This window comes from Vibrio sp. EA2 (assembly GCF_033042495.1).
In the GTDB taxonomy this organism is placed as follows: domain Bacteria; phylum Pseudomonadota; class Gammaproteobacteria; order Enterobacterales; family Vibrionaceae; genus Vibrio.
The window spans coordinates 57,672-115,342 of record NZ_JAWLID010000005.1 but is presented as its reverse complement, the minus strand read 5'-3'; the positions used below and the strand labels follow the sequence as shown (position 1 = coordinate 115,342).

Sequence of the window (57,671 nt, the reverse complement as noted above, 5' to 3'; positions counted from 1 at the left end):
AGGTTGGTAAACCACATCTTTTGGCAGCGGCTTCCATCTGTTCCGGGGTGAAGCCGCTTTTTTTTATTTTTGAAACCTGACTGAAAACCGTTCGGTCTAGAACGGTTCCCCGTTAAAACAATCTGCGCTTCATTCCCGCCTTTTCCAGAATGCGCGTGGAAATTTCCTCAACCGAAAGCGACGAAGTATTGATATAAGGAATCGCCTCTCTTCGGAACAAGGCTTCAACCGTATTCAACTCCAATTTACACTGCTCTTCACTGGCGTAATCACTGCCCGATAAACGGTTCTCGCGAATTTCATTCAATCGTTCAGGCGTAATGGTCAATCCAAACAGCTTATGACGATGTATCTCAAACTCAGGCAACAAACGCAGCATCTTTACGTCTTCCGCAATAAACGGATAGTTCACCACACGCAGACCAAACTGCATTGCCATATATAAGCTGGTTGGGGTTTTACCACTTCGGGAGACACCAAGCAGAATGATATCAGCCTGATCTAAACCTTTTAACGTGATGCCATCGTCATGAGCGAGCGTGTACTCAATCGCAGCAATACGGTCAAAATAGGTATCGGAATCTTTCCCCACACTTCGAGAACGTTGCAACTTTGGCATCGGTGCCATCTGAATATCGTCCTGAACTTTTTGCACAATACTTTCAAGCACATCGTAGCTGAAAGCGGGGGCAGCAAGCAGCATTTCACGGACTTGTGGCACTACGATAGAGAAAAACACCAGTGGCTTAACGCCATTACGACGATAGGAAGCTTCTAGTACTTTTACAACATCCAAAGCTTTGTCTGGAGTTTCGACAAAAGGAAAGGTTTTTTCATTAGGAATGAAGGGAAATTGACCTAGAACAACATGGCCTAATGTCTCACATGTTATCGCCGTACCATCAGAAACATAGAATACATCACGACTTTGGGTATTTGTTTGCATTTTTGTTTAATATTTAAAAATCTTTTGAGTAGGATGGTCAACATAATATTAATAAATCAGTTTGGCTTTCAGTTAGGTTCACCACAGCTTTGAAAATTCATTGAGTTTTTTTTAGCAAGAACGTAATCGATTGCCTTTGATATCAACCCGAACAAATGGAATGGTCGAAAATTGTGCAAAAAAAGTCGCTTATAGTGAATTATAGATTGTCGTAGCTCATTACTCTGGTTGCACAATTTATAACAACACCCTCTGTGACTTTAACTGACAATAACGAGTAAGCATTTGTTTAGATTGATTTAAGTCCCCCTACAAAAGCTGCAATGTTTCTGGAGAAAGACATGCAAAAGAACACCCTCTGGTTCAATGGCCTATCCATGAATGATGTCGACAAAGTCGGCGGTAAGAACGCTTCGCTTGGTGAAATGGTTTCTAACCTAGCTAACGTTGGCGTTTCTGTTCCAAATGGTTTTGCGACAACCTCATATGCGTTCAATAAATTCCTTGACCATGAAGGTTTGGATGATCGTATTCACCAACTACTCGATGAACTGGATGTTGAGGATGTAGACGCTCTGCGTAAGACAGGCGCGACCATCCGTCAATGGGTTTTAGACGCCCCTTTCCCAGCAGATCTTGAACAAGATATCCGTGAAAACTATCACGAATTGGTTGAAGGTAACCCTGAACTTTCAGTTGCAGTTCGCTCTTCTGCAACAGCGGAAGACTTACCTGATGCATCTTTTGCTGGTCAGCAAGAGACCTTCCTAAACGTCAAAGGCATTGACGCTGTAATGGAAGCGACGAAGCACGTTTACGCTTCTCTATTTAACGACCGCGCTATCTCTTACCGTGTACACCAAGGTTTTGACCACCGTGGTATCTCACTGTCAGCAGGTATCCAGCGCATGGTGCGTTCTGACAAAGCTTCTTCGGGCGTCATGTTTACTCTGGACACAGAATCCGGCTTCGACCAAGTGGTATTCATCACTTCGTCTTGGGGTCTGGGTGAAATGGTGGTTCAGGGTGCAGTTAACCCGGACGAGTTTTACGTTCACAAGCCAATGTTGGAAGCGGGTGCTCACCCAATCGTGAAGAAAACATTCGGCTCTAAACTGATCAAAATGATCTACTCAACCAACCAAGAGATTGGCAAACAAGTAGACATCATTGATACGTCAGATGAAGAGCGCAACACTTTCTCTCTAAACGACGAAGAAATCAAAGAGCTTGCAAAACAAGCGATGATCATCGAGAAGCACTACCAGCGTCCAATGGACATTGAGTGGGCGAAAGACGGCATCGACGGTAAGCTATATATCGTACAGGCTCGCCCAGAGACAGTATGCTCTCAAGGCGAGAAAAACGTTATCGAGCGTTACGAACTAAACAACAAAGCAGAAGTTCTGATTGAAGGTCGTGCAATCGGTCAACGCATCGGTAAAGGCAAGGTACGTTTAGTCGATTCTCTAGATCAAATGTCACTGGTTCAAGACGGCGACATACTAGTCACTGACATGACTGACCCAGATTGGGAACCAGTCATGAAGAAAGCGTCAGCTATCGTCACTAACCGTGGCGGCCGTACTTGTCACGCAGCCATCATCGCTCGCGAACTTGGCATCCCAGCGATCGTAGGTTGTGGTGACGCAACCAGCAAACTACCTGACGGTATTGACGTTACTGTGTCTTGTGCTGAAGGTGAAACAGGCTACGTTTACCAGGGCGACCTTGATTTTGAAGTGAAACGCTCTTCTGTCGATGAGCTGCCATTACTACCGACTAAAGTCATGATGAACGTGGGTAACCCAGATCGTGCATTCGACTTCGCTCAGATTCCAAACGAAGGTGTTGGTCTTGCACGTCTTGAATTCATCATCAACAAGATGATCGGTATTCACCCTAAGGCGCTGCTGAACTTTGACGCGCAAAGCGATGAGCTAAAAGCGGAAATCACCCAGCGTATCCGTGGTTACAAAGATCCTATCGACTTCTACGTAAGTAAGCTGACAGAAGGCATCGCGACTATCGCTTCTGCATTCTGGCCAAAACGCGTTATCGTTCGTATGTCTGACTTTAAGTCGAACGAATACAGCAACCTGGTAGGTGGTAAAGCGTACGAGCCTCACGAAGAAAACCCAATGCTGGGCTTCCGTGGTGCATCTCGCTACATTTCGCCAGTGTTTGAAGACTGTTTCGAGCTGGAAACGCAAGCAATCAAGCGCGTTCGTAACGAAATGGGCCTGAAAAACGTCGAGATCATGATCCCATTCGTGCGTACTCCAAGCGAAGCAGCATCGGTTATCGACCTATTGGCGAAGTTCGACCTACGCCGTGGTGACCAGGGTCTGAAAGTTATCATGATGTGTGAACTGCCTTCAAACGCAGTACTGGCAGATGAGTTCTTGAAGTACTTCGACGGCTTCTCTATCGGTTCAAACGACATGACTCAGCTAACACTTGGTCTGGACCGTGACTCAGGCGATGTCGCTCACCTATTTGATGAACGTAACCCGGCAGTGAAAGTCATGCTGAAAATGGCAATCGACGCGGCAACGAAAGCTGGTAAATACGTAGGTATTTGTGGTCAAGGTCCTTCTGACCATGAAGATTTAGCGGAATGGTTGATGGAGCAAGGCATCAGCTCTGTTTCACTTAACCCAGATACGGTTATCGATACTTGGTTGCAGCTAGGTAAAGTGAGCAAGTAATTCATTCGCTATAGATTGACCTAATCTAAAGCCCTCAAACTTCGGTTTGGGGGCTTTTTGCATTCTGTAGCAAGACATTATGTCAATATTGCGTGAGTTCGTGACAATATTCGCAGCCTAGCGTCATGCGTAATTTTCCCTCTGCAGATTTTCACCTAGAATGAAAGAAACCCATTTCGCAAGAGATTGAAGTCGATGAAAAAACCGATCGTTATCTTAACAACGCTAATGTTACTTGCCTCTCCGGCCCATGCAGACTGGGATAAAATTTCCGAAAAGATGTCTGAGCTGGGTGATGCGGTTGCGGAAGGTGCACAAGAGGCATGGGACAGTACGAAAACGTATTCCAAACAAGCTTGGCAAGATTTTATGAACTGGTCAGAAGAAGCGATGAACACGGCTGGTGAATGGACAGATGCGAGCATTGAAAAAAGCAAAGAGTGGATTGATATCGCGGATAAAAAGATTGATGAGCTGATGGAAGGCGATACGCCAGAAGAAGCACGACAAGCGGTCGATTTGATGGCTGACAGCACCATGTTCAAACTCTTCAATGAAAAACCGGAAGCGAAGGCACTCTACGACCAAGCATATGGCTACGCGGTATTTGACTCTCGCAAGTTATCTTTACTGTTCCACACCAACTCTGGCTCTGGCGTTGCGGTAAATAAAGAGACAGAAAAACGCACTTACATGAACATGTTCGGAATGGGCTTGGCACTCGGCGCTGGCGGCAAGTTTTATCAACAAGTGGTGCTGTTTGAAAACCAAAAAGATTTCGACACTTTCGTTAATGAAGGCTGGGAAGCGTCCAGCGAAGCAACGGCTCTTGCAGGCGATGAAGGTGAGGAACTCAGCACACACTTTAACAGTGGTGTCGCGGTGTACCAGTTGAACTCAAAAGGTCTGTTAGTCGATGTCAATGTGTCTGGTTCTAAATACTGGGTCAACGAGGAGCTAACCAACTCTCAGTAACCTCGCGTAGCCAAAAGACTACTATTCTATTTCAGGGGAGCACTTTGCTCCCTTTTTAGGTTAGTAAAAGACTCGACACACTGTCATTCCATCGAGCCAAAGCGAGACTAGGAATCTAAAACCAGCTACTTTAGGATACAAGGTTGTTGCGTTATGCTTACCAACATTCTTATCGAGCTATCGAATCAACATGCCTAACGACGCATTCAATACACAACTTGCGGAAGCGATATCTGCCCTAAACTCTCCAAGCTTCACACCCAAACTAATGCGTGTCATCAGCACGCTACTCGATTTTGATTGCGCGGTGATACTGGGCTATCGTGAAAACAAACACCCTATTTATCTTTATGATTCGATTCAAAATGAGCGAGATTTGCTTTTTCAACGCTATCTCACCAATTCGTTTCAAAATGATCCCTTTTTCCAGAAGCTAAACAACAGCAAACAACAAGGGATTTTTACGCTAAAAGATGTGGTGTGTAAGGGAGTGGATTACCAAGCCTATTGCGACCAATTTTATCGCCAGACCGGCTGGAAAGATGAACTCAGTATGCTGATCCAAGTCGAAGCGCATTCCTGGGTAATGTTCTATTTCGGCTACCTGGAAGAAGGCAAACGCTTCTCAACGCAGCAAATAAACCGATTACAATCTTACTTTTCGATACTTCAATCGCTGTGCCAGCAGCACTGGAAACAAACTGAGTTTTCAATGTCTGAGCCCGTTTTTAATCCCGAGACATTTTCTGGCAATCTGAGAGAAGTAATCGAACACGCGTTAACAACATTTGGCACCGATACGTTAACCCGACGAGAGCAGGAAGTCGCCCAACTGCTAGTACAAGGGTTTGATACCAAAGAAATTTCGACTCGACTGGAACTGGTGCAAGGCACGGTCAAAAATCATCGCAAACGGATTTACTCGCAGTTGAAAGTTACTTCACTTGGCGAGCTATTTCAGCTGTTTTTAAATCATCTGATTACCCGCGTAAGATAACAAACTGTCCCCTTAGGGATATGTCGATCAGCACTGTCGCGCTTTAGTCTGAATGAAACAATAACTCAGGCAGACAAGACAATGACATTGATTGAAGATTTACAAGCGAGAGGACTCATCGCGCAAGCTAGTGATTTAGAGATGATTCAAACGCTTTTATCGGAGCCACAAACCGTCTACTGCGGTTTCGATCCAACCGCTGGTAGCCTGCATATCGGACACCTCGTGCCTTTAATTATGCTTAAGCGCTTTCAGGATGCAGGTCATCAAGCCATCGCTCTGATTGGCGGAGCAACAGGTATGATTGGCGACCCAAGTTTTAAAGCTACCGAGCGCAACCTTAACTCGCAAGAAACGGTGACTGGCTGGGTGAATGATCTCTCCAAACAAATTCAGCAACTGATGAACCCTCAACTGGCGACGCCAATGCAGCTGGTTAACAATGCCGACTGGATGCAGAAAATCAATGTGATCGATTTTTTCCGCGATGTCGGTAAGCACTTTTCTATCAATACTATGATCAACCGCGAATCGGTGAAACAGCGCTTGCAACGACCTGATCAAGGGATCTCGTTTACCGAATTTAGCTACGCGCTTTTACAGTCCTACGATTTTGCACAACTAAACAGACAGCATGGTTGCCGCTTACAGATAGGTGGAAATGACCAATGGGGTAACATTGTCAGTGGGATAGACTTAACACGCCGTCAAAATGGTGAGCAGGTGTTTGGCTTAACATTACCGCTAATCACCAAATCCGATGGCACCAAGTTTGGTAAAACGGAAGGCGGCGCAGTGTGGCTTGACCCGAGTAAAACCTCACCTTACGCGTTTTACCAGTTCTGGCTGGCAGCAGAAGACGCCGATGTATACCACTTCTTGCGTTACTACACGTTCTTGAGTTGTGAAGAGATTACAGCAATCGAAACACAAGATACTTCAAGCAAAGGAAAGCCACAGGCACAGCGTATACTTGCCGAAGAAATGACGCGTTTTGTTCACGGTGAGGCAGGCTTGAAGAGTGCGCAGCGTATTACTCAGGCTCTGTTTAGCGGTGATGTCCAACAACTGAGTTTAAGCGAGTTAAAACAGCTTGAGTTGGATGGTTTACCGAGCATGAAAAGCCATCAACAAGATTTGGTGGAACTGCTTATTGAATCTGGATTAGCAAGTTCAAAACGCATTGCCAGAGAACTGATAGATAACAATGCCATTAGTGTTAATGGCGAAAAAGTCTCCAGCGAGAAACCGAGTCTGAGCTTCCCACTTTTCGACCAATACTGGCTACTTCAGCGCGGCAAGAAGCATTTCTGTTTGGTGACGCGAGCAGTTTAGCCGATAAAAAAAGACCCCTCATCACATTAATGATGAGGGGTGTTCATAGTCTTGAACTAAGTGATTTCAAGATAGCGCTATCGCGCCTGTTATCGTTATTGAGTTCTTAAGTTCTGCCAATATTTCTCATAAATCGCTAAAGTTTCAGCGCCAACATCGTTAATGAACTCGCCTTTTTCCAAGTCGTCTTCCGCAGGGAAAATGGTCGCATTATTTTTCAGTTCATCCGGCAACAGATTACGTCCAGCATTCGTTGCAGAGGCGTAGCCTAGGCTATTAACGATTTCTGCTTGGTTTTGCGGCTGGTACATAAAATTAATGAATTTATGAGCCAACACTTTATTTTCGCTGCCTGATGGGATGGTGAAATTATCCATCCACAACACCGCGCCTTCTGCTGGCATCACGAACTTCAGCTCTGGCATTTCTACCTGACCCTGGTAAGCGTTACCATTCCATTGCATACCAACCGAGGTTTCTCCCGACACATACGGAACCTGTGGCGCATCTGAGTTATAAAGCAGCACATTGTTTTTCAACGCCACCAGCGACTCGTAAGCTTGTTTTATTTCCGCTTCATTTTTGCTGTTCACACTGTGGCCATTCATTTTTAAAGCCATGCCGAACACGTCGCGAATGTCATCAATCAGCATCACTTGTTGCTCATAATGCGCATCCCATAAGTCTGCCCATTTTGTCACAGGTTGCTCTACCATCGATTCGTTGTAACTGATCCCAGTAACGCCCCAAATATACGGCAGCGAGTAATCATTGTTAGGATCGTGCGCTTGTCCTAGCAAACCTTGCATTGTGTCTTGCATGTTTGGCACTTGCTCATGGTCGATCTTGGCTAACAGCCCTTCTCTTCCCATTTTTTCAATGAAGTACGCAGAAGCAAACACAACGTCATAACCGGTGCCCTTGAGTAATTTCAGCTTGGTATACATTGACTCATTATTCTCAAAGGTCGAATAGTTAACCGTCACACCTTCTTGTTTTTCAAATGCTTTTAGTGACGCTTCCGGCAAATAGCCGCCCCACGCATAAACGTTCAGTGTTTTCGTTTCTGCATGAGCAAACATACTGAGAACAAGTGCGCTCAGCCCCAATCCTTTGATAATAAGTTTCATGGTATGCAATCCAACCAGTCCAGCGACGCGCTGGGATTCGGGTGCATAATTAGTTAATAATTAACCAATTAAAAGAAAAATAAATTAATCTTTAAAAGCAAAAATATTTATTGATTATCCTCACTTTGGAAACGCCCAAACGACGGGCATCTTGAAGTCGTTTGGATATAAATGTTTAAATTGACGTTTAAAAAACTGGAGTACTCTGATGAGAGTTGATGATTTAAAACTGTTCACGAAAGTGGTTGAACTCGGTAGCTTTACAGCTGCTGCACATGCTCTCGATCTTCCACGCGCCAATGTCAGTCGACGCATTGGCGAACTTGAACGCCATCTTGGTACTCAACTGTTTCATCGAACAACTCGCAGTCTGTCTTTGACAAATAACGGGGAAGCGTATCACGAAGAACTTCTGCAAGCCCTTGCGCTGTTAGATACTGCCAATAAACACGTAAGCAATAAAAGTAATGAGGTACGTGGCAGAATCAAACTGGGTCTTCTTCCTGAAACATATGAAATGCTTCAACCCATCTTGTTTGATTTTCAAGACCAGAACCCTCAAGTGGTTTTGGATATTCGCAATATCAATAATGGCTTCTTGGACATGTTCCAACAGGGGCTGGACATTGCCTTTCACGGTGGGGCGCTTTTTGATGCAGATATTGTAGCGCGGAAAATATTGACATTAGACCGCTGTGTGGTCGCTTCTCCGAATTACCTTAGAGAGAAAGGTACTCCTAGCACATTGGAGGAACTAAGCGATCACCAATGCATTTGCTTTCGATGGCCAAGTGGCGATGTCGATAATATTTGGCGATTTCAAGAGCAAAATGTAGCACTACAACCAAAGTTAATTTCTAATAACATCGGTTTTATCAAAAGTTCAACGGTACTCGGTCGTGGCATAAGCTACGTACCTAAACTGCTCGTCAAAAATGAACTCGATGCAGGAAAGCTCACGCATATATTGTCAGAATATTCCGTTACAAAAGAAACTGGCTGGCTGCTCTACCCACAACCCAAAACACTGAGCCAAGCGAGTCGACTCCTTATTGAGCACTTGTGTGAAAATATTCCGAAGCTTGTTTAAGTCATTTTAATTGTCTCACTTTTCGTGACAGTGAGTCATGCATACAGGCGATTATTAAAGCGCACAGCAACTGTAATATAGCCCCAAAATTATGGAGCTATATTATGAACCACCTAATTAAAACAGCAGCCCTAAGTAGCGTTGCTCTCGCTTTGTTTGGTTGTAACCAAACACAACAACCTCTTCAGCAGTCCTTCACATCTCGTCCAATTCAAGTGGTAGAGGTCACTGACGCCAGCACTGCGCTGAACAAATCTTTTAGCGGAATTGTAGAAGCAAAAGAGATCGCCGATCTTTCTTTCCGTGTACCAGGCACCTTATCGAGCGTACTAGTGAAAAAAGGTGACCATGTCGAGAAGGGACAAGTAATCGCTCGTCTTGATCCACATGACTACCAAGTGTCACTGGATGAGCTTAAAGCACGTATGTTAGAAGCAAAGTCCGCTAACAAGCTAGCAAGCTCTGAGCTGCGACGCGTCAGACAAGCAACATCTGAAGATGCGATCGCGAGCGTGAACCTCGACCGTGCGGTAAGCAGTTATGAACGCAGTGTGTCATCGGTGAAAGTGGTTGAGAAGAACATTCAACGTGCCAAAGACGCGCTAGGTTACACCGAATTGCGCGCTCCGTTCTCTGGCATTATTGGCGAAGTCAACGTGGAGCAATTTGAGCAAACCAGCCCGGGATTATCCGTTGTGACGCTACAACAAGATGGAAACTGGGAAGTCGATATCGATGTGCCAGAGAACATGATTCAGGATTTCTCCTTGGGTCAGGATGCAGAGTTAACCTGGTATGACACAGAGCAGTCCTATCGCGCCGTTGTCAGTGAAATAGCCCCTAAGAAGCACATGCTGAAACAAACTTATACTGTGACGTTAGATGTCGACTCGGCATCTAACGACTTGTTTAACGGTAAAGCGGTGACGGTAAATACTCACTTCACCCAACAGGCATCCAGCCACTGTTTCCCTTACTCTGCCGTATTGGGAGAAAAAGCCAGCCTGCACGTTAATGTCGTGCGCGACCAAGTTGTACACGAAGAACCCGTAGACCTGGAATCAATCGATGCCTATCAGGCATGTGTCACTGGTAATTTTGCCCAAGGTGACTACGTCGTCATTAGCGGCAGCCACTACCTGAGCGAGGGTGACGTCACCCCAACCCTAACCATCAAGACTCTATAGGTACGAATCCATGATCAATTTAGCTGAATTCGCTATTCGTCAGCGCAAATTCGTACTTTTTTTCATCGTATTAAGTGTGATTGCGGGCATCTATTCCTATTTTGACTTAGGCAAGTTGGAAGATCCGAGCTTTACCGTAAAAACAGCCGTTGTTGTCACGCTCTATCCGGGCGCTTCAGCAGAAGAAGTTGAGCAACAAGTCACTGATACCATCGAAACCAAATTGCAGGAAATGGCTGAGCTCGATAAGTTACGTTCTCTCTCACGTCCTGGTCTTTCGATGGTATTTGTCGATCTCAACGAGAGCCTCAATTCCAAAGCACTCCCTCAGCAGTGGGATTTACTGAGACGAAAAGTCGAGGACGTGAAACTCCAACTGCCATCTTCAGCGCAAATTAGCATCGTGCAAGATGAGTTCTCGGAAGTGTATGGCATGCTTTTCTCTATCCACAGTAAAGATGCCGCTCCAGAAGAGCTACGCCGTTACGCGGAAGAGTTACAACGTCAAATCAAAGCCGTTGACGGGATCAAAAAAATCGAACTGCATGGCGTACAGCCGCGTGTAGTTAACATTGATATGCCTGACGAACGTCTGGCGCAGTACGGCCTGTCTATTGCTCAGGTTTGGAATCAACTTAACTCGCAAAACACCACCTTTGAAGCGGGCAAATTTGATGCGGGCACTGAACGTATTCGCATCGCGCAAACCAGCGAGTTTCAGTCTCTGGAAGACATTCGCAATCTGGTGATCAATGGCGGCACCGGTGACCTTGGCTCTGGCTTAATCCGATTAGGCGATATCGCCGATGTTACCATGGGCTACCAAACACCTGCCTTGTCAGAGAATCGCTACAACGGTGAACCAGCCGTGACTCTGGCGGTTAGTCCCGTTGAGGGCATCAACGTCGTATCTCTTGGCGATACGATTCAAAACATCATTGCGAATTACCAAGCTTCACTTCCACTGGGAGTCGATATTTCAACGGTCGCCTATCAGCCAGAAGAAGTACAAAAATCGATTGATGACTTCGTGGGTAACTTACTTGAAAGTGTGCTGATTGTTTTTGTGGTACTGCTCGTCTTTATGGGCTTTAAAAGTGCAACCATTGTTGGCGCGAGCTTACTACTGACAATTTTGCTGACGTTGAGCTACATGAACATTGCAGGCATTGATTTGCACCGAGTTTCGCTGGGTACGTTTATCCTGGCTCTGGGTATGCTGGTTGATAACGCCATTGTTATCACCGATATGATGATCGTGAAACTCAACAAAGGCATTGAACGCACTCGCGCAGCGATTGATTCAGTCAAAGAAACCGCGATACCGCTATTAGGCGCGACGGTGATTGCGATAATGGGTGCAAGTCCGGTTCTATTCTCAAAGACAGATTCTGCGGAATTCGCCAGCTCGGTATTTTACATTATGGCGTCTTCACTGCTGCTTTCATGGATTGTGGCGATGACCTTCACCGTGCTGATGGTTTGGATGTTGGTGAAACCGAAAGCGGTAAAAGAAGAATCCAAACCAAGCCGTTATAAGCAACTGGTCTTTTGGACAGTCGACAACCCGGTTAAAGCGTTATCAGCGTTAGTTCCACTGATCGTTTCGACGGCATTAGCGGTCCCTTATGTTGCAGTAAACTTCATTCCGCAATCCGATCGCTCAATTGTGTTCTTAGATTACTGGTTGCCAAATGGTGCGAAGATCGAACAAACCTCAGCAGATATGCGCAAGGTCGAGAAGTGGCTGGTCGAACAGCCAGAAGTCGAAAGTATCTCAAGCTATATCGGAACAAGTGCTCCACGTTTCTCTGTAACGGTTGAGCCAGAACCACTTGACCCGGCATACGGTCAGGTACTGATTAATACCAAAGACTACCCAAGCATCAGCCGCTTAGTTGCTCGCGGTGATGAATGGCTTAAAAATGAATTTCCGGATGCAGAACCTCGTTTCCGCGCCCTTAAACTCGCAACAAAAGACAAGTTTGCTGTAGAAGCCCGCTTTTCTGGCCCTGATGAGAACGTATTGCATCAATTAGCCGCAAAAGCGAAGACCATTTTTGCCTCTCACCCAGATGCAAAATACATCCGCGACGATTGGCGCCAAGAGAGCAAAGTGCTCAAGCCAATCCTAAATCAGGACAAGATGCGTCATGCTGGCATCAATCGCACAGACGTAGCATTCGCATTGAAACGCGCTTCTGACGGTATGCCTTTGGGTCAGATGAACCTTAACGACGAGCTTATCCCAATCCAATTGCGTGGAACTTCGCAGACAATGGCTTCGCTAGAAACGTTGCCAGTGCGTTCTCTGATTGGGTTCAACAGCGTTCCACTTGGTCAGATCGTCGATGGTTTTGAGCTCGTTACCGAAGAGAGCATGATCTGGCGTCGTGATCGCGTGAAAACCATAACGGTTCAGGCCGGTGTTAGCCGAGAGTCAACACCAGCCAACGTTAGAAACGCGATTAAAGATCAAATTGAAGCGATTGAACTGCCTTCTGGCTACAGCATGGAATGGGGCGGCGAATATTATGATGAAAACAAGTCCGTCACGGACATCATGAAGCAGCAACCGAAAGCCATGCTGATCATGGTGATCATTCTGGTGGCAATGTTTAACGGCTTCAAACAGCCAATCATCATCTTGGCGACTCTGCCATTGGCAGCGTCAGGGGCGGCTTTTGCTCTGCTCGGGTTTGATAAACCATTTGGTTTTATGGCGATCATCGGTGCGATTACGCTGACGGGGATGATCATTAAAAACGGCATTGTATTAATGGATCAAATTGAACTGGAACGAGCAAACGGTATGAACCTGTCAGACGCGATTAAAGAAGCGACCGTGAACCGAACCATGGCGATCTCGATGGGCGCATTAACAACAGCGCTAGGCATGATTCCGCTACTTTCGGATCTGCTGTTTGACCAAATGGCGGCAACCATCATCGGTGGTTTAGCAGCGGCAACGGTCTTGTCTTTGTTCGTAATGCCTGCTCTTTATCGCCTCGCGTACAAGGACAAAGAGCCAATACCCCAAACCAACACTAAGCCACAGGAGGCGTCATCATGAAAAAATTCATCCTTGCGCCAATTGTTCTGGCACTGAGTTTGACCGGTTGTGCGGTGGGTCCCGATTATCAGGGGCCAACCACCAGCATTGCAGAGACTTACCTTAACAGCCAAGGCTCGGGGCTAAGCACCGAGTCACAAACTAATGAGTTTTGGTGGACGGAGTTTAATGACCCAATCTTAGATCAACTGGTTCAAGATATGCAGAGTCAAAGTATTCCGCTTAAAGTTGCCGCAGAGCGTGTGAAAATGGCCAACAGTTATAAGACGATGGTGGAATCGTTTAAGGTGCCAACCATTAGTCTCAGCGCGGGCTATATGAATTATCAGTTCAGTAAGAATGACTCGTCACTGGGCCCGATTTTAAACCCGTTAAGTGATTCGGTATCCGGCTTACCGCCACAAGTTGGCAATGTCACCTTGATGGATAATCAACACGATGGTGTCTTTGCCGGAGCGAATATCTCATGGGAGATGGATTTATTTGGACGAATTGACCGTCAAGCGAATGCAGCGCAAATTCGTCTGGAGCAAGCTGAAATTTATCAAAGTGGCTTAACCACAGTGATTACGGCGGATTTAATTCATAACTACCTTCAGTACCAAGGTGCGAGCGAACGCCTTGACTTGGCGAAGTCAAACCTGGACGATCAGAAACGCACCATGAACCTGGTCGAGAAAGTGGTGCAAAGCGGCTATGGCTCTGACCTTGATTTAGCACAAGCGAAAGCAACGCTCGCGGCTATGGAAGCGATCGTTCCTCAGTTAGAAATTGCTCAACAAACGCATAAACATCGGATTGCGGTGCTCCTTGGAGAACCTCTGACAAAGGTTGAAACCCGCTTGGCACAAAGCCACGGTGTGCCGAGCATGCAGAATATGGTGCCCGTCGGTTTACCCTCGGATTTATTGAAGCGCCGTACCGATATTCGTCTGGCTGAGCGTGAAATGGCAGCATTGAATGAAGAACTCGCGGCGAGTATTGCCGATCAATACCCTAAGTTTTTCTTAACGGGCGCTCCGGGCTTGTCCGCATCGAGCTTTGATGATCTGTTCAGTAGTGACTCTTTTGGCTGGATGGGCGCTGCGGGCGTGAGTTGGAACCTATTTGACGGCGGGCGCGGGGAGGCAATTGAAGCCATGAACCAAGCACGATTTGATTCGGCGACGCTGTCTTATCAGCATACGGTGGATGCAGCATTGGCAGAAACGGAATCAACTCTATTTGCTTATGGCAGAAGTCAGGAGAACCAACGCCGAGTCAATGACGCACTGAAAGCGACGGATAACGCAGTGAGCAAGGCGAAGTCACTTTACCGTGCTGGTCTGATTGACCATTTATCGGTGTTAGATGCTCAGCGTCAGCAACGAATGATGCAAGACCAACGTGTCGCGGCAAAACTGCAAACAGCGCAAGCGACGATTGCACTTTACAAATCACTTGGCGGGGACTGGACACTCAATCCGCTAAACAACTCAGGAGGTTGATTATCTGCCAACCTTGATTCTTGGTATTAACCGGAATCATACTCCATTCGTTCATAAAGAGGCTGCTTTGGTGGCCTCTTTAGCTATCCCTACAAATTTATACTCTCTCAGATAACTAACCAAATAACTACGCATCTTGAGGTCATTTGGGTATATAATACTTTCCCTGAAATATTTTGTTACGTTACTTCGGTAACACTTGAGAATAAACATGAACAACAGCAGATGGTTCGGCTTACTAAGCGGTGTGCTCTTTCTCCTCAGCACAATGCTGCTTTTTAGTTCTTCGGTTCATAATGCCTGGTACCAGTTCCCAGTAGAAGCGCTCAACGGTATTGCGTTTACCTTTTCTTTTGGCGTCGGGCTTGAACGAACTCTGGCTTACATCACAGCGCTAATCACACTCGCCGCCCTGTTCTACATTGGTTACGTGGTTGGTTATCGAGTACATCAAAAACTTAGATAATCCCCTTCACCTGATTCGAGAAATCAGTGTGTTGACTAACGCACAAACAATGAACTGAAATCTACGGTTAAATTCATTGTCTCAACATGCTAGTATTCGCAGCTTTTTGAACTCCCTCACACTTTTTCATCGACTGGATGTGAGGGGAAATACACGGCTTCCGAGCCCGAAAAAGCGAAGTACTTATGTCAAATATGACGAATACCGCCTCCCATGCTCCTGTTCAGGACGCAGACTATGCCGCGATCCATCCTCCATCTCTGTTCAAGCGACTCGAACTCACTAACCCTGTATTTTGGTTAAGTGGTAGCTTTCTTACTCTGTTCGTTCTGCTTGCTCTGACGAACACCGACGCTCTAACCGCAATGGTGAACACTGGCTTTGGATTTGCCACAAAATATTTCGGTGCATACTGGCAAGTATTGCTTCTTCTCAATTTCTTAATTGGCTTGGCTTTAGCCTTTGGGCGTACTGGTGACGTACGTTTAGGTGGTTTAGCGAAGCCGGATATCGATAATTTCAAATGGTTATCGATCGTACTCTGTACTCTACTTGCTGGCGGTGGCGTTTTCTGGGCAGCTGCTGAGCCTATTGCTCACTTTGTTACGGCTCCACCACTCTATGGTGAGGCCTCACCCAAGACTGCCGCAATCAATGCCTTATCTCAGTCATTCATGCATTGGGGATTCCTAGCCTGGGCTATTCTTGGTGGCCTTTCTTCAATTGTGTTAATGCATTTGCATTACGATAAAGGCCTTCCTTTAAAACCACGTACTCTTCTCTACCCAGTATTTGGCAATAAAGCCATTAATGGCTGGCTTGGTGATCTGGCCGATGCATGCAGTATCATCGCCGCCGCCGCGGGTACCATCGGTCCGATTGGCTTTCTGGGCTTACAAATCAGCTACGCGCTTAACGCGTTATTCGGTCTGCCGGATACCTTTATCATTCAAAGTATGGTCGTCATTGCAGCGATTTTGATGTACACCCTTTCAGCACTGAGTGGGGTCAGCAAAGGCATTCAAATCGTCAGTCGTTACAACATCATCTTATCCATCCTTTTAGTTGGCTATATTTTATTTGTTGGCCCGACAACGTTTATTGTTGATGGTTATATGCAAGGCATGGGACGTTTGGTAGACAACTTCTTCCCAATGGCTTTATACCGTGGTGATACAGGCTGGCTAAGCTGGTGGACCGTGTTCTTTTGGGGTTGGTTTATTGGCTACGGCCCGATGATGGCGATCTTTATCGCACGTATCTCGCGAGGACGTACTATTCGTCAGTTGATCACTGCAATCAGTATTGCCGCTCCCCTAATCACATGCTTTTGGTTTAGTATTGTTGGTGGTAGTGGCTTAGCATTTGAACTAGAAAACCCAGGCTTGATTTCAAGCGCGTTTGAAGGCTTTAACCTTCCGGCGGTTTTACTAGCGATTACCTCACAGGTACCATATCCAATGCTTATCTCAGTACTATTTCTGATTTTAACCACGACCTTCATTGTGACCACCGGTGACTCAATGACCTATACCATCAGCGTTGTAATGACGGGTTCAACAGAACCTAATGCAGTGATTCGTTCATTCTGGGGATTGATCATGGGTCTAGTAGCCATTGCTTTAATCTCAATGGGGTCAGGCGGTATCTCTGCGTTGCAATCCTTTATTGTGATTACTGCAGTGCCAGTCTCTTTCATTCTGTTACCAAGCATCTGGAAAGCACCAAGTATTGCGAAGCAGATGGCGAAAGAGCAAGGTTTAGTTTAATCGCTTAAGTTATGATTCCCGGTAATGGCAGGTAAGTTATCGGGAATCTATTCATTATCCCACGCTATCAGGTGCGCGTTAACGAATGCAATCTAACCATCGATTTATTCCGCTCATGTGTGCAATCCATTTCACCACCCACATAACCTTAACAAAATAAAGGTTATTGTAAGATTTATTGAAGGCTAGTTATGGGCAAGCCAATCAAAAAAACAGACTTTATATAACCAACGTTAACTTTCAACTGACTGTTTACATCCATTTGTTATAAAAACAGCCATTTTGAACACAGAAGACACAGAGGCGCAACAAACCACCCACAGTAAGTAACGATAATGAAATCATTGATTGAGGAATTAACATTTTAACAATGATTACAACAATGTTAACTTTAGCGCCGTTGGTCGCACTGGTGGTAAGCCTCTCACCAAGCTATTGTCAGTTTTATAAGGACGTTCGACCATCTCCATAATGAATAGACACCGAATTTGGTGCCCTTTTTCGCCCGCAAAGACGGTTCTTTGCGGGCTTTTTTCTGCCTACTATTCGATTACCGGTAAGCACAAAAAAGCCAGCTTTTATAAGCTGGCAAGAGAGCAACAAGATCAGCGCCTACTGCTATCTAGCACTGAATGTGTGTTAGTAGTCATTGTTTATTTTGACAAGGGCCATTCAGAAACTATGACTTACTCGCTTCTGATTTTTCGCATGCAACCTTTACCAATTGTGCCTGCTCTTCTTTAATACGTTTAACGATTCGTGAATCCCGAGCATCGATCTCGTCCATATTCATTTGCTGAACATCTGCTATCGCTTCGTGCTTCATTGCAGAGAAGTCTTGACGCAAATCAGAGCTCCACTCCTCCTTGTCTAACGTGTTAGCAGCAGCGATTGATGATGACATTACAGCAATAAGACCAAGAGTAGAAAAAAATACACTTTTCATAGCGAGCTCCTTGAGGATTAGCAGTTTATTTTAGATACGCTCTATACATAGCACGTACGATGCCAACTTTTTAATCCTTAAATTTCAGCAACTTATTTTAAATCATATTTCATCACCGAAACCCTCATGGTAAATTTCGCACACTGAGTGTTAAATTAGCCATGACTATATTTTCTTTTTATTCTATTCATTAATAGCTATAGCACAAATGACGCTATCTCGTACTTTCATCACTACTGCATTTGAAACAAACAAAAAGAGCAGCCCGAAAGCTGCCCTTGAATTACGAAGAGATAAGTACTTTAGTTAGAAGCTTTAACCTGAGCTTCTGACGTATGATCCTGCTTTTTGAAACGAGCGAACAGACGCGAGAAAAAACGCTTAATCGCTCTAAAGATATTCTTGATGTCTTCCAGCATCAGATACAAACAAGGCACCAATACTAACGTCAATATCGTCGCATAAAGGACTGCGAAACCTAATGCGACCGCCATCGGGATAACGAAGCGCGCCTGCAAACTGGTCTCAAACATGATCGGCAGAACACCAGCGAACGTCGTGATTGATGTGAGGGTGATCGCGCGAAAACGAGCACACCCTGCTTCCACAACCGCTTGTTTGATGTTCATCCCTTTTTCTCGAACCTGGTTTACGTAGTCCGTCATGACGAGAGAGTCATTGATGACCACACCTGCTGCGGCAATAAGACCAAAGGTGGACATCATACTGATGTCTAACCCGAGCCAGAAATGTCCCCAAATCGCGCCTGTTAAACTGAAAGGAATCACTGACATCACAATCAGCGGCTGCGTGTAACTCTTTAGTGGCACCGCTAGTAGGATGTAGACGATGATCATCCCGGCAATAAAGAAGAGAATCTGCTCGTTACGCTGTGCAGCTTGCTCCTCGATGTCCCCACCTAGCTCAGTTTTAACGCTTGGGTACTGGTTTTTCATATCGGGCATGATGCTTTCATCGATGATTTTCACCACTTCTTCTGGCTCAATCAACTCTTCATCAATGGAGCCATAGACGTAAACCGTCTGATAACCACCCTCACGACGAATAGTACTCACGCCCGGTTGCTCATTGATCTGCACCACATCACCCAGCATGACCTTTTTGCCTGCTGGCGTTGTGATTACGGCATAACGAAGAGAAGAGAAAGCTTCACGCGTTAATTGTGGATAACGCACCATCACTTTGATTTCTTCGCCATCACGAATCAATCGCTGCGCTTCACCACCATAAAAGCTTCCGCCCACTTGCTGAGCAATCATGGTGAGATCCAAACCAAGATCGTAGGCTACCGGCGCTAATGAAAGAAGGACTTCTTTACTACCGGAATCAATCGACGAAGAAATATCGTACAAGCCGTTCTGCTGCTGCAAGCGGTCAATTAAGTAACGCCCCGCTTCATTTAGCTCATTGATATTCGATCCAAATAATAGATAGCCGAATTCGTCTCGATCACCACCACCCGCACTTTGTTCACGAATTTTAATGCTCTTCATTCCCGGTATGGTTGGCATCGATTCACGCCAACGACGCGCCAGTTCGAACGTATTGAAAGGACGCAGTTCCTCATCAACAAGCGGAACCAATACACGCCCTTCAGTACGGCTTCTATTATAGGAAAGAACATCCCGAATCATTCCCTGGCCATGCTCTTCGATGGTCTGAGTTTCGACGTCCTGCATGACTCGCTCTATAGTTTTGAGCGCATCAATGGTCTGCTCGCTTGATACGGTATCATTCATTTCAATCGTAATAGCCGGATAGTCGGTTGGTACTTTCGGGTTTGGAATGACACGTACGTAGTTAGAGTTTACCAACGCGGCACTGATTGCCAGTAAACCACAGAACACAGCGAAAACGCTCCAACGCCAGTGAGTACACAGAGTGACAAAGCGGCGATAAGTCCCATTAACAAAGCCAAAGAAGCGCTGATTAAACCGGTCACGCCATCCGCCAGGCTTAATCGGTTTGAAATGTGTGTGCGCAAGGTGAGCGGGCAAAATTAGCTTTGATTCAATCAGGCTGAAGATTAAACATAAGATAACAACGCCCGCGATACCGTAGAAAAATGCGCTATCAATACCGCTGGAGAGTAAGAAAGGCGCGAATACAGCGATGGTTGTCAGAACGCCAAATGTCGCTGGCGTCGCAACGCGTTTAACACCGCGGACTACGTTTTCGACACCTCCGCCCTTTTCTTCAATTTCACTGTAGGCGCTTTCGCCCATGACGATAGCGTCATCTACGACGATCCCCAATACCATAATAAAGGCAAATAGAGAGACAATATTCACGGTAATGCCTAACGCAGGCATTAACATCACGGCACCAAGGAAACAGACCGGTAAACCGATCATAACCCACATGGCCAAGCGGAAACGCAAGAAAATGCTCAGCATAATCGCTACCAGCGCCGCACCCTGCAACAGGTTTTTCAGCATCATATCGAGACGACCGTTAAGGTAATAGGTCATGTCGACCAGAACCTTAAGCTGAACATCACTTGGTAGTGTTTTGTTCTTTGCCTCAATATACTTATGAACGGATTCAGCAACAGGAATAATATTCTGATCGCGTGTCGCTTCTACGGACATATAAATCGCGTTTTGACCCGAATACTCAAAGTAGCGCTCTTCTTCTGTAAAACCATCTTTGATGGTTGCAATATCCTGAAGCAGAACTTTCGCCCCGTTTGCGCCTAACTTCACCGGAATATTTCTAAATTCATCACCGTGGTAATACTGGTTTTCAATACGTACTGCGATCATCCCAGAGTTGGTTTTAACTTCACCGGCTGAAAAGTTGGCAGAGTAACGTCGAATCGCGTCACTCACATCATTTAACGTGAGGTCGTACTTACGCAGCACCAGAGGATCGACTTCAATCGCAATCTCCTCTTCTGGTGCGCTTAAATACACCAACATGACGTTTTTCAGTTGCAGAAGCTCATCTTCGATTTGCTTTGCAATGGGTTTTAACTCTTCAAGTGGCCGATCACCAACGAGCCCCATCTCAATCACATCCTGCCGCCACTCAACTTGATAGACATTAATTGGTTCCATACCCGCGGGTAAATTGGATAAGGTATCAATCCGTTGGTTAACATCATCAAGGACACGTTTGATATCGGCATTCACATCAACTTCAATAGAGACATAAGCACTGCCTCTACTCGCTCGGGAGACGACTTTCTTAATGCCAGTAACGTCTTTGATCGACTCTTCTACTTTGACGAGAATACTCTCCTCGATCTCCTGTGGAGAGGCGCCAGGATAGGTTGCGCGTACGTCGATGTAGTTAATTTCGATGTTAGGGAACATCTGTCGTTGAATGAACAGGTAGCTCACAATACCCATGATGATAATAAACACCATCAGCAAGTTGGCAGCCACAGGGTTATTCGCAAAGTAGGCAATTAAGCCCTTTTGATTGGTCTCTTCCATGACAAACTCCTACTTACTGTACGACGGTTTCGGAGTCGTCACTCTTTTTTGCGATTTGCACCGCCATGCCTTTTTGCGGGTACTCTGGCAGAGTTAACACCAGTTTATCGCTCTGTTCTAAACCATCCCCTACCAACATAAACTCGCCTTCGGCTCTCAATACGGTCACAGTGCGTGGCTGAAGTTCATTGTCATTATTGACGACCCAAACAGTGCGGTTTTTAACTAATTCTTGAGGTAAGCGATAAATGTGTTTGAGCTCTTTACCGGTAAAGCTGACTTCAACATAAGAACCAAATTTGATTGGTGGTTGCTTATTATCGATCCCATATGGGTCCTCAACCTGAATCACCATATTGATCATTCGGGTTGCGCTGTCGATCATACCTAGGTCACGAACCACTTTGCCTTCACGCGTCGTCGACAAAATACCTTGCTGTGTGACAGTTGCACGAAGTTCATTGATAGATTCCGGTAAGAACGCACTATCGAATCCGGCTATCGGCACATGTATTTCCGCGACCTCAATATTGTTGAGCGTAGCAATACGAGAGCCAGATGTGACAAACTGGCCGACGCCGATATCTCGTTCAACCACTAGCGCATCGTAGGGTGCAATGACTTTGCAGTTTTCCAGATCACGCTTAGCACGTTTCAACGACGCTTGTGCCGATTTAACCTGCGCCTCTGCGCTTAGTACATGCGGTTTACGTAAATACAAGTCCGTTACTTGTTTATCACTCAGTTGCTTAGCCTGACGTTTGGCGACTTCCGCTTTCGCCTTCTCCTCGATCAAAGTTGCCCGAGCACTGGCCAGAGCCGCCTCAGCTTGAAGCACTGCTGCTTCGTAGTTATCGCTTTCAATCGTGAACAAGATTTCACCGCGCTTTACGATACCGCCAGTGACAAAGTTAGGATGCCAACTGATGACTTCACCGCTTACTTGAGCAGAGAGGTGAGTTTTCTCAAACGGCACCAATTCGCCATGGCTGGTTATCACTACTTTGTGATCGGTAGGAAAAAGTGAAGATGCTTGAACGGTCGGTTCTGCAATGGTTTCTTTCGTCGACTCTTGTTCTGGAGCCGTTGCGGCTATTGCGGCGTAACCTGCATAGGAACCACCAGCAACAACGAAGGGTAAAAGCCAACGTAACATGGGTTTTGATAACATCCAAAAAATCCTTTTTTATTGTTTTAGTCACCGTTAAGCACTTGATACGACCTACATGTGTCAAATACTGCCAGTCCACTCAAGTTCCTTTGAGGTAAACGGTGAAGTAGTTATACCAATCTAAATGACGATTTGATCATCTCGTTATCCGGATTGGTTTTGCATCTGTGAAATAGACAATTCTGTTCATCTCCAAGTAAAGGCATGCACTGAAATACCACCACAACTTGGACTACATAAGAGAACAACACTCACAAAGGCTTGAGGCCGTAATCCACGGCAAATTATCCTTTTAAAGCTCATAAAATTAACAAAATATTAACTCATTTAGCAAGTTGTGTACCTTTACTCACACATCCCATGAGCAAGCAGCATGCCAGACATATAACCATTAAAAATCAATTGGTTATTTATTTTTGTGCAATTACCCTAGTCATGTATGGGTGAGAAATGCCAGATATTAGTGAATACAACCAATTAGAGTAAAAACATTAATTAAATAAATGATTTTGTGCGTCTAAAAAAGCGAGCCAACACAAATTTCTGAGAGAAAAATCAACCCAAATCACAACCTAAACGAGGCATTAAGCGCCAGTCGCTAAAATTCTCCTGTCTAATGTGTGTGATTGTGTATTCAGCCCTGCACGTTGAAATCATTTGCGTATATACTCAGCTTAAGTAACGTTTTGTATTACAAGGATATGTTCATTGTCTCATATATTTACTAAGCTCATTTTCACCTGCATGTTTACTTTCCTTTCGGCCTGTTCTGCAATTGAGTACAGAGACCCTAGTGAAAAGTCCACGACGTTTCAGTACGGTTACCAAACGGATTCAGCGCTTGCACACTATTTTGAGGCTTACGGAAAGGACCCGAAAACGGAGACTGGTTTTTACCCTCTAAACCAAGGGCACGATGCGCTTCTTGCCCGTACTTCACTGATTGAATCTGCAGAGAAAAGTCTGGATCTTCAGTACTATATTTATCGAGGTGACGAGACCAGTAACTTCATCACTTGGCGCTTGTACGAAGCAGCAAAACGAGGGGTTAGAATTCGCTTACTGCTCGATGACATGCAAAAACGCAACGATAAAATGATGGCTGCGATGAACGCCCATCCCAACATCGAAATCCGTTTGTTTAATCCTCACCAATACCGCTCAGCACGACTCTTTGGCATTGCAACAGACTTCGATCGTTTGAACCGCCGTATGCACAATAAATCACTTATCGCTGATAGCGTGTCAGCGGTAGTAGGCGGAAGAAATATCGGCAATGAGTACTTCTCTTTCGAATCTGAAGTCTCATTTGGTGACTTTGACTTACTGCTCTACGGTGAAGCCGTCCAACAAACGGCCGATCAGTTTGATCTCTACTGGAACAGTGCTTATGCCGTGCCAATGGAGTGGGTTGTTCCCGGATCTGAACAAATCACGGAAGCGGCGATTCAAAAGCAGGTTGATAAGCTGCAACTTACCGAAAAGTTCACTCAAGGTCGCTATAACTTCAGTACTCTCGATATGTATCAAGAGTTGAAGAAAGGCGAACTCAAACTCTACTGGGGTGAAGGAAATATCTGGTTCGATTTACCGGATAAAGTCGCAACGCATGAAAGCCAACTGGTCAGTAACCTGACCGAGTTACTCAAAAGCATCGACCATTCGTTTGTGCTCATCTCCCCCTACTTCGTACCGACCGAAGCAGGAACAAAAGCCCTGACCAATGCAGCCAAAAGAGGGGTAGATATTACGATAGTCACCAATAGTCTGGCCTCTAACGATGTCTTTGCTGTACATGGCTGGTATTCGAAATATAGAGAAGATCTGCTCGCTTCAGGCATTAAGCTGTGGGAAGTAAAATCCAGTGCCAAACTGAAGAGCAAGTGGAGCTTAACTGGTAGTAGCCGCGCAAGTTTGCATGCCAAAGCAATGCTAATAGATAAAGAGACGCTGTTTGTAGGCTCAATGAACTGGGATCCGCGTTCGGCAAAACTCAACACCGAAATGGCCGCGGTGATTAAGCAACCAGAATACGTTCAAGACTTTCTCGCAACCTTGCCTGAAATACTCAATAACAACGCCTATCGCGTGACCCTCCGTGACGGTGATATTGTCTGGACTGATAATAAAACAGGACAGGAGTATGACTCCGAACCCGAAGCCGGAGTGTGGCGAAAGCTAGGCTCATGGTTCGCAGGCATATTACCAATCGAAGATCAGCTTTAGTGATTCACCCAGACAAAACAGCGCCTAGCACAGGCGCTGTTTTATTATCTGTTTTATCCCAAGGGGTAGACGACTTTAAACCGCTCTAAAACCAGCATCCGCTGTTCATGCCACTCAATACCGAGCTCCTTACATTCAGCTTGGAAGAATTGGGTATGAGCTTCACGCCACCACTGTAGCGTTCCATCCCCTTCACCTTCTGCTTGTGCAAACTCCGCGCTCACCGCTTCATAAGGGCAAGTGGAGATATCGGTGATTTCGATGACACAAACTGGGTCACCATCCCAACGAGTCACGACTTGTAGATGCCCGACTTGAGGCATGACCTCTCCATGTTCGCTATACCAAAGTGCCATACTGCAAGAGGCCGTTTTCTGCCCTGAGCGAACCAGCTCTGCGCAAATATTCGCATTGTATTCATCGGCGCAGTAGTAATCCGCGCTCATTGACGGAATGGATTCTCGTTGCTGAGGAGTAAGTAATACTAAGTATTGATCGAGATAATTTTTCGCTTTGAGGTCCATAACAATCGCCAGACAAATCAATAAGAAGAAATGAGCACTTTAGCTCACATTAACAAAAACAATATTCTAAAATTTAAAAGATTACCTAACCTTGTTATCACCCAAGTATTGCGGGGCTGAAAAGGCGCGTAAAAATCAGGCAAATATTTCTTTTCAGAGAACTTTGCTAATCGTTTGTGCTATTTGTTATTGTTGCATGGTCTATCTGTATTGTTAACGCGAAAGGACGTTTTATGCGCTTATTCATTGCTATTTTTATCTCGCTGTTTCTTTCTCTTTCGTCCGCTGTGGCGTCTGAAGAAAAGTACTCCGAATCAGATTTGTTAGATAGACCGCTTATGGAGCGCTATATTTTAGACGAGCTTAAAGCGCTGCGTCAGGATTTCCAAAACTTAGAAAAACGCACGATTACAGAAATCACCGACCGAGAGCTTAGCGTCGCTGATAAATCGTTGAACTATGCCAACGTAACCGTGACGTACTTCTTTTACATCATTGCAGGTGTGGCCTCACTGATCGCTTTTGTTGGCTGGCAATCACTACGTGAGTTCAAGCACAACACCAAAGAAATGGCCGATAAGCGATTGGACAAAATTGCCCGAGAATATGAGAAAAAGTTTGTTGCACTGGAAAGAGACTTGAAGCGTAAAACACGCATCATCAGTGAGAACAACAAAGAAATCGAAAAAATCAACGAAATCCACAATTTATGGCTGCGTGCGCAAAGCTCACAAACACCGGAACAGCGAATTGAAATCTATGATGAGATTTTGGTTATTCGTCCAGGTGATTTGGAGGCACTCACTTATAAAGCGGATGCGGCAATGGAAATCAACGAATACCATTGGGCACTCAGCATTTGTAATCGCGTGTTAGAAGTGGACTACACGAATGGCCCGGCACTTTATCAACGTGCCTGTGCTTATTCTCGATTAGGGGTTGAAGAGCAAGCGATTGAAGATTTAGAACGCTCAATTGAATACAGCCCTTCTATACGTGACCTGTTGGCTGAAGAACGCGATCTTGAATTGCTACACGGCAATGAGCGATTTGAGAAGCTATTACACCTCCACCACGAGTAACGGAATAAACCAGATGAGCCGTCACTTTAACTTAGAAGATGCCAGCCAGGTATTGGTTGGCGCTTTTGCCCTTGCGGTACCGATTTCTTTTTCTGAAGAAGCGTGGCGCTTGGGCGAGAGCTTGCCAATGACCAACCTGCTCATGTTACTAAGCCTTTCGGTCATCTTCCTGAGCTTTTTCGCTTATCAGAGCGTGTTTCAGAGCCGGATTCGACACCGAGTCTCAATCTTTATTTTTCGCGTGTTCATCGCGTATTCAATCGCCGCCGTGGTTGTGGCACTTGTACTGCTTTGCCTCGATAAACTTCCAATAATGTCAGATCCATTAGTCGCGCTGAAACGTACTATCGTCATTACGATGCCTGCCTCAATGGGCGCGATCGTTGTCGACAGTTTCGACAAAGAGTAAAGCCGTGTTACGCATCCTACGTCAGGTTTGAGCCTGAATGGTCTTTGCCCAACACACCTTCTGGGTTACGCAACGATAAGTGTGAGAGAATGAAAGAAAGAGGATGACAGCCAACACTGTCATCCTCTTTGTCATCAGAGCCTTAAATGGTCAAAAACTTAGAACCAAGTTTCCATTTGTAGAGCGAACACAGTTTCACCTCCACGTCCCATTGTGCTTGCGCTGTCATCGACGCTCACTGAGTAATTCTCAAGCTCATCACTCCAATCAACGTAGCTGACGGCAAAGCGCAGTTCAGGACGGTCAAAGAAACCCGCCGCGGTAGCTAGTTTAAGCGTTGGCGCTACTGTCGCTTTGTAGAAACCACCACTCGCTTGCTCAACACTGTTGTCCAAGTCCATGTACTGGTAGGTACCTTCGTAAACCATTTCAAAGTTTTCTGTAAGCTCTTGAGCCAAACGAACGTTTACAGAAGCCCACATAAACTCATCATTGGTTTTCACTCGATCCTGGCTGTATTCCGCCATCAGCGCTGGTGCGATTCTCCAGTTGTCCGCAAAACGAGTTACGCCGTATGAAAACGCACGAATCGCCTCTGCGTCGTCGTTCAAATCACCATTTGAACCGATGCCTTTGAGCTCAGCACCCAGTCCCTGACCAATCGAAAAACCAGTTTTAGAAAAACCATCATTCACACCGTAGAAACTGTCAGCGTGGTAAGCAAACAGAGCATGTACACCGCTTTCTGCGCGCTGTGTTGGTGATGTGTTGCTGGATGTTCTGTCCTCGTTGTCCGAAGATACCATACCACTCAACATCACCTGGAAGTTGCCAATACGGTTATTGGTCGTCGCAATGTAGTTCTCAATATCAGTACTTGAGCTATCAATTTCACCGAAGTCACGACCATAGATAGAGAAATTTGATTTCCACTCATCGGTAATCTGGACATCGTAAACACCTGCACCAGTACCCGCTAGGAACACGATATCCGAGTCGAAAAAGTGAATATCAAAGTTATCACGGTCGAAACGCTTACCTGCCCATACTGTCGCATTGTCAAACGCTCCACTGAACGATGGCAAACTCTTCAGTTCAGCATAGACCTGACGAACATTTAATTGGCTGTCGCCAGCCGTCCAATCATTGCTGCTTTCGACACTGTCCGCCAACATAATGTGGAATCGAGCACTAGAGCCATCATCCATATAACGGTTGTGGATCAGGTTCGCTTCTAAGTAGTTATCATCCTCCAAGCCTAAGCGACCAACTGGAGCACCTATCGCGCCCGCGGCCGTCATGTAAGGTCCTGTTCCCGTTGCACCGTTTAGGTCATCATTTATCAAAATACCTGCACGCGCATATCCATGGAACTCAAATTGTGATGCTGTGTTGTCGGCTTTATTCGCAACTTGCTCAGTTTGCTCTAATCTGGATTCTAATTCGCTAATACGAGCTTCTAGGGCGTCCATTTCTTCATTTGCGTGGGCAAATGTTGTAGGTAACAGAGCGGTAGCAATACTTAATGCCAATACATTCGCTTTCATTATTTATTTCTCCAACATTAATTTGATTATTTCGAGATAGGGGCAAACGTTCCCGACAAAATCGATTAAATGTGGACTAAAACTCTAAAGAACAGACCAAAATTCAATTACAGGATTGAACTTAAATGAGTTAACGCCATAAATAATTCGTAAATCACTATATAAAACAAATCGGGAACGATCCCGAAAATTAATAAAAAGTATTAACAACATCACGATTTATTGAGTGATCACTTGGTACTGATCACATTTTCACGACGGTGTGAAAATAAACAGGAAGAACATTGAGTGACAATCAGAGAGCAGAATAACGTAAGGAGTAACCATCACGCGCTTGGCAGGGGTTTATGCTGCTATGCAAGTAGATTCCCTCAAAATTAAGCTTAAGAATCCAGACTTAATGCAAGATCCTTCGAGTTTATGATCTTGAATAAAGAGCAATCAGCACCAGCATGAAATAAGTCACATAAAAAATATGGTTATTGAGCCATGCTATAAAAACTTAGTGACATTATTTTTTAGCGACCAATAGGCAACGTCTCAATAAAAAGTCACCAAAGTTGGTCAACAGCTTCTAATATCGTAATAAACTCTTAACGTGCTTTTCTAGCAAGGCGGTTGTATGCATAAAGTCATCCGGAAAATGACATGGAAGACGAATAGGCGGTAAACCCGCCCTACTCCAATGCAGTTCGTGACCTAATAACAGGTTTCCTCACGTCTTCTTGCAAGGAGGCTTTATGCCTATCAATTACATCCGCAACATCGCTTTTGTCGGGCAGACCGGAACTGGCAAAACGACCCTCGTCGAAAAATTACTTTTCACGTGTGACGCGACCCACCACCTGGGAAGTGTAGAAAAAGGCGATACCGTTACCGACTTCGACCCTCAATCTATTCAGTATCAACACAGCATTGAAGCGACGCCTGTCGCACTACGATGGAAAGATCACCGACTAAACATTATTGACACTCCGGGACAAGGCGAATTACTGGGCCGAACAATCAGTGTATTTCCCGCCGTTGAAACATCCGCCCTTATCGTCGATCCACAAACACCACTTAACCAAACTTCTGATCGCTTGTTTGCCTTCGCACGAGAACAGCAGAAATGCCAGATGATAATCATCAATAAACTTGATAACCACGGCAATCAGCTACAGAAACTGATGGATAACATCGTCGAGCACTTTGGTGACAAATGTCTACCCATCAACTTACCTTCTGCTGATGGACAATCCGTTGTTGATTGCTACTTTGAGCCAGAACTGGAACGAGAAACACAACTGGCAAAGGTCACTGAAGCGCATGAAACTCTGATTGATCAAGTCATCGAAGTTGATGAAGAGTTAATGGAACTGTATTTGGAGCAAGGCTCAGAACTCACCGCTGAACAACTGCATGACCCGTTTGAAGAAGCGCTCAGAACCGGTCACGTGATTCCAATCTGCTTTGTCTCCGCGCAGACTGGAGCGGGTGTCGAACTACTCCTTCGCACTCTGGCTGAAATTATGCCGATGCCAAACGAAGGTAACCCGCCACTGCTAGAGAAAAACGGTAAAAAGATAAAAGTAAACTGTGAAACCTTAGAACACACCGTTGCGCACGTTTATAAAGTCAGCGTCGATCCTTACATGGGTAAACTTGCTTACCTTCGCGTTTACCAGGGTGAAATTAACGCCGGCAGTCAGCTTTATATCGGTGAAAGCAACAAGGCGTTTAAAGTGGGACACTTGTACCAGTTGCAGGGTAAAGAACGAAAAGAAATTCCTCGCGCGTTAGCAGGAGATTTTTGTGTACTCGCTAAAGTGGATGAGCTCGAATTCGACTCCATCGTACATGACTCTCATGACGAAGATGGCGTTGTGCTAAAAACGCTCAATTTCCCAGACTCCATGTACTCACTATGCTTAAAACCGTTAAAACGCGGAGACGAACAAAAACTGGGCGATGTGCTCAACAAGATAGCCAGTGAAGATCCTTCTTTACGTATCGAACATCGTGCAAGAACCAACGAAACCATCATTAGCGGGCAAGGTGAATTCCACCTCAAAGTTGCCTTGGAAAAAATGGCGAATATATACAAGCTAGATGTCGAAACATGCCAGCCAAGTGTCGAATACTTTGAGACCATAACCAAACCTGCCGAAGGTCATTATAGACACAAGAAACAGAGTGGAGGTGCAGGTCAGTTCGGTGAAGTCCAGCTAAGAGTTCGCCCTTTGGAGCGTGGTGCAGGGTTCAAGTTCATCAATAAAGTCGTCGGAGGCGCGATCCCTACCGCCCTTATTCCTGCTGTCGAGAAAGGGATAATGCAAGCACTGGAAGAAGGTGCCATCTCTGGTAACCCAATCAAAGATCTCGAAGTGACAGTCTATGATGGTAAATTCCATTCGGTTGACTCAAAAGAGATAGCATTTGTCATTGCGGGTAAAAAGGCGTTCTTGGATGCGGTGAATAATGCCGATCCGATTGTGCTTGAGCCGATTATTCAGATGGAATTGCACATTCCGACCATTAACGTGGGGGATGTGTCAGGCGATTTATCTGGTAACCGAGGATTAATTGAAGGCACAGAGCCAGTCGATAACAACTTCACCCTGATCAGAGCGAAATCTCCGGTGAATGAACTACAAGATTACGCCCGAAGACTGCGCGCTATCACTGGTGGTGAAGGCAGCTTCAGTATGACGTTAAGTCATTATGAGCCAGCGCCACCAGCCGTTCAGAAACAAGTTTGTCAAAGCAGTACCCAACAGAACTAGTTAATCAATAACACTCTACAAATAAAAGCGCCCTCATGTTGAGGGCGCGTTCTTTCTATTTGTATTCGGAGCTATTTATCTAGCGACAACCCAATTTGACTGATTTTACTTTCGAATTCTTCGATACTTTCCGCTTTGTAAGTCGGTGAACCGTTAAAGTAACGTGGTTTCTCTGGCAACATCGCATTTTTCAGTTCTTGTTCCTGATCCATGTTGTCATGGTAAACCGTTACACGGTGTGGAATATCTTGCTTCATTACAGCCATATTGGTTCTCCTTTATTAACACCAATCTTAAGCGTAGAACGAAATTTGGAGACCAACAAATCTCTGTGCAAAATTTAGACACTCGAGCAAGTTAAATTCAACAAGGTGCATATCACCACTGCTAGTTTGATATCCATAATGCAGACAATGAGACTAATGCGAATCGCTTAAGATTTTATCTGCATCATCCCAGCGAGCCCTGGCGAGACGAGGAATCTAATATGCGCGCGCTGACCAGTTAATTGCTACGGGTGGTATCCGGTTCAGAAATCTGATGCAAACGACGCTGCGATTGCGAACAAGTAGTTTCACAGTTACACACTTTATCGACACCCACATTATTCAGGCCGCCGCAGCTGCCTTGAATACGCTTGTTGTGAAAAATCACCCCAAGTGACATCAACAAAATAATTAGCAGAAAACCAACAAAGGTAAATACCCAGACCATGCTAACCAACCTTGTTATCTGAAGCCTTTAAACTAAGTATAGCGGGACTGGATTTTGCTGCGAATAACGCACCGGTCTTCTGCGGACGAGCCAACAGTGACGGTTTTGATTTTTTGCCACCACACCCGCATGATCCGCATCCGCCTTTTTGCTTATGGTTGATAGAAGGTCGTCCTTGAGACGGTTCGGTCAGTGCCGTTCTGCTTACGCCCAGAACATCTTCCAATGAACTACGAGCAGATAACCGAAAGACCTGCTTCCCGTTACGCAGTAATTTAGCCAACGCTCGCTCACCGATATTACGAACCAGTACCGCATCCACGTTGTATTGATCTAATGACTGAATCATCTGGGACTTTGCTTTACAGCCAGACTGGGGCATCGCGGCAATATTCGCTAAATTGTGCAACATACCCTCTTCATCAGAATAAATAGCAATATAGGGCGCTTTGACAAAGTGATTTGCCACTCGCTCACCATCATTAGGAATAGCATAAATCATAAGTTCGACTCCTCATTGGGAAAAACCAGTGCATGACCTTCAACTAAACTTTTTGCGACTTTAAATCGTGCGCGTTTTACTGTGTTGCCAAAAGTTTGTCTCGATATGCCCATTTGATCTGCAGCTTGCTGTTGACTTAGCCCCTCCAAATCCGCGAGGCGCAGCGCTTCTAGCTCTTCAGGTAATATGTCTACTTGTTGCAATTGCTGAAAAGGTACGCCATTAGGTTTGAAACAATGATGAGCAGCACGCCCACATATTCTCCGTTCTATTTTTGGTCTAGCCACCATCATTCCCCTTAATTCTCATCAAACCGTAAATGACTCCACAAGAAACAGATAACTGACGTACACGTTACGCTTATTGATGGCATACGCCAATAACATTGTTAGCATATGCCATAAACCTAAGTTTGCAAAAATCGTAGATTGTTAAAGATCAGAGAGAGGGAGATGCATCTAAATTCGTGACTATTTTTATGCTTGTGCAAAATAAATTCACAATAAACCACCAGTAAACAATAGCTTTACACTACTCTGATGGTTCTGACATTTTCCTACCAGAAACCGATTTTATTGACAGGACGATATCATTCCCTTGCGTTGTTATGACGTAAATTTCATAAGTGAAGCTAACATTAGTGACATACATAATCTTGATTGAAAGAGGGATAAAATGAAAAAGACAATGTTGGCTGTAACGACAGCGGTGATTATTCTTGCAGGCTGCCAAGACGAAAAACCGGCAGAGATGACTGCAGTAGAAACGCCTCAAACGGAAGAGGTACAAGTCGCGGAAACTACTGACGCAATGCCAGCGCCTGAAGAGCAAGCAGTGGAAGAACAAGGCATTTCACCAGAAACGTTTGTCGACAATGAACACAATGCCAGCAACGCACTGGATTGGAATGGCACTTACCAAGGTACCCTACCATGTGCAGATTGTTCTGGCATTGATCTCAGCATCACTCTGAACCAAGACGGTACATACGTACTTGAGCAAAGCTACCAAGGCAAAGAAGATGGCCAATTCAAGTCAGAAGGTCAATTCAGCTGGGATGAGAGCGGCAGCACGGTAACACTAACCAACGAAGACGCGCCGAACCAGTACTTCGTAGGCGAAAACATGCTAATGAAACTAGACATGAACGGTGAGAAAGTACCGGGTGAACTTGCTTCTAACTACAACTTAATCAAACAACAGTAACAACGACGTTTTTTGATCAATCCTCAAAGCCGAGCACCCCGCTCGGCTTTTTCAATTGTATTTACTGGAGCTAAAACCTCTCATACCTAAGTAAGAAAGTGGTCATGCTTAATTATAGTGAACCAGAAAACAGGCATCGAACACAAACACGCACCGTATGTTTATAAGAACGCATCCATGGGGCTTCGATTTGCCATCCATGGCAAATAGAGTTTGTTTATCGAACCCTGTTTCCTGACCAGTTAATTTTCCGGATTTGTATCATTCTCGAACCATCTCAACATAGCCAGCCACCACTTCCTTACAAACATTGTTGCTTCAACCAGTTAGTTAACTTGATAATCTCAGCTTGCTGAGCTCGACTCTTCTTATGCACAAAGTAAAAACTGTCGCCGGTATCTAAGCCATGAGACGGAATGTAGACCAGATCTTGCGCCATATCGCGCTCATTGAGCATAAAGTCGTTCGCGAACGCAATTCCTTGGTCATAACGCGCCGCCTCTATTGCCAGCAACATATGGCTAAAATGCTGGATATCCACATTAGCAGGTAAGGAGAACCCACCAGCAGCGCACCACTCTGCCCAATCCTTTCCACGCTCGCGATAGATAGAATCGGTTGAAAGCAATGGATATTGCCAAAGCGCCTCTGGCATGGGTTTATCTTGCATCTCTTTCCATACTTTATGGCTGCAAACCGGATATAAAATGTCTTGATATAGATGAACAGACATATAGTTTCGCTTTGGCTTTTGTACCGTAATAAAACAATCTCCGACACTGTCCGTCTGATCTGGATCGCTCGCCACCATATTAAGCGTGAGCTCAATTTCTGGATGTAAGCGCTTAAAATCGGACAAGCGCGGTATCAGCCATTTCACCGCCAGCGAGCTATAAATCGCCAGCCTAATACTGCCCTTTTCACCTTCGCGTACCTTCTGACTTGCCATCGCAATTGCGCTAATCGCAGGGCTAATATCATCCAGATAGAGTGCGCCAGTATCAGACAAAGAGAGCTTTCTACCCTGGCGAATAAAGAGTGACTCCCCCAGATAATCCTCAAGTAAACGAATCTGATGACTCACGGCACTTTGCGTCACATTGAGCTCTTCTGCGGCAAGCGAAAAACTCAAATTTCGCGCTACTGATTCGAAGCAGTGAACCGCTCTTAGAGGTGGCAATTTCATTATCTAAAAATCTCATACTTAAACTAATAAATATCACTTCCCTTCATCCTATGTCATCACCTACTCTTGCGCAAAGAATGAGGAGATAAAAAGTGAAAGTGACATCTGTCGGAGCAGCCATGCTGCTATTAATTTTTGGCAACCTAATTGCGATTATCTCAGATGCTTTGATTAAAAGTATCGGTAATGAGGTGCCTGTGTTTCAGTTCGTCCTATTTCGACAAGTTTCTGCTGTACTTTTTCTGTTACCTTTTTGCTTGTTTAATCGACCGGACCAATTTATGCAAGGGTTTAAGTGGCACGCTATTCGTGCTCATGTCTGGCTACTTGGCGCAATATTCATGGTCTTTGCGATCTCATCGTTACCGCTGGCAACGGCGAACGCTATTTTCTACGCAGCTCCTCTTATGATGCTGCCAATTGCCGCACTATTTTTCAAAGAGCAGCTTTCGAAACAATCTGTCGCTGCTGCGATAATGGGGTTTCTTGGCGTGTTAGTGATCATTCGTCCTGATCAGATCGAGTGGGCAGCGATTTCAGCGTTTGTCGTCGCAGTATGTATAGCGGTCAATAACTTACTCATTCGCAAAGTACCAAGAGAACAGTCGGTAATGCACACTTTGCTGATGACCAATCTAGCGGGTATTCCAGTCGCGTTGTTGTTGGTCTTTATCGAGGCGAAGCCTTGGGATTGGAGCGCTTTCCCTATCGCTGCGGGTTCCAGCCTGTTCATAATGATATATGCGGCAACTTGTGTACTTGCGTATCGTTCGATAGAGAGTAATAAGATTGCCAGCGCAGAGTATAGTGGCTTGATTGGCGCAGCCGTGATTGGCTTTATTTGGTTTGACGAAGTGCCGGATATTTTCATGGCCATCGGCACGGTCATGATAATAGTGCCGTTAATTTGGCTTTCGAAGCGCGAACGTCGAATTCGAAAACAACAAGCTCAAATTCAAGTCCATCAGGAACAGCAACAGGCCCAAGTTTCCTGATATCAAATAGACAAAAACCCCTTTGCCCAAAAGACAAAGGGGTTTTTATTTATGTTTAGCTTAACGCCTAATTACTGTGGCAGAACGACATTACCATCTTGGATTGGGAAGCTTTTCGTCGCTGGCTTACTTGCTAGACGAACCGTTGTTGGCGTACCTGCAACTTCATAGGTGACGTCATAGCCCACCACTTTTTCTGACGTGGTATATTCGGTGTGACATTGCTGCTTTGTCGTCGTAACCACATCGCCTTTTTGCACATTTTCCTGGATCTTACGACCAGTTAATGCGCCAGCAATCGTGCCTGCTGCGGTTGCAATGATTTTACCTGAGCCACCACCAATCTGGTTACCGAGAGCCGCTCCCGCCGCAGCGCCACCAACGGTGCCAAGAATTTTATTGTCATCGGTAGGTGCAACTTGCTGCGTCACCACGACATCCTTACATACTTGATGCGGGTTCTTTACTGTTTCTGTCACTGCTTCAATCAATGTGATATTGGCTTGAGTCGGAGCCGGCGGTGTCTTCTCCTTATTACAGCCTGCTAATACAGCAACAACCACGGCCGCAATTGCAATAGATTTAGTATTCATGGTTTACATCCCAGCATAGTTTATTCTATGTCCGGTATAGTAAGTCGGAAGCACAAATACACATCAAGCGAACATGAGCACCCTGTCATTAGAACGTTAAAAAACAGCGTTTTTTAAAAATGGCGTAAAGAAATAACTAACGGCATGTCAATTGAGCCGACATTGCATCAACGACACCTATCACTGATGCAATCCCATTAAGCGAAACTGATTGATACTGAGGTTCAGGCTAAACTGAGGAACAGTTCATCGTCTGATAAGTATTTATGCCGGTGACTCATACTACGCAGGTGCATAAACATAAAATCGGGAAATCCCGGGGCAATAATGTTGTTTGGTTCCCAACACAAACCACCAACAAAAATGTAGCGGCCTTGTTTTTCATCATCATGGAGCGGGTTATTGATAGGCGAAGACAGCTCTGCACGACAGCCTTCAACTACGCACACGATTTGTCCTTTGAACAGGCCGATTACCCGTCTCACCAAGTTGGCTTTGATCCCACATTTCCAAGCCTGACGAGTTGCCATTTCATAGCCGTATTTTCTTATTGCTTTCTTCTGCAAATGTACAACTAAATTCATTTTTTACTCCTGATTCAAGCTATTACGTTGAAGCCCAAAGTCATCAAGAAGCAGTAAGACACACAGTTAAGCGAACTCGCTGTGGGTAACGTTGGGTAAAGATACTATAACGAAATCACCCTCTACGTTAGCCTAACTAATTTTTGTCGACACGATAGAAGGTGATTATCAAGGAGAGGTATAGATTGGAAATTAGGCATCAATCAAATAGTTTTGCCCTTCATTCTCTAAGCGATCAATGAGATCACGGCACTCATCTAAATCTAAAGGCTGTTCAAAGCGGCGCTTTAGATTCATCAAAAAGAAAATGTCTTCACACATCGCTTTTTCTGGTTCGTCACTAATTTTTGCGACAGGCGAATCGTTGCAGGAGACCATTTTAATCACCATGGATAAAGGCTTATAAGCCGTGCCTTTATCATTAATATATTCGCCCATGTCGTTTGCCAGGAAAGTACCAATGCCGAAGCTAACCTGAACTCGACCCTGAAAGTGCTCACAAATGTCTAACGCTTGTTCAAAGTTCAATCCATCGGTAAACACCAGAGTCTTGGTCATCGGGTCAATATTCAACGATTCATAATGCTGAATCATTTTTTCGCCCCAAGCGAATGGGCAGCCACTGTCATGACGCACACCAAAGTAGGCATTACTGAGCTCTTCATCAAAGTCTTTAAGGAAAGCATCAATACCGATCGTATCCGTCAGTGCAATGCCTAACGTACCATTAAACATCTTTTGCCAGCGTTGCAAAGCAATTTTTTGTGAGTCACGGACATTCACTAACGCCTGATGCCCCATGAACCACTCATGAGCCACCGTACCGATCGGTGTGAGGTTCATTTTGCGCGCTAAATGGTAATTGCTGGTACCTGTCAGGCAATCTGGCAACTCCTGACATAAATACTCCAACATGGTTTTCTGGGCTTTAAAAGAAAAACGCCGACGTGTCGACATATCAGAAAACTTAAAGCTGGTGATGTTTCGACGCTTCAGCTCGGATTTAAGATAACGTACTTTCTCTTCCAACACTGTTTGAAATTGCTGGAAAGAAATATCCGACCAACGCAGACGACTACGCACTTCAGAAACGATACTCATGATGATGGTTTCGTACAAAATGGTCTCTTTCCACAACCCACTGATCGTGATACGTAATTGGCTGGAACCATCTGGCATCGTTTTATTGTGCAACGACACATCATTTTGTGGATTAAAACGGAAATGGCGTAATGCATCGACAAATTCGGGCTTGAGATACGGAGCGACACTTTTCATGTACTTGATTTCATCGTCTGTAAAGCGAAGGTCTTGAAGCTTAAGGATTTCTGCTTCTACAACAGGCAATAAATCAGACAGATCTTCTTCACTACGCACGATAAATTTGTATGACACCATCGCATCAGGATACAGAGCGGCAACAGCGCTCATCATGTTCACTTTGTAGACATCAAAGTCCAAAGCACTTTGGATGATGCGAGAAGAAAATAGATTGGTTGTCATTCGGTGCCCTTCCACATACCCTTCCCTGAGTATATAACTTTTTGTTACTAACTAATTTGCCTAAACAATAAACACCCATCTATAGTTTGTCAACTTTTGTTACTAACCACTCTTTTTTATAAGGTTTTTATCTTTAAAAAACGGATACCAATTGTGAATAACTCAAAAAATCGTTAATTCTATACCCAAATTGAACCTTTAAAAGACAAAAAGTGGTTACGAACAAATCGTTACTTACCCATTGAATGAACAGTTATTATGCGCTAGATTACTTACAACTTATTATTAGGACCTAACCATGATCGTAACTGTCGACATTATTCCATTCAGGCTCTCTGGCTGTGCCAATAAAGGATTGGAAGTGTTGCTGATTAAGCGTTCAAATCCGAACCGCCCATACCATGGCGTTTGGGCACTGCCGGGGGGATTTGTCTTTGATAAAGATTTGACCCATGAAGGCGGGCGTCCAGCGGATGAAAATTTCGAAGCGGCACGTCGCCGTATTTGCCGAGAAAAAATCCATACTTACCCTCGTCATTTCAGTGAAGCGTTTATTGATGGTGATCCGAAGCGAGATCCAGACGACTGGAGTTTAAATATCACCCACTATGCCTTAGTGGATCGCAATAATGTCGAGCAAATCAACAACGCAGGCGTTCCAGAATGTCACCTAAAGTGGTTCCCGCTGCAGGCCATCTTAGATGGTGAGGAAACTCTGGCTTTTGACCATCAGAATACCATCGAAAAAGCCTGGCAAAAGTTGCGCGCTTCTATCGAATACACGTCCGTGCTTCTGTTCGCGTTAGACAAAGAGTTTTTGGTTGCCGACATCATTTCTGCTTATCAGGAGTTTGGAATCGACATCAGCCGCATGACCATCAAGCGCCGTTTGATCGACTCAGGCGTACTGAAACCAACCAACAAAGTCGCTTCCACCAACAAAGGTAAAGGTGGTAAACCAGCCATGGTGTACACACTCACTAGCGACGAAGTCACTTTTTTCCAAAACTGTTTGCGTGGATAAGCGCAGGCAACCAGACAGACAAGGAGTCTGCTATGACTGTTCGAGTAAACTATCAAACCACTGCGGTATTCGATGTGGATCCTGAAAAAGGGTTCAGTGAGCTTTGCCCTGACGAACTACCCGTAGCAGGCGCCATTGAAATAGTACCGGAACTACTTAAAAACCACGCAAAAGGTCGTTTAAAACTGGTGAGTCGCGACTTACACCCGCCTAAAGCCGCTTGGGACGCAGAAACGCCAGCCAATATGTTAGAGCCTGTTGGTTTGCCAAACGTCGACGTGAAATGGAATCGTCACTGCGTACTAGGTACAACCGGTGTTGAACTGTTAGACGGATTGCCACCTATTCTGGAGTATGATTTTCAGGTCAATAAAGGTATGGATCCAGACGCGCACCCATACGGCGTTTTCTTTCATGACGTTGCTGATACCAAAACGACTGGAGCGAATGAGTTCCTTAAATGTAACGACATCGATACGCTTGTTGTCGGTGGATTAGCCCTCGATTTCTGCGTAAAAAAATCGGTGATGCAGGCATTAGATCTCGGGTTTAAAGTCGTTGTAAACCTAGCTTCGACACGCGCAGTATTACCAGATACCCTTGATGATGTGATTGCTGAAATGAAACAAAACGGCGCGTTATTTGTTGACTGTGCTGATGACATTATTGTAGAGCAGTTTGCATAAGATCATCGCGATAAGGAGATCACCATGCACCAACACGAAAAATTAAATTACGTAGAGTTTGGCAGCACAGATTTGCGTGCGACAAAGCAGTTCTTTGAGCAAGTATTTGGCTGGTCATTTGTCGATTACGGTCCGGATTACAGCGCATTTTCTGGACAAGGTTTGGACGGCGGATTCTTCAAGTCTGAGCTTGTCAGTCACACCTCAAATGGCGCAGCACTGTTGGTCTTTTATAGTTCGGACATTCAGGCGACCTTGTCCAAGGTGGAACAACATGGTGGGCATATTTTGCGCCCAATCTTTGAGTTTCCCGGCGGTTGTCGATTCCACTTTACTGAACCAAGTGGCAATGAGTTTGCGGTTTGGTCAGAAAGTCACTAATTCGACCGCCAGAAACATTCGCTTGTGGTCTGATTAGCAAGTCGCGCCTTGCACTTGACTCTGATGCCACGACATAATGCGCCAAACTTTTAAGTGAACAGATTTATGCAAGAGATTTACTTTGCGGGCGGCTGCCTGTGGGGCGTACAGGAATTTATGCGCCACCTTCCCGGCGTGATTGCAACCGAAGCGGGTCGCGCAAACGGCACAACACATTCCACTGCCACAGACTACGACGGTTATGCGGAATGTGTACGCACTCAATTCGACCCTTCGCTAGTTTCACTAGAAGAACTAATGGGTTACTTCTTTGAAATCATCGACCCTTACAGCGTCAATAAACAAGGTGAGGACGTCGGTGAAAAATACCGAACGGGTGTGTATAGCCAAAACCCTCAACACCTCGACAGAGTAAGAAGCTACATCGCAAATAGAGAAGATGCCGCCAAGATCGTGGTCGAAGTATGTGAGTTAACCAACTACGTGCCAAGTGATGACGAACACCAAGACAGGCTAACTCGCTTCCCGGATGATTACTGCCATATTCCTCTGGACTTATTACATAAATATAAGAACCGCTAACAGCCAGTATTCGCTGAATATTGTTCAGTCGGACTTAAAAAACAAAGGGAGCACAAGGCTCCCTTTTGGTTATTTACAATAGTGACTGCTTAGCAAAACTTAACGAGCTGCTTCTGCTTCCAATTCCTGTTCCGCCACTGACAACATTGCAAACTCTTCTTCTGCTGAAGTCGCAACCAGTTTGTTGCGGCTGTAGAGTCCGTAATACGCTCCACCGATAACGAACAGTCCCATGGTCATAAAGAACGCTGAAGGATCAAATGCATAAACGCCAGTCATCGCGATTAAAGAAAGCACCAATGAGATACTTGAAGTAACAATACCACCTGGTGTTTTGTATGGGCGATGTAGCTCAGGTTGCTTGATACGTAGCAAGATGTGGCTTAGTGACATCAAAGCGTACGATACGGTTGCGCCAACAACAGCCATTGCCAGAATCAAATCACCTTCACCAGTTAGAGAAACTAAGAACCCAAACACACCCGGTACGAAAAGCGCTCGCGAAGGTACTTTTTTCTCTGTGGTTAGAGACAAGCTTTGTGGCAGGTAGCCTGCACGAGAAAGCGCGAATACCAAACGGCTGTACCCGTAAATGATTGAGAAGAAAGACGCAATCAGACCTGCTAATCCAAGAATATTGACGGCCGTTGCAAGCGTCGGATTGCCAGTTAGTTTCAGTGCATCAACCAATGGTACTGCGCTATCACCGATAACTTGTGAACCTACTGCACCCGCTAATAGCACAACCACAAGAGTCGCTGTAAGTAGGAGGAACAACATTGCACCGATAATGCCTTTTGGCACGTCTTTCGCCGGGTTTTTCGCTTCTTCTGCCGCTAAAGGAACCCCTTCAACCGCGAGGAATAGCCACATCGCAAACGGCAGTGCAGCCCAAACACCATACCAACCAAATGGTAACGCTTCTGTTGCCTGAGCAGTTGCTGGAGCAATATCAAACAGGTTATTGATGTCGAAGTCGCCTATCAGTACACCTGCGGTCGCCAAAATGGCCAACACCGCTAATCCACTAATAACCATCATGACCTTTAACGCTTCACCCACACCAGCCATGTGAATTCCGATAAAGACGGCATAAAAAAGTGCGTAGACAACAGGACCATCAATACCAATCAATTCATTCACCGCTGAACCAATGAATATCACAATCGCAGCAGGCGCGAGCGCGTACTCAATAAGTACAGATAAACCAGTGAAAAAGCCGCCCGTCGGTCCCATTGCCTGACGCGCAAAGCTATAGCCACCACCAGCAGCCGGAATCGCTGCCGACATTTCCGCCAGTGATAAAACCAGCGTTAGGTACATCACCGCCATTGCAATCGCTGCGATAAGGAAACCACCCCAGCCTGCCTGAGCGATACCAAAGTTCCATCCGGCAAAGTCCCCGGAGATAACATACGATACGCCCAGCCCCGCAAGCAGAATCCAGCCTGCGGTCCCTCTTTTTAACTGTCTTTTGGCCAGATATTCCTGATGATTAGACATAGTAAATCCCTCTACATTTTAGAAATTAAGAAATTGTTGTTGTGCTTATCTTCGAGGTCGCCACCACTCTCTTCGTCAATGGCAGAACGGTCCTTTAAGTTCACGCCTGAGAGTTGGAGTCTTCGAGCCTCTTTAAGCAAATAGAATGCACGCTGACAGGCATCGTCATAGTTGAGCCCTTCAGGTCGCACGTTAGAAATACAGTTTCGGTCGGAATCCTTCGAGCCGCGCTTTGCGCCCCAAGTGAGGTACATGCCCATACTGTCTGGAGAAGTGAGTCCCGGCCTTTCGCCGATAAGAACCAACACGGCTTTGGCATTAAAACACTCGCCGACATCATCACCGACCGCAACTCGCCCCTGCTTCACGACAGCAATAGGCGCTAAATTCCATTGGTGTTCTTCGTCGCCACTCAATAGAGAGACTAAACGGCTGATAATAGGTACGGCATGGTTCTGGATCGCAACAGAAGAGAGCCCATCGGCGATAACGATCGCTAAATCGAGCTCGGCATTGTGTTCCTTGTCAATGGCTTCAAGCTTGTTCCAAGAAGCTTCATCAAGCTGGCGGCCTAGATCTGGTCGCTGCAAATACATGAATCGGTCGGTGACTTTGCTTGTCACCACGACTGGCGGCTCAAGTGTTTGTTTAAGAATCGAGTACGAGTCGGATAGCTGGGCGACCAGAGAGTCTACATTCAGAGTACAATGCACAGCGTCCATCGCTTGCGCGTGATCAAGCTGAAAAGAGAGCAACTCATCCGTTGGAACACTGTTGCCACTACGACCTAATGCGATGCGCGCAGAAGTAAACTCACGTAACTTATCCCAAGGATTTCGTGTCACCACTTTTTCTGTTACGCCATCAGAGATAGAAACCACTTTACCCATGAGAGCGCCCCTTATTCAGCTGTGAAATTGCTCCGGCAAACGAATTAGAAATGCGATCGTTTAAGCGCACCTCATTGACGTCTTCGAAAATTTGCATATCAGTAAGCCACTGTTCAAACTCAGGTGCAGGCTTTAACCCCAACACTTTCCTTGCGTATAACGCGTCGTGGAATGAAGTGGTTTGGTAGTTGAGCATGATGTCATCAGAGCCTGGAATGCCCATGATGAAAGAACACTCGGCGACGCCCAACAGCGTAAGCAGGTTATCCATGTCATTTTGATCAGCATAAGCATGGTTGGTGTAGCAGATATCGCAGCCCATCGGCAGACCAAGAAGCTTGCCACAGAAGTGATCTTCCAGACCGGCACGAATGATCTGTTTGCCATCAAACAAGTATTCAGGCCCGATAAAACCAACCACAGTGTTTACCAACAAAGGATCAAACTGCCTTGCTACCGCATACGCACGAGTTTCACAGGTTTGCTGATCGACACCGTGAAAAGCATTTGCTGACAAAGCCGTGCCCTGTCCGGTTTCGAAATACATTACGTTGTTGCCGACCGTGCCTCGGTTTAGTGAAAGCGCTGCTTCGTGCGCTTCTTTTAATACCGCTAAGTTGATACCAAACGTGTCGTTGGTGCCTTGTGTGCCACCGATAGACTGAAAAACCAGATCGACAGGTGCACCCATCTCGATCGCCTCGATGGTGTTGGTCACATGGGTCAGAACACAAGATTGGGTAGGAATTTGATAGTGCTGAATTACCTCATCCATCAACTTCATTAATTTCACTGCCTGAGGTACGTTGTCAGTTGCCGGGTTGATGCCAATTACTGCATCACCGTTGCCATACATCAGACCATCAAAGATCGTCGCGGCTATGCCATTAAGAGAGTCGGTCGGATGGTTAGGCTGCAAACGTGTGGATAAGCGGCTTGGTAAGCCAATCGTATTACGGAAAGCCGTCACGACCTGACACTTTTTCGCGACCAGAATCAGGTCTTGATTACGCATGATCTTGCTGACCGCCGCCACCATTTCAGGGGTTAGACCGGGACGAACCTTGGCTAATGTGACACTGTCCGCTTGCTCGCTCAACAACCAGTTGCGAAAGTCACCTACCGTCAGGTGCTCTATCGGTTGAAAGGCTTCACGGTCATGCGTATCAATAATTAAGCGCGTGATTTCATCGCTTTCATACGGGATCACGACTTCGTTTAGAAAAGTTTTTAGAGGCAGCTCGGATAACGTCATTTGCGCCACGACGCGCTCTGCGGCTGACTCGGCACATACTCCGGCCAGCGCATCACCAGATCGCTCCGGCGTAGCTTTCGCCATCAAGTCTGCCAATGACTCAAAGGTATACACCTTACTTCCCTGTTGCCGACGATAACTAACCGTCATATTTAATCCTCCTTGCTACTTAGCTCTCTTTTTGGTGAACTATCAATAAGCGTTTAGAACAGTATTGCCAAATGTATTCCAGAGCGTTATCAAAAATCGGCAATACTAAAAATTAACCGGTAAACAATTGGTTAATTTCTATTTGCTCTAAAATGACACACAGAATGGACATTGGAAGAAAGTATGATCAAGGATGGATCACCTAATGTTGCACCAAATTTATGCACCAACCCCACAAAAGATGCCAACCAACAAGCAGCAAGCCTTGTCAATTGGCAGCAGGAATATGACCAAATCAGCAATGGCCGCTTCCTAGGGCAAATCAGAGAGCGACGATTCAACACTGTGCATGTATTTCGTGAAGACAGTAACCGTGCACTGAGACAGCAATGCCGTATCGAGGAAGGTGGGGTTTGGCTGGGGATAAGCGTTGAAGATAAAGCGTTGCATATCAATCATTCACAACTTGATGCTGATAAGCTTTTACTTCGCCAAGGGGGAGTAGACTTCGAGTTAATTACGCCAGAAGCATTTTCGATTTATGGCATGGTGCTAAAGCAAGATTTTGTTCAGCAGCTTAAAGAGCAACTCGAGCTTGACGATGTTAAAGGGCAAGAGCTCTACTTGTCTGGCTTAAGCGAGCGTCACATTCAACAACTCAAATATTACTTGGGCATATTACTTGATCCCAACCAGGCTCGATGGTCGTGCGAAACGCATCAAACGGTCGTTAAAGATGTCCTGATGGAACTATTTTCGTTAAGTTCGCAGCAAGAAGCCGCGCCAAAAGCATCCTCTCAGCGACAAGTTGTGATGAACCGCATTCGACAATATTTGCAAAATCAGGATTACAGAACCCCAATTACCGTAAGTGAACTGTGTGAGGCTGTACATGTGAGCCGTCGAACGTTGCAATATACATTTGAAGCGTGCTGCGATACTTCTCCAAAACAATTTATTCATCGAATGCGACTGAATCAGATACGCCGTATACTGCAAAACCCTCTAGAAACTCGAAACATCGCAGAGATAGCCTTTGACTTTGGCTTTTTCCATCTCGGACAGTTCGGCCAAAGTTACAAGCAACTGTTTGGTGAAACGCCCTCGGAAACAAGGCAATGCCTCTGATGAAATGAGATTTTTCAGAAGTAAGTAACTACTTCATCTCAAGTGCTTTCGAACTATACACGCTTGTAAGGCTCAAATATTCAGGTTTTCCATTTCCTAATCCGGTGTCGAGTCAACGTATTTACTAATTTACGTCCCTAAAGTGGCATTGCCACACATTCACTATAATATCGAGACGCAGAGACATAAAATTTAGGTGGATTCTTTACACAAACGGAACTTACTCGTAGCTTAACGCGAGAAATAGGAAGGAATCCGGTAGATGGCAACGCGACCAGTGAAAACTCAAAGGATCGAAAGGTAATGAATAAGACAGTATCTCTCTTCATCGCGATAATCGCGACCAGCATGCTCACTCCAACAGCAATAGCCTCTCAACGCGCAGAGCAAGGTTGGCAACGGATAGAGCAAGGGGCAATGATCGTGGATGTGCGTACCCCTCAAGAGTTCGCACAAGGTCACTTAGACAATGCGGTTAACTTTCCGCTTTCAGAACTAGACAAACACTTTAAAGGTATCGAAAAAGATAAAAAGATTGTGCTTTATTGCCGTAGCGGCAATCGTTCAGGAAAAGCGTATCAATATTTACAGTCCCAAGGGTTCACGAATCTGCACAATGCTGGTGGACTCGAGGAACTTCAAAACGTGCGGTAGTAATAGCACTCTGAAAAACTGAGTCTACCTTACTGAACTCTGAAACAAGAAAGCCAAGCTGTAAGCTTGGCTTTTAGATATAAACATTGAGCGCTCTTGGCTCAACTAGAAAATACAGTGTTGTGTGTAGCTAGACGCTTCGTTCGCTGTCCAGTCGCCTTTTGGCTTCTCTTTCAGATCCTTACACCACTGTTCACTACCCACGCCATCTTGAAGGACGCAATGCTTAGCAAAATCCATGGCACTTTCTGTTGTCCACTCAGTTTTTGGTTTGTCTCGCATGTCATTACACCAACTCTCGGTGCCAACTTCGTCGCTACAAGCAGTTAAAGCCGCAGACGCCAACAGTAACATTACCAATTTTTTCATAAGATTTAGGTTCCAGTGTCAAAGAATGTTCTAGACAAGTAACGCCCAGATGAGGCAATCAAACATGACTGTCGAACACAACATCTTGAAGCGACTTTTGTATAAACTATAACTAAATTATCAGTCTACATGTTAAGACATCGACAATTTATCTAAAATCATTGGGCTAGCGCACACATCGTCGTGCAGCTATAAACGCTTCGCTGTAGGCAAAGAAAATAGATTAGCCGCTCCGGTACCGAAACACGCCAAACGCAATTCCAGTGCCATTTGTTCGAAATGTTCGACAACGTTTTGAGTACTTATTGTCGCGGCTTTCAGCACAGCACCCGCCTGGCCAACCAAGTTTGCGCCCAAGTGGATCGCTTTGGCAGCTTCTAGCCCGTTGTGCACACCGCCAGATGCGATTAAAGGTAACGCAGAGTATTGAGCACGAATTTGTTCAAGACAGGTAGCCGTTGGTATACCCCAGTCACGAAACAGCTCCGCTGCACGCTTCATACGGGCATTCTCCTGGCAAAAGCCTTCGACTGCACTCCAACTGGTGCCGCCAGCTCCCGCCACGTCAATGGCTTTAACACCTGCATCTACTAGCTTTTCAGCCATAGAGCCGCTAATACCAAACCCGACTTCCTTGACGATGATCGGAACATCCACTCGTGATTGCAGTTTTTCAATCGCATGAATCACACCAATCCAGTTGTGGTCGCCATTTGCCTGAAAAGCTTCTTGCATCGGGTTCACATGGACGATGAGAGCATCGGCTTGAATGGCGTCTACGGCTCGTTGAGCATTGTCCAAATTTTCTTTATCACGCAGTTGAGCCGCACCTAAATTGGAATACAACGGCACACCTTTAGCCAGATCCCGAATCGTTCGGCCTAAACCTGAGTTCAAGCTCCGTTCAAGGCTAATGCGTTGAGAGCCTACCCCCATCGCAATACCTAATTCACTTGCCGCTTCAGCCAAACGGCAATTGATTGCTTCCGCGTCTTTGGCTCCACCTGTCATCGAACTGATTAAAAATGGCAGAGCCAGCCTTCGACCCAAGAACTCGGTAGACAGGTCGATGGCGTTAAAGTCACATTCTGGCAGCGCACAGTGCTCAAATTCGACAGACTCGAAACCCGCCGTTTTATGCTTCATGTTCATCTCATGATGTAAAACAGCGTCTAGGTGTAAATCTTTTCGATTAGTTTGCGGAGCCATAATGTCACCCTAAAGTAAAACAGTCGCGCAGTATTGCGATCCTTGTCAGCAACGTCAATGCGAAATTTCTGAAATATCCGCTGCACTTCCTTTAAACCTGCCAAGGCCATTGATTTACTTTGCTTTTTACCTCACAAGTTTAGCGCATGTGAGGCCAGCAGCTTTTATAAGCTTGGATAAAAAACCAGCAAGATGCCAACCCAATAGATTCTATAACGGCTGTTGATTGCTTTCAGGCATAATCAAAGACACCACCGTGCTGGTCGTATTTGGAGCAAACTGTTCGGGATCATCACAGAAGTGAATTTTACCCTTTTCTCCCACATGAAACAGTGGAATGAGCAAATTGCTATTGTGATGCGCCAAATAATCCTGATAGGTGAAACTGTCACTTAGCTTAGTATGTTTTATTTCCGCCCCACGGCTCAATAAACTCGCCAATTGGCTGTAACTGACATTCCCGCCCATCAGCAGCCTGCCATGATATTCCTGTGCGACAGTGTGCTTTTCACTGCCATTACCGTTTGTTTTGGTTTTTTGCAGGCAATGCACTTTATCTTCGCCGAACTCATCGACAAACTGCATGCAAGCCATAATATTGAAATGTTGATCCGGCGTCAGGGCGACAACCTGGCCAATACCAATTAAGTTGAGATTATCGTCTGCGTGGCTGGATATCGGGTTTCCATAGTAATAATCCAGACCGAGCATGCGAACTTGACTGATGTATTCCCAGTTTGAGTCTGTCATGAGAACACGCCTGTCATAACGTGCTAATGCCTGACCTATTTCTCTGGCAACTCGGTTCGCACCAATCAATAAGAAACCTCTCGGCGCAGGCTCTGCGACCCCCAAGGCAACCGCGACTGGGCGAGCCGTCGCACTTTGTAGCACAACGGTTCCAATAATTACCATGAAGGTCATTGGTACAAGCAGGCTAGCACCACTGACGCCGTATTCGATTAGCTTAATAGCAAAAAGAGACGAAATAGAGGCTGCAACAATACCGCGCGGTGCAACCCAAGACAGAAACAGTTTTTCCTTGATACCTAAATTACTGCGCATCGTAGCGAGGAATATTGATAACGGACGCGAAACCAACTGCATAAAGACAAATAGCATCAAAGCGCCAGATCCCAGAGCAGTAAAATCATCCAAGCTTATGCGAGCGGCTAAAAAGATAAACAAGCCGGTAATAAGCAAAATGGTCAAGTGCTCTTTGAAGTGCAATATCTGCTGAATGTTGATCTCTTTTGCATTGGCGAGCCACATCCCCATAACGGTGACAGTAAGCAGCCCTGCTTCAGATTCTAAATGATTGGAAACCGAGAAGACACCAAGTACCACCATCAACACGGCAAACGGCTGTAAATATTCTGGTAACCATGCCCGACGCAACGCTGCTGACACCGCCGCGCCAGATGCAACGCCAAGAATGACACCAACGGCGATGATCTTGGCAAAGACTTCGACGCTATTGACCGCGCTGTGTGACACGATAAATTCGTAAACCATGACCACAAATAGCGCACCAAGCGGATCAATCAGAATCCCTTCCCAACGCAGAATATTAGCCAGAGTGCTGTTTGGTCTAACAGTTCTTAGCAGCGGCACAATCACGGTAGGCCCCGTTACGACGGTCAAGCTGCCAAACAACATTGCCAGCTCCCATGAAAAACCCAAGAAATAATGTGTCGCCACACTGGTCACGGCCCAAGAGATAATCGCGCCAAAAGAGACGATACTCCATACCGAGCCACTCACTCCGCGAATCTCTTTAAAGTTTAGCGTTAGGCTTCCTTCAAACAGAATAACGGCCACAGCCAACGAGACCAGCGGAAAGAGTAAGTTTCCTAATATCTCATCGGGCTTCAGCCACTGCATCAACGGCCCGACAACAAGGCCAGCCAAAAGCAAAAACAGGATCGCAGGCAAACGAAGTCGCCAAGCTAACCACTGACACCCTAAACCAATCACCCCAACCGCTGATAGCACCAGCGCTTCATTACCAACTTGCATCTATGGCACCTATTCTTATCGTTGTTTTAGCGTAAACACGCAAGAGACAATCTTATTGCTTGAAATTACTAATATAGTTGAGTTCACGTTTACTCCACCGTTAAACACACGAAAAATAACCAAAAAGAGAAACATAAGCCCCAAATCATCGCGCAAGCCTAAGAATTTACTGTATTTTCCGTTAAGGAGACTTACCGGCTCGCATTCGACATGTAGAATGTTCTTTCAGCGTTTCTAAAAATTTTAGGCGGAACCTAGCATCCCAACGCTCACAGGTATAGACCGTGAACTAAGCTTTAACTTGGGTGCTCAAAGTTAAGAATCCTCATGAGGCCGTTGAAAAGACCAGGATAGGGAGAAAAGCACTTGTTGACTTTATTCGCGGTGATTATGGCGTTTTTCGCCTTACTAATTACATTGAAAGCAGTAAAACGAATTTCAAATCTGGAAGACGAGATAACGCAGCTCCGCAAAGAGCTGTCGGATTTCCGCTCACGATGGTTAGATCAACAAAGCCAACCAGAAACAAGTGAATCGTCTTCCGCTCCTGCTTCTGAACCCACTACTGCGACTTCAAGCCAAACGAATGTTCACGACGCAGTACCTTCGCAACCTAAAGCAGAGCCTGATGATGCTCTAGAGTCACCAACCGTGCCGCTATTCGCGCAGCAGACTGCTCAGAAAGATATTCAGATTGCGAGCTTCGCCGAGAACGACAACAGTCATTGGGAAAACAAAACCGAAAAATTACTCTCCAGCCTCCAAGAAAACTGGCTAGTCTGGGTGGGAGCGTTGGCGATGCTTATTGGTGGCGGCTACTTGGTGCAAGTGATTGGCAGCCATATTGAGTTTTCACCCTTCGTACGTATCGCTTTTGCATTCACCTTATCTTTTGCCATGATCGCTGCGGGCGAGAGGTTTCACCGAAAAGAACAGCGCGATCCAGAACGAGCACAACGAGCCCAAGGGTTCACTTATGTTCCAGCCGCCATTACTGGAACTGGCCTGACCGGCGTTTACTGTACGGTTATTTTTGCGTTTGTTGTCTACCAGATGCTGACACCAAGCATCTCATTGCTGATCTTAGCTGTCGCCGCATTTTCCAGCCTTGCTTTGTCATTAAGGCAGGGGCCATTAATGGCCGTGTTGGGATTAATCGGCGGCTACACTGCGCCCTTATGGATAAGCGGCGCTGAACCTGATTATTTCCTGTTGGCGGGTTACATCAGCGCAATATCCATTGCGGCCACTTTGCTTATGCAGAAGGTACGCAGGGCTTGGATCTCACCGAGTAGTACCATACCGCATGCGCTTTGGATGCTCATTCTGATAGAAAGTATTCCGACAGAGAGTTTATTCTCCTGGTCTTATATTTACTTGTCGCTCACGTTGTATCTGGTTTATGCCTTGCCAAGATTAGGGTGGACACTCAACCCTCGTTATCGCCATTGCCAGAATAAATGGACAAACCCTCCAGTCATCACGTCTCTTGCAATCGTATTGCTGACCTTTTCTGCAATCACAAGAATGCCCGAACTTAACGTCTTTCAAATGGCGTATTGCTATATTTTACTTGTTGCAACTATCTGGCTACCCGCGTTACGTAAGGGTTGGTCAACGCGAGTTTTTCTGCCTTCAGTTCTGGTAGCAGCAACCGCTATCTTGGTTGTTTCGGTCGCATTTGACACGCTCTACATGTCACAGAGTGAGGGCAGTATTCTGCTTGCATTAGCATTGAGTATCATGTTTATTGCGCTAAGGAACTATATACAAGGGCTCAATGATTGCTCTTCCATAACCAGTGTCTTGTTACTCGCCCTTGCACCTTCAATGACGCTAATCGTTCTGTTTTATGCACACGAGTTTATGTACAGCTATGCCTGGTATTGGACGTTCTTTACGGCTTTAGTTGCAGTCTGCTACGTTTATTTGGGCATGCGTTTAACACGACTCGCCTACGAATGTTCCGCAGTCGTACATGCTATCGTTGCTGGCTGTTCCTTTGTTTGGCTTAGCGATACGTGGCTAACTACTGCGATTTCGGCACAAGTAGCTGTGATGGCATTACAAATACAGGCAGGTTATTTTCGCCCTGCCAGTTGGGCAGTCAAAATAATGATGGGTGCTTTGGTTGTTCGCCTGACGCTTCTGCCATTTATTCCTCAGTGGCAGCCAGTTGAAACAGGGCACTGGGCGTGGGTACTACTCAGTTATCTGCCTGCACTCGTTATTCTTGCGTATGCTCGATCCGTGCTAACCAGAGCAGATGTTGATCTCGCCAATTGGTTTGAAGGTGCATTTCTGCACGTCTTTTTGATGGCGCTTTTCACCCAAACAAACTACTGGTTAACGGGACAATATGGCTACCTTGGCCACATTGACTTTACCAGTGCCATTGTCTTCGCGAATCAGGCTTTAGTCATGGGCTTCGTATACAGTTACCGCAGCCAGTTCGCACAGCAACTCACTTACGTCTACCAAGCATACAGTTACTTGCTTTGGAGCATATTTGCTTTAATGACTTTATTACTCAATACGATTGAATCGCCATTAAACGTTGATAACGTATCCGCTCAAGCCATTCCTCTTTTCAATATGTTGAGTTTAGGCTGGCTGCTACCAGCATGTATTCTAACTGCTGCGGTATTTAGGAAGTGGAACACATTACGAATTCACCGTCATGTTATCTCAGGAATCGGGTTTACACTTGCAGCTATCTGGCTGGGTATGTCTATCCGACAGTTCTGGCAAACAAATTCTATGACTTTATATCAATCGACCAGCATGGCTGAGTTATTCAGTTATTCGGTCGCAGGATTGCTTGTTGGAGGATTACTAACATGGGCTGGTGTGATTCGAAAATCAATGAACATGCAACGTATTGGTCTCATCATCCTGGCTTGCGTTGCGTTAAAAGTGTTCCTGTGGGATGTTCGTTCTCTGGATGGCTTCTGGCGTGCTATTAGCTTCCTGGGCTTGGGCGCATCTTTAATTGCGCTTGGGTGGTTGTTCCAGAAATTTCACCGTTCCGTCTCCCACCCTTCCGAGTCTTAACTAAATCCGAGATTCCAGACGAGCCCAACAAGCCGTCTGTGATCTCTTTTTCTGGTCAAGTCTTACTGATCCCCAACAGCTACCGTACGCTCACGGATCTTGATATTAACTTGAAGCACCAAACGTCTTGCATCGGCTTTTGAATCGTACCAACACCTTTTGCCACTCATTCACGCCTATAGACTCGTTGGATTAATTAAACTGAAATACAGAGATCACTTGCGAGATAAATGTCAGGATAAAGTTAAAAACATAAAAATCTCGTATCCTAAATTAATAACTCGTGATCTCGATGCAGGCGTGTTTACCAAAGTTAAGGTATTGTATCTCAAAGATAAGAAAGAGCAGTGGTTTACTGATAGTTCTCCAGGTTACAAATGTAATCGTATGGATACAGTTCTCATCAGTGATTAAAAACAAACGTTAGACCAAATAACCATTTACACACCCAATATAAAACGGCTATTGTTCTATTAACGTAAAAACAAATTCGAATACCGAAATGACGCTTCGCTTGCGCGTCTGGAATAGGTCCGAGTTCCGGGGGGAGCTCGGACTTTTTTATTGGGCTAACGTTATAGAGTCGCACCGACATTGCGCTGCGCAATCGTATGGATAATTAAAGCAGCTCTTTGGCGATAAGTTGCAATAAAAAGGTCTCCCTCTCAATGCTCATGCCTTTTTTCGGGCTTTCTGCCATCGTTTGCTCGTTATGTGCGATCGCTTCATGGACGTTCTTCCACACTGGGCGCATACCATTCTTGACCTCGTAATCTTCATAAGCGGTCTCGCCTAGCTCTCGGTCAATTTTGCAGGTGTAGCAGTAGGAGATCATATGCATCACATCGGCATCATCTTTGTGCCAAGGTCGAAACTCCTCAAAAAGACCAAACGGCTTAATGCTGTGTATGTTATTTGCCCCAGTTTCTTCCTCTAACTCTCGAACCAATCCAGCAATGATATCCTCACCCTCATCAATACCACCGCCAGGTAGCGTGTAATCATGGTAACGCTCCGTGTAGAGTAGTAATACATTCTCACCATCAAGCACGATGGCCCGTGCCGCATTACGCTTAAAAATGATTTTATCGTCGAGATGACCAATATCTGGATGAATCGTTGATTTTAAGTGTCTCATTGAAGGTTCCGTTGTGAATGCTTTTGCGCGCATACTACCTAAATTGACTCACTTTCCCAAGCGACAATTCCAAGTGAGTATCCGCCACGAATTTGATGCTCATACCAATCTGACTAAGTAGATGGTGAAGCCATTTTGATGTTCGAACTTGTAGCGCCTTCATACTTTTTACACCGTCAGGATAATAATCTGCGAAAGTTGCCTATAATCAATACAATACTCGTACATCCCATGCGGAGAGCAATAATGAATAAGACAAGTTTAATGATAACTATGGTTGTAGCAGCAGGGCTCACTGGTTGTTCGACATACGATAACGCAACTCGCTCGACTGAATACACCTCCGTAGCAAATCCGGCGTCTGTATATTGTGTTCAACAAGGTGGAGAACTGGACACCGTTACAGAGAACGGTGAACGTGTAACCTATTGTGTCTTTTCAGATGATGAACGCGTCGAGCAATGGGATTATTACCGGGAAAACCATCAGGAAGGTGAGGACTACTGACCTTCAGCGAACGAAATTCTTCAATGAGGAGTCATAAGCCAAATGCTGCTCAGTTAACAGTAAGCAGACTCCTCCAGTTAACCGTCATCCTGAACCGCGACGAAGGAGCGTGATTCAGGATCTTCTATCCCAGTACTTTGTTATCAAAGGTACTTCTCTATATTTTCATAGCGCTGATACTAGATTCCTAGTCTCGCTAAGGCTCCTGGAATGACTCTATTTTGTCCACTTTGTACGGACCCTCTGACATTTCTGACAATTTCATGACATAACTTTCCAACCGGACAATAAAATTCGGGACAAACGTCACATAAATTCACGGTTTTTCCACATTTCTGGAGTGGGTGGTCAAAATGAAAGCACAAATAGTTAAAGAGACCGAAGCAGTACAAACCAGCGTCATCACTGATGAATCAAAGCGCACCATTTATCGCGCATGCTTGAGTGCATTGATGATGGTTGCAATCAGCATTGTTGTTAATCTAAGTATTCGCCTCGATTACGTTGTATTAGATTCAAGTCTGGGTGAGTTATCGGTTACGGAATCACTTCAGTTAGTCATGCTGGCAATCGCATCATGGTCATTTTTCAGTTTATCGAAACACGCTCCTGAGCTTAAACACGCTGCAATCCTGATTTCTGGCTTTTTTGCCGTTCTAATGATTCGTGAAATGGATTACTGGATGGATATGATTCATCGCGGTTCTTGGGTATTCCCTGCGCTCACCGTTACTGCTATAGCCTGTGCGAAAGCCTATCAAGGCGGCAAAGGCAGCGTGAATGAGATGGCGAGAATCCTACAAAACCCACACATGAAGCTATTAATTGGCTCAGTTGTGCTATTGCTTGTATTTTCACGTCTTTACGGAATGGGCAGTTTTTGGCGCCATGTGATGGATGAAAGCTACATTCGCGACGTGAAAAATATCTCTGAAGAAGGGATTGAGCTACTGTGTTACAGCTTAATTGCCCTGAGCGCATTCCGCACCCGTCGTGAAATTAAAGCGCAGACTCAGGATCGATAGTTCGGTTCATCACCGTTAAGAGCGGGTATATGATATCTAAAGCTTGCTGAACCACATTTAAATTATCATCAAAGGCTGTCATTACGACGGCCTTTTTTATTTCCTCAATGTTCTGCATGAATCCATGATCCAAAGGGAGCACCTCTAGTTTTTCTATCGCAGTTTGAGCAATATGCAACGGCTTCGCTCTTACAACAGCTAAGTCATGGCTAAACACTCCGCGAATCGCGCCTTCTAAATAAACTCGGTAGGTTGTCAGCTCATCAAGCAGTAAGAATGCTTCAGCCGATGTCCCATGATGGGGGTATGGCACGCTAATGTGCCTATCGATATCTAAAGCAATACTAAGCTCTAGTCCCATTAAAGCACATCGTGTTTTTAACACCCTCAATAAGCCCTGTTCATCCATTAAGGTTTGAATTTCTATAATTCGTTCCAAATGATAATCGTTAGAAACAAGGGTCACTTTAATCGGGGATTGATAATACCCAGCAGCCTGAAATAGGCCGCTATGACACAATTCTTCCGCCGCATTCTTCATGTTCTGAAAGGTATTTAAAGAACGATTTTCAATTAGAATCTGACTTTCCGGAAATGGCCGTGAAAGACCTTTATTAAGTATCTGGAAATAACGAAACATCGCATCCGCCTCTGCGATATTTTGCCCATGAGTTTTGCCGCCACAAAATAAGATTGCCGTGTTTTCTATGGACAATGAGCCAAGGGAACTGACGAGCGCTTGCACTCTTGAAATTCCTTCCGGGCTTAGCTTGTTCTTGACGAGCCGCTTACCAAGAACAATAACCACATTGTCTAATTTCATACTACGATCTCTATTAATTTCTCGGCTGCTTAGCGCCTGAGTTGGCAATAATATAAAAATCTTCTTTGCCAACTGCCTCCTAGGGATTAACATCCGCGTAACAGTCATACTCTAGAGACCTATAAAAGGTCCACTGCTAAAGGAAGTCAATAATGCTGTCGATTTTCGATATTTTTAAAGTTGGTGTCGGACCTTCAAGTTCCCACACTAACGGTCCCATGCTCGCCGGGTTCAACTTTACTCAGTTACTTCAAGACTCTATGGCGAAAGTGCATAGGGTGCAAGTAGACTTGTATGGTTCGTTATCACTAACCGGCAGAGGTCACCATACCGACAGAGCTACCGTTCTGGGCTTAATGGGTAATAAACCCGATAACATCAAAATGACCAGTGCAAAAAGTGCACTCCAACATACCATTGAAACCAATACTTTATTGTTAGCTGGAACTCACGAAATTACCTTTAGCTACGATCATGACATCGTATTTCATAGCGAAAACCTCCCTTTGCATGAAAACGGCATGACAATCACGGCATTAGATGAATCTGGTGAACAACTCGCGTTTGAGATTTATTACTCTATTGGTGGTGGCTTTATTGCTACCGCAGACGAGCTGGAGAATGGTACGCAGCAAACTGAGGTTGAAGTCCCGTTCCCATTTACATCAGCCGATGAAATGCTTGAGAAAGCGGA

The 57,671-nt window shown here is 45.4% G+C and carries 49 protein-coding genes and 1 pseudogene (1 of these 50 only partly in view); 26 read left to right on the top strand and 24 right to left on the bottom strand.

What is annotated here, in order from left to right; translation table 11 throughout:
* Nucleotides 1-112: 112 nt before the first annotated feature.
* Nucleotides 113-946, bottom strand: a complete 834-nt coding sequence (locus RXX31_RS13305; RefSeq protein WP_317589936.1) for a pyruvate, water dikinase regulatory protein — start codon at nucleotides 944-946, stop codon at nucleotides 113-115.
* Between the two features lie 341 nt (nucleotides 947-1,287).
* Between RXX31_RS13305 and ppsA the strand changes: the two genes are divergently transcribed.
* The 4 genes from ppsA (at nucleotide 1,288) to tyrS (ending at nucleotide 6,964) form a co-directional block, all read left to right on the top strand.
* Nucleotides 1,288-3,657, top strand: coding sequence for a phosphoenolpyruvate synthase (gene ppsA, locus RXX31_RS13300; RefSeq protein ID WP_317589935.1), 2,370 nt, complete (start codon nucleotides 1,288-1,290; stop codon nucleotides 3,655-3,657).
* Between the two features lie 195 nt (nucleotides 3,658-3,852).
* Nucleotides 3,853-4,632, top strand: a complete 780-nt coding sequence (locus RXX31_RS13295; protein ID WP_014233653.1) for a YSC84-related protein — start codon at nucleotides 3,853-3,855, stop codon at nucleotides 4,630-4,632.
* A gap of 190 nt (nucleotides 4,633-4,822) precedes the next feature.
* Nucleotides 4,823-5,629, top strand: coding sequence for a helix-turn-helix domain-containing protein (locus tag RXX31_RS13290; RefSeq protein ID WP_317589933.1), 807 nt, complete (start codon nucleotides 4,823-4,825; stop codon nucleotides 5,627-5,629).
* A gap of 81 nt (nucleotides 5,630-5,710) precedes the next feature.
* Nucleotides 5,711-6,964, top strand: a complete 1,254-nt coding sequence (gene tyrS, locus RXX31_RS13285; protein WP_317589932.1) for a tyrosine--tRNA ligase — start codon at nucleotides 5,711-5,713, stop codon at nucleotides 6,962-6,964.
* 95 nt (nucleotides 6,965-7,059) lie between these two features.
* Here the strand turns inward: tyrS and RXX31_RS13280 are convergent, their stop codons facing one another.
* A complete protein-coding gene (locus RXX31_RS13280) occupies nucleotides 7,060-8,094 on the bottom strand; it encodes a PotD/PotF family extracellular solute-binding protein (RefSeq protein WP_014233650.1) in 1,035 nt (344 codons plus the stop codon).
* 208 nt (nucleotides 8,095-8,302) lie between these two features.
* Between RXX31_RS13280 and RXX31_RS13275 the strand changes: the two genes are divergently transcribed.
* The 6 genes from RXX31_RS13275 to RXX31_RS13250 all read left to right on the top strand — a co-directional run bounded on the left by RXX31_RS13275 (nucleotide 8,303) and on the right by RXX31_RS13250 (nucleotide 17,166).
* Nucleotides 8,303-9,184: a LysR family transcriptional regulator gene (locus tag RXX31_RS13275; RefSeq protein WP_317589931.1), complete on the top strand. Its 882-nt coding sequence runs from the start codon at nucleotides 8,303-8,305 to the stop codon at nucleotides 9,182-9,184.
* A gap of 104 nt (nucleotides 9,185-9,288) precedes the next feature.
* Nucleotides 9,289-10,371 carry an efflux RND transporter periplasmic adaptor subunit gene (locus RXX31_RS13270; RefSeq protein ID WP_317589930.1) on the top strand — a complete coding sequence of 361 codons (1,083 nt, stop codon included), beginning with the start codon at nucleotides 9,289-9,291 and terminating at the stop codon, nucleotides 10,369-10,371.
* Between the two features lie 10 nt (nucleotides 10,372-10,381).
* Entirely contained in the window at nucleotides 10,382-13,444 is a 3,063-nt protein-coding gene (locus RXX31_RS13265) for an efflux RND transporter permease subunit (RefSeq protein WP_317589929.1), read from the top strand.
* Nucleotides 13,441-14,931 (top strand): efflux transporter outer membrane subunit, encoded by a 1,491-nt coding sequence (locus RXX31_RS13260; RefSeq protein ID WP_317589928.1) that lies wholly within the window; start codon nucleotides 13,441-13,443, stop codon nucleotides 14,929-14,931. Before RXX31_RS13265 ends, RXX31_RS13260 begins: the two co-directional genes overlap by 4 nt.
* A gap of 211 nt (nucleotides 14,932-15,142) precedes the next feature.
* Nucleotides 15,143-15,397: a hypothetical protein gene (locus RXX31_RS13255; protein WP_317589926.1), complete on the top strand. Its 255-nt coding sequence runs from the start codon at nucleotides 15,143-15,145 to the stop codon at nucleotides 15,395-15,397.
* A gap of 185 nt (nucleotides 15,398-15,582) precedes the next feature.
* On the top strand, nucleotides 15,583-17,166 hold the full coding sequence (locus tag RXX31_RS13250) for a BCCT family transporter (protein WP_317589924.1): 1,584 nt from the start codon (nucleotides 15,583-15,585) through the stop codon (nucleotides 17,164-17,166).
* 679 nt (nucleotides 17,167-17,845) lie between these two features.
* Here RXX31_RS13250 and RXX31_RS13245 read toward each other — a convergent pair.
* The 3 genes from RXX31_RS13245 to RXX31_RS13235 form a co-directional block, all read right to left on the bottom strand.
* On the bottom strand, nucleotides 17,846-18,112 hold the full coding sequence (locus RXX31_RS13245) for a hypothetical protein (RefSeq protein ID WP_317589922.1): 267 nt from the start codon (nucleotides 18,110-18,112) through the stop codon (nucleotides 17,846-17,848).
* Nucleotides 18,113-18,414: 302 nt separating this feature from the next.
* Nucleotides 18,415-21,573: an efflux RND transporter permease subunit gene (locus RXX31_RS13240; protein WP_317589921.1), complete on the bottom strand. Its 3,159-nt coding sequence runs from the start codon at nucleotides 21,571-21,573 to the stop codon at nucleotides 18,415-18,417.
* A gap of 13 nt (nucleotides 21,574-21,586) precedes the next feature.
* A complete protein-coding gene (locus RXX31_RS13235; protein WP_317589920.1) occupies nucleotides 21,587-22,744 on the bottom strand; it encodes an efflux RND transporter periplasmic adaptor subunit in 1,158 nt (385 codons plus the stop codon).
* Nucleotides 22,745-23,488: 744 nt separating this feature from the next.
* On the opposite strand from RXX31_RS13235, the gene RXX31_RS13230 reads away from it, so the two are divergent.
* Nucleotides 23,489-24,970 carry a phospholipase D family protein gene (locus tag RXX31_RS13230; RefSeq protein WP_317590116.1) on the top strand — a complete coding sequence of 494 codons (1,482 nt, stop codon included), beginning with the start codon at nucleotides 23,489-23,491 and terminating at the stop codon, nucleotides 24,968-24,970.
* 53 nt (nucleotides 24,971-25,023) lie between these two features.
* Here the strand turns inward: RXX31_RS13230 and RXX31_RS13225 are convergent, their stop codons facing one another.
* The gene (locus tag RXX31_RS13225; RefSeq protein WP_317589919.1) at nucleotides 25,024-25,494 is read right to left on the bottom strand and encodes an ASCH domain-containing protein; all 471 of its coding nucleotides are present in this window, start codon (nucleotides 25,492-25,494) and stop codon (nucleotides 25,024-25,026) included.
* Nucleotides 25,495-25,727: 233 nt separating this feature from the next.
* On the opposite strand from RXX31_RS13225, the gene RXX31_RS13220 reads away from it, so the two are divergent.
* Together RXX31_RS13220 and RXX31_RS13215 are read left to right on the top strand one after the other, a co-directional pair.
* Complete coding sequence (locus RXX31_RS13220; RefSeq protein ID WP_317589918.1) at nucleotides 25,728-26,576, top strand: tetratricopeptide repeat protein; 849 nt, start codon at nucleotides 25,728-25,730, stop codon at nucleotides 26,574-26,576.
* 13 nt (nucleotides 26,577-26,589) lie between these two features.
* Nucleotides 26,590-26,985 (top strand): DUF2391 family protein, encoded by a 396-nt coding sequence (locus tag RXX31_RS13215; RefSeq protein WP_317589917.1) that lies wholly within the window; start codon nucleotides 26,590-26,592, stop codon nucleotides 26,983-26,985.
* A gap of 16 nt (nucleotides 26,986-27,001) precedes the next feature.
* On the opposite strand, the pseudogene RXX31_RS24830 reads toward RXX31_RS13215, so the two are convergent.
* Nucleotides 27,002-27,100: pseudogene (locus tag RXX31_RS24830) on the bottom strand (redox-sensitive transcriptional activator SoxR); the annotation flags it as partial.
* Nucleotides 27,101-27,143: 43 nt separating this feature from the next.
* Nucleotides 27,144-28,532, bottom strand: coding sequence for a carbohydrate porin (locus RXX31_RS13210; RefSeq protein WP_317589916.1), 1,389 nt, complete (start codon nucleotides 28,530-28,532; stop codon nucleotides 27,144-27,146).
* A gap of 740 nt (nucleotides 28,533-29,272) precedes the next feature.
* On the opposite strand from RXX31_RS13210, the gene fusA reads away from it, so the two are divergent.
* Nucleotides 29,273-31,297 (top strand): elongation factor G, encoded by a 2,025-nt coding sequence (gene fusA, locus RXX31_RS13205; protein ID WP_317589915.1) that lies wholly within the window; start codon nucleotides 29,273-29,275, stop codon nucleotides 31,295-31,297.
* A gap of 71 nt (nucleotides 31,298-31,368) precedes the next feature.
* Here fusA and RXX31_RS13200 read toward each other — a convergent pair whose 3' ends face one another.
* From RXX31_RS13200 to RXX31_RS13185, 4 genes are all read right to left on the bottom strand, one after another.
* Nucleotides 31,369-31,563: a hypothetical protein gene (locus RXX31_RS13200; RefSeq protein ID WP_264908281.1), complete on the bottom strand. Its 195-nt coding sequence runs from the start codon at nucleotides 31,561-31,563 to the stop codon at nucleotides 31,369-31,371.
* A 238-nt stretch (nucleotides 31,564-31,801) separates the two neighbouring features.
* Entirely contained in the window at nucleotides 31,802-32,011 is a 210-nt protein-coding gene (gene nqrM, locus RXX31_RS13195) for a (Na+)-NQR maturation NqrM (RefSeq protein WP_317589914.1), read from the bottom strand.
* Between the two features lies 1 nt (nucleotide 32,012).
* Complete coding sequence (locus RXX31_RS13190; RefSeq protein ID WP_317589912.1) at nucleotides 32,013-32,513, bottom strand: NifB/NifX family molybdenum-iron cluster-binding protein; 501 nt, start codon at nucleotides 32,511-32,513, stop codon at nucleotides 32,013-32,015.
* Nucleotides 32,510-32,800 carry a DUF134 domain-containing protein gene (locus tag RXX31_RS13185; RefSeq protein WP_317589911.1) on the bottom strand — a complete coding sequence of 97 codons (291 nt, stop codon included), beginning with the start codon at nucleotides 32,798-32,800 and terminating at the stop codon, nucleotides 32,510-32,512. Before RXX31_RS13185 ends, RXX31_RS13190 begins: the two co-directional genes overlap by 4 nt.
* A gap of 388 nt (nucleotides 32,801-33,188) precedes the next feature.
* Here RXX31_RS13185 and RXX31_RS13180 point away from each other — a divergent pair, with 388 nt between their 5' ends.
* Complete coding sequence (locus tag RXX31_RS13180) at nucleotides 33,189-33,719, top strand: copper resistance protein NlpE (protein WP_317589910.1); 531 nt, start codon at nucleotides 33,189-33,191, stop codon at nucleotides 33,717-33,719.
* Between the two features lie 301 nt (nucleotides 33,720-34,020).
* Here the strand turns inward: RXX31_RS13180 and RXX31_RS13175 are convergent, their stop codons facing one another.
* Nucleotides 34,021-34,905, bottom strand: coding sequence for a LysR family transcriptional regulator (locus tag RXX31_RS13175; RefSeq protein WP_317589909.1), 885 nt, complete (start codon nucleotides 34,903-34,905; stop codon nucleotides 34,021-34,023).
* Nucleotides 34,906-34,997: 92 nt separating this feature from the next.
* On the opposite strand from RXX31_RS13175, the gene RXX31_RS13170 reads away from it, so the two are divergent.
* Nucleotides 34,998-35,900, top strand: coding sequence for a DMT family transporter (locus RXX31_RS13170; RefSeq protein ID WP_317589908.1), 903 nt, complete (start codon nucleotides 34,998-35,000; stop codon nucleotides 35,898-35,900).
* A gap of 71 nt (nucleotides 35,901-35,971) precedes the next feature.
* Here the strand turns inward: RXX31_RS13170 and RXX31_RS13165 are convergent, their stop codons facing one another.
* The 3 genes from RXX31_RS13165 to pncB all read right to left on the bottom strand — a co-directional run bounded on the left by RXX31_RS13165 (nucleotide 35,972) and on the right by pncB (nucleotide 38,580).
* Nucleotides 35,972-36,493: a glycine zipper 2TM domain-containing protein gene (locus RXX31_RS13165; RefSeq protein ID WP_317589907.1), complete on the bottom strand. Its 522-nt coding sequence runs from the start codon at nucleotides 36,491-36,493 to the stop codon at nucleotides 35,972-35,974.
* A gap of 224 nt (nucleotides 36,494-36,717) precedes the next feature.
* Complete coding sequence (locus tag RXX31_RS13160) at nucleotides 36,718-37,077, bottom strand: acyl-CoA synthetase (protein WP_317589906.1); 360 nt, start codon at nucleotides 37,075-37,077, stop codon at nucleotides 36,718-36,720.
* Between the two features lie 192 nt (nucleotides 37,078-37,269).
* Complete coding sequence (gene pncB / locus RXX31_RS13155; RefSeq protein ID WP_317589905.1) at nucleotides 37,270-38,580, bottom strand: nicotinate phosphoribosyltransferase; 1,311 nt, start codon at nucleotides 38,578-38,580, stop codon at nucleotides 37,270-37,272.
* Nucleotides 38,581-38,878: 298 nt separating this feature from the next.
* Here pncB and RXX31_RS13150 point away from each other — a divergent pair, with 298 nt between their 5' ends.
* From RXX31_RS13150 to RXX31_RS13135, 4 genes are all read left to right on the top strand, one after another.
* Entirely contained in the window at nucleotides 38,879-39,604 is a 726-nt protein-coding gene (locus RXX31_RS13150; RefSeq protein WP_014233614.1) for an NUDIX domain-containing protein, read from the top strand.
* Nucleotides 39,605-39,636: 32 nt separating this feature from the next.
* Complete coding sequence (locus tag RXX31_RS13145; protein ID WP_317589904.1) at nucleotides 39,637-40,290, top strand: nicotinamidase; 654 nt, start codon at nucleotides 39,637-39,639, stop codon at nucleotides 40,288-40,290.
* A 24-nt stretch (nucleotides 40,291-40,314) separates the two neighbouring features.
* Nucleotides 40,315-40,671 (top strand): VOC family protein, encoded by a 357-nt coding sequence (locus RXX31_RS13140; protein WP_317589903.1) that lies wholly within the window; start codon nucleotides 40,315-40,317, stop codon nucleotides 40,669-40,671.
* A gap of 105 nt (nucleotides 40,672-40,776) precedes the next feature.
* Nucleotides 40,777-41,253, top strand: a complete 477-nt coding sequence (locus RXX31_RS13135; protein ID WP_317589902.1) for a peptide-methionine (S)-S-oxide reductase — start codon at nucleotides 40,777-40,779, stop codon at nucleotides 41,251-41,253.
* Nucleotides 41,254-41,352: 99 nt separating this feature from the next.
* On the opposite strand, the gene eat is transcribed toward RXX31_RS13135, so the two are convergent.
* From eat to RXX31_RS13120, 3 genes are read right to left on the bottom strand one after another with little or no spacing between them, the layout of a single operon-like run.
* Nucleotides 41,353-42,756 (bottom strand): ethanolamine permease, encoded by a 1,404-nt coding sequence (gene eat, locus RXX31_RS13130; RefSeq protein ID WP_317589900.1) that lies wholly within the window; start codon nucleotides 42,754-42,756, stop codon nucleotides 41,353-41,355.
* 11 nt (nucleotides 42,757-42,767) lie between these two features.
* Entirely contained in the window at nucleotides 42,768-43,646 is an 879-nt protein-coding gene (gene eutC, locus RXX31_RS13125; protein WP_317589899.1) for an ethanolamine ammonia-lyase subunit EutC, read from the bottom strand.
* Nucleotides 43,639-45,051, bottom strand: coding sequence for an ethanolamine ammonia-lyase subunit EutB (locus RXX31_RS13120; protein WP_317589898.1), 1,413 nt, complete (start codon nucleotides 45,049-45,051; stop codon nucleotides 43,639-43,641). The genes eutC and RXX31_RS13120 overlap by 8 nt, the downstream gene beginning before the upstream one ends.
* Nucleotides 45,052-45,234: 183 nt before the next feature.
* Between RXX31_RS13120 and RXX31_RS13115 the strand changes: the two genes are divergently transcribed.
* Both RXX31_RS13115 and RXX31_RS13110 read left to right on the top strand, forming a co-directional pair.
* Entirely contained in the window at nucleotides 45,235-46,179 is a 945-nt protein-coding gene (locus RXX31_RS13115; protein WP_317589897.1) for a helix-turn-helix domain-containing protein, read from the top strand.
* A gap of 303 nt (nucleotides 46,180-46,482) precedes the next feature.
* Nucleotides 46,483-46,833 (top strand): rhodanese-like domain-containing protein, encoded by a 351-nt coding sequence (locus RXX31_RS13110; protein WP_411197983.1) that lies wholly within the window; start codon nucleotides 46,483-46,485, stop codon nucleotides 46,831-46,833.
* 105 nt (nucleotides 46,834-46,938) lie between these two features.
* On the opposite strand, the gene RXX31_RS13105 is transcribed toward RXX31_RS13110, so the two are convergent.
* The 3 genes from RXX31_RS13105 to RXX31_RS13095 all read right to left on the bottom strand — a co-directional run bounded on the left by RXX31_RS13105 (nucleotide 46,939) and on the right by RXX31_RS13095 (nucleotide 50,430).
* Nucleotides 46,939-47,202, bottom strand: coding sequence for a DUF3012 domain-containing protein (locus RXX31_RS13105; RefSeq protein WP_317589896.1), 264 nt, complete (start codon nucleotides 47,200-47,202; stop codon nucleotides 46,939-46,941).
* Nucleotides 47,203-47,391: 189 nt separating this feature from the next.
* Nucleotides 47,392-48,411 (bottom strand): type 2 isopentenyl-diphosphate Delta-isomerase, encoded by a 1,020-nt coding sequence (fni, locus tag RXX31_RS13100; protein WP_317589895.1) that lies wholly within the window; start codon nucleotides 48,409-48,411, stop codon nucleotides 47,392-47,394.
* A gap of 210 nt (nucleotides 48,412-48,621) precedes the next feature.
* Nucleotides 48,622-50,430: a sodium:proton antiporter gene (locus RXX31_RS13095; RefSeq protein ID WP_317589894.1), complete on the bottom strand. Its 1,809-nt coding sequence runs from the start codon at nucleotides 50,428-50,430 to the stop codon at nucleotides 48,622-48,624.
* Nucleotides 50,431-50,796: 366 nt separating this feature from the next.
* On the opposite strand from RXX31_RS13095, the gene RXX31_RS13090 reads away from it, so the two are divergent.
* Nucleotides 50,797-53,484, top strand: coding sequence for a DUF2339 domain-containing protein (locus RXX31_RS13090; RefSeq protein WP_317589893.1), 2,688 nt, complete (start codon nucleotides 50,797-50,799; stop codon nucleotides 53,482-53,484).
* Between the two features lie 619 nt (nucleotides 53,485-54,103).
* Here RXX31_RS13090 and RXX31_RS13085 read toward each other — a convergent pair.
* Entirely contained in the window at nucleotides 54,104-54,622 is a 519-nt protein-coding gene (locus tag RXX31_RS13085; RefSeq protein ID WP_317589892.1) for an NUDIX hydrolase, read from the bottom strand.
* A 246-nt stretch (nucleotides 54,623-54,868) separates the two neighbouring features.
* Between RXX31_RS13085 and RXX31_RS13080 the strand changes: the two genes are divergently transcribed.
* A complete protein-coding gene (locus RXX31_RS13080; protein WP_317589891.1) occupies nucleotides 54,869-55,129 on the top strand; it encodes a DUF333 domain-containing protein in 261 nt (86 codons plus the stop codon).
* A 353-nt stretch (nucleotides 55,130-55,482) separates the two neighbouring features.
* Nucleotides 55,483-56,154, top strand: a complete 672-nt coding sequence (locus tag RXX31_RS13075; RefSeq protein ID WP_317589889.1) for a hypothetical protein — start codon at nucleotides 55,483-55,485, stop codon at nucleotides 56,152-56,154.
* Here the strand turns inward: RXX31_RS13075 and RXX31_RS13070 are convergent.
* Nucleotides 56,129-56,977, bottom strand: a complete 849-nt coding sequence (locus RXX31_RS13070) for a YdcF family protein (protein ID WP_317590114.1) — start codon at nucleotides 56,975-56,977, stop codon at nucleotides 56,129-56,131. The genes RXX31_RS13075 and RXX31_RS13070 overlap by 26 nt on opposite strands.
* A 152-nt stretch (nucleotides 56,978-57,129) precedes the next feature.
* Between RXX31_RS13070 and RXX31_RS13065 the strand changes: the two genes are divergently transcribed.
* Nucleotides 57,130-57,671, top strand: the start of a protein-coding gene (locus tag RXX31_RS13065) for an L-serine ammonia-lyase (RefSeq protein WP_317589887.1). The gene runs 829 nt beyond the window's last position; the window shows 542 of its 1,371 coding nt (coding positions 1-542); its start codon is at nucleotides 57,130-57,132; its stop codon lies beyond the right edge, outside the window.

Bases quoted from the DNA above. Each gene is read 5' to 3' on its own strand.
- RXX31_RS13305 (WP_317589936.1), bottom strand. From the start codon at position 946: ATGCAAACAAATACCCAAAGTCGTGATGTATTCTATGTTTCTGATGGT.
- ppsA (WP_317589935.1), top strand. From the start codon at position 1,288: ATGCAAAAGAACACCCTCTGGTTCAATGGCCTATCCATGAATGATGTC.
- RXX31_RS13295 (WP_014233653.1), top strand. From the start codon at position 3,853: ATGAAAAAACCGATCGTTATCTTAACAACGCTAATGTTACTTGCCTCT.
- RXX31_RS13290 (WP_317589933.1), top strand. From the start codon at position 4,823: ATGCCTAACGACGCATTCAATACACAACTTGCGGAAGCGATATCTGCC.
- tyrS (WP_317589932.1), top strand. From the start codon at position 5,711: ATGACATTGATTGAAGATTTACAAGCGAGAGGACTCATCGCGCAAGCT.
- RXX31_RS13280 (WP_014233650.1), bottom strand. From the start codon at position 8,094: ATGAAACTTATTATCAAAGGATTGGGGCTGAGCGCACTTGTTCTCAGT.
- RXX31_RS13275 (WP_317589931.1), top strand. From the start codon at position 8,303: ATGAGAGTTGATGATTTAAAACTGTTCACGAAAGTGGTTGAACTCGGT.
- RXX31_RS13270 (WP_317589930.1), top strand. From the start codon at position 9,289: ATGAACCACCTAATTAAAACAGCAGCCCTAAGTAGCGTTGCTCTCGCT.
- RXX31_RS13265 (WP_317589929.1), top strand. From the start codon at position 10,382: ATGATCAATTTAGCTGAATTCGCTATTCGTCAGCGCAAATTCGTACTT.
- RXX31_RS13260 (WP_317589928.1), top strand. From the start codon at position 13,441: ATGAAAAAATTCATCCTTGCGCCAATTGTTCTGGCACTGAGTTTGACC.
- RXX31_RS13255 (WP_317589926.1), top strand. From the start codon at position 15,143: ATGAACAACAGCAGATGGTTCGGCTTACTAAGCGGTGTGCTCTTTCTC.
- RXX31_RS13250 (WP_317589924.1), top strand. From the start codon at position 15,583: ATGTCAAATATGACGAATACCGCCTCCCATGCTCCTGTTCAGGACGCA.
- RXX31_RS13245 (WP_317589922.1), bottom strand. From the start codon at position 18,112: ATGAAAAGTGTATTTTTTTCTACTCTTGGTCTTATTGCTGTAATGTCA.
- RXX31_RS13240 (WP_317589921.1), bottom strand. From the start codon at position 21,573: ATGGAAGAGACCAATCAAAAGGGCTTAATTGCCTACTTTGCGAATAAC.
- RXX31_RS13235 (WP_317589920.1), bottom strand. From the start codon at position 22,744: ATGTTATCAAAACCCATGTTACGTTGGCTTTTACCCTTCGTTGTTGCT.
- RXX31_RS13230 (WP_317590116.1), top strand. From the start codon at position 23,489: ATGTTTACTTTCCTTTCGGCCTGTTCTGCAATTGAGTACAGAGACCCT.
- RXX31_RS13225 (WP_317589919.1), bottom strand. From the start codon at position 25,494: ATGGACCTCAAAGCGAAAAATTATCTCGATCAATACTTAGTATTACTT.
- RXX31_RS13220 (WP_317589918.1), top strand. From the start codon at position 25,728: ATGCGCTTATTCATTGCTATTTTTATCTCGCTGTTTCTTTCTCTTTCG.
- RXX31_RS13215 (WP_317589917.1), top strand. From the start codon at position 26,590: ATGAGCCGTCACTTTAACTTAGAAGATGCCAGCCAGGTATTGGTTGGC.
- RXX31_RS13210 (WP_317589916.1), bottom strand. From the start codon at position 28,532: ATGAAAGCGAATGTATTGGCATTAAGTATTGCTACCGCTCTGTTACCT.
- fusA (WP_317589915.1), top strand. From the start codon at position 29,273: ATGCCTATCAATTACATCCGCAACATCGCTTTTGTCGGGCAGACCGGA.
- RXX31_RS13200 (WP_264908281.1), bottom strand. From the start codon at position 31,563: ATGGCTGTAATGAAGCAAGATATTCCACACCGTGTAACGGTTTACCAT.
- nqrM (WP_317589914.1), bottom strand. From the start codon at position 32,011: ATGGTCTGGGTATTTACCTTTGTTGGTTTTCTGCTAATTATTTTGTTG.
- RXX31_RS13190 (WP_317589912.1), bottom strand. From the start codon at position 32,513: ATGATTTATGCTATTCCTAATGATGGTGAGCGAGTGGCAAATCACTTT.
- RXX31_RS13180 (WP_317589910.1), top strand. From the start codon at position 33,189: ATGAAAAAGACAATGTTGGCTGTAACGACAGCGGTGATTATTCTTGCA.
- RXX31_RS13175 (WP_317589909.1), bottom strand. From the start codon at position 34,905: ATGAAATTGCCACCTCTAAGAGCGGTTCACTGCTTCGAATCAGTAGCG.
- RXX31_RS13165 (WP_317589907.1), bottom strand. From the start codon at position 36,493: ATGAATACTAAATCTATTGCAATTGCGGCCGTGGTTGTTGCTGTATTA.
- RXX31_RS13160 (WP_317589906.1), bottom strand. From the start codon at position 37,077: ATGAATTTAGTTGTACATTTGCAGAAGAAAGCAATAAGAAAATACGGC.
- pncB (WP_317589905.1), bottom strand. From the start codon at position 38,580: ATGACAACCAATCTATTTTCTTCTCGCATCATCCAAAGTGCTTTGGAC.
- RXX31_RS13150 (WP_014233614.1), top strand. From the start codon at position 38,879: ATGATCGTAACTGTCGACATTATTCCATTCAGGCTCTCTGGCTGTGCC.
- RXX31_RS13145 (WP_317589904.1), top strand. From the start codon at position 39,637: ATGACTGTTCGAGTAAACTATCAAACCACTGCGGTATTCGATGTGGAT.
- RXX31_RS13140 (WP_317589903.1), top strand. From the start codon at position 40,315: ATGCACCAACACGAAAAATTAAATTACGTAGAGTTTGGCAGCACAGAT.
- RXX31_RS13135 (WP_317589902.1), top strand. From the start codon at position 40,777: ATGCAAGAGATTTACTTTGCGGGCGGCTGCCTGTGGGGCGTACAGGAA.
- eat (WP_317589900.1), bottom strand. From the start codon at position 42,756: ATGTCTAATCATCAGGAATATCTGGCCAAAAGACAGTTAAAAAGAGGG.
- eutC (WP_317589899.1), bottom strand. From the start codon at position 43,646: ATGGGTAAAGTGGTTTCTATCTCTGATGGCGTAACAGAAAAAGTGGTG.
- RXX31_RS13120 (WP_317589898.1), bottom strand. From the start codon at position 45,051: ATGACGGTTAGTTATCGTCGGCAACAGGGAAGTAAGGTGTATACCTTT.
- RXX31_RS13115 (WP_317589897.1), top strand. From the start codon at position 45,235: ATGATCAAGGATGGATCACCTAATGTTGCACCAAATTTATGCACCAAC.
- RXX31_RS13110 (WP_411197983.1), top strand. From the start codon at position 46,483: ATGAATAAGACAGTATCTCTCTTCATCGCGATAATCGCGACCAGCATG.
- RXX31_RS13105 (WP_317589896.1), bottom strand. From the start codon at position 47,202: ATGAAAAAATTGGTAATGTTACTGTTGGCGTCTGCGGCTTTAACTGCT.
- fni (WP_317589895.1), bottom strand. From the start codon at position 48,411: ATGGCTCCGCAAACTAATCGAAAAGATTTACACCTAGACGCTGTTTTA.
- RXX31_RS13095 (WP_317589894.1), bottom strand. From the start codon at position 50,430: ATGCAAGTTGGTAATGAAGCGCTGGTGCTATCAGCGGTTGGGGTGATT.
- RXX31_RS13085 (WP_317589892.1), bottom strand. From the start codon at position 54,622: ATGAGACACTTAAAATCAACGATTCATCCAGATATTGGTCATCTCGAC.
- RXX31_RS13080 (WP_317589891.1), top strand. From the start codon at position 54,869: ATGAATAAGACAAGTTTAATGATAACTATGGTTGTAGCAGCAGGGCTC.
- RXX31_RS13075 (WP_317589889.1), top strand. From the start codon at position 55,483: ATGAAAGCACAAATAGTTAAAGAGACCGAAGCAGTACAAACCAGCGTC.
- RXX31_RS13070 (WP_317590114.1), bottom strand. From the start codon at position 56,977: ATGAAATTAGACAATGTGGTTATTGTTCTTGGTAAGCGGCTCGTCAAG.